Annotated in this window: 49 protein-coding genes and 1 other RNA gene (1 of these 50 running past the window's edge); 9 read left to right on the forward strand and 41 right to left on the reverse strand. The window is 34.7% G+C overall.

From position 1 onward, the window contains the following. Window positions 1–84 precede the first annotated feature (84 nt). From AC1VAQ_RS09385 to dnaX, 11 genes are all read right to left on the reverse strand, one after another. Window positions 85–855, reverse strand: a complete 771-nt coding sequence (locus tag AC1VAQ_RS09385; RefSeq protein WP_302598603.1) for a hypothetical protein — start codon at window positions 853–855, stop codon at window positions 85–87. A gap of 371 nt (window positions 856–1,226) precedes the next feature. Next, window positions 1,227–1,472 (reverse strand): pro-sigmaK processing inhibitor BofA family protein, encoded by a 246-nt coding sequence (locus AC1VAQ_RS09390; RefSeq protein ID WP_302598602.1) that lies wholly within the window; start codon window positions 1,470–1,472, stop codon window positions 1,227–1,229. Between the two features lie 66 nt (window positions 1,473–1,538). Continuing rightward, entirely contained in the window at window positions 1,539–1,757 is a 219-nt protein-coding gene (locus tag AC1VAQ_RS09395; protein ID WP_302598601.1) for a DUF2508 family protein, read from the reverse strand. 179 nt (window positions 1,758–1,936) lie between these two features. After that, on the reverse strand, window positions 1,937–2,743 hold the full coding sequence (locus AC1VAQ_RS09400) for a flagellin N-terminal helical domain-containing protein (RefSeq protein WP_479903839.1): 807 nt from the start codon (window positions 2,741–2,743) through the stop codon (window positions 1,937–1,939). A 29-nt stretch (window positions 2,744–2,772) separates the two neighbouring features. Then, entirely contained in the window at window positions 2,773–3,225 is a 453-nt protein-coding gene (locus AC1VAQ_RS09405) for a flagellar export chaperone FliS (protein WP_302598599.1), read from the reverse strand. Next, window positions 3,209–3,370, reverse strand: coding sequence for a hypothetical protein (locus AC1VAQ_RS09410; protein WP_302598598.1), 162 nt, complete (start codon window positions 3,368–3,370; stop codon window positions 3,209–3,211). Before AC1VAQ_RS09410 ends, AC1VAQ_RS09405 begins: the two co-directional genes overlap by 17 nt. 11 nt (window positions 3,371–3,381) lie before the next feature. Next, window positions 3,382–6,174: a DUF6240 domain-containing protein gene (locus tag AC1VAQ_RS09415; RefSeq protein WP_302598596.1), complete on the reverse strand. Its 2,793-nt coding sequence runs from the start codon at window positions 6,172–6,174 to the stop codon at window positions 3,382–3,384. 186 nt (window positions 6,175–6,360) lie between these two features. Continuing rightward, window positions 6,361–6,807: a hypothetical protein gene (locus AC1VAQ_RS09420; RefSeq protein ID WP_302598595.1), complete on the reverse strand. Its 447-nt coding sequence runs from the start codon at window positions 6,805–6,807 to the stop codon at window positions 6,361–6,363. Window positions 6,808–6,938: 131 nt separating this feature from the next. Then, window positions 6,939–7,517: a recombination mediator RecR gene (recR, locus tag AC1VAQ_RS09425; RefSeq protein WP_302598623.1), complete on the reverse strand. Its 579-nt coding sequence runs from the start codon at window positions 7,515–7,517 to the stop codon at window positions 6,939–6,941. Between the two features lie 23 nt (window positions 7,518–7,540). Next, complete coding sequence (locus AC1VAQ_RS09430; protein ID WP_302598593.1) at window positions 7,541–7,870, reverse strand: YbaB/EbfC family nucleoid-associated protein; 330 nt, start codon at window positions 7,868–7,870, stop codon at window positions 7,541–7,543. Window positions 7,871–7,964: 94 nt separating this feature from the next. After that, window positions 7,965–9,581, reverse strand: coding sequence for a DNA polymerase III subunit gamma/tau (gene dnaX, locus AC1VAQ_RS09435; protein WP_302598591.1), 1,617 nt, complete (start codon window positions 9,579–9,581; stop codon window positions 7,965–7,967). Window positions 9,582–9,830: 249 nt separating this feature from the next. Between dnaX and AC1VAQ_RS09440 the strand changes: the two genes are divergently transcribed. The 4 genes from AC1VAQ_RS09440 (at window position 9,831) to AC1VAQ_RS09455 (ending at window position 14,420) form a co-directional block, all read left to right on the forward strand. Further along, the gene (locus tag AC1VAQ_RS09440) at window positions 9,831–11,351 is read left to right on the forward strand and encodes a methyl-accepting chemotaxis protein (RefSeq protein ID WP_479903840.1); all 1,521 of its coding nucleotides are present in this window, start codon (window positions 9,831–9,833) and stop codon (window positions 11,349–11,351) included. Continuing rightward, window positions 11,344–12,447, forward strand: a complete 1,104-nt coding sequence (locus tag AC1VAQ_RS09445) for an alpha/beta hydrolase (RefSeq protein ID WP_302598587.1) — start codon at window positions 11,344–11,346, stop codon at window positions 12,445–12,447. The genes AC1VAQ_RS09440 and AC1VAQ_RS09445 overlap by 8 nt, the downstream gene beginning before the upstream one ends. Window positions 12,448–12,588: 141 nt before the next feature. Further along, entirely contained in the window at window positions 12,589–13,212 is a 624-nt protein-coding gene (gene ytaF, locus AC1VAQ_RS09450; RefSeq protein ID WP_302598586.1) for a sporulation membrane protein YtaF, read from the forward strand. Between the two features lie 311 nt (window positions 13,213–13,523). Continuing rightward, on the forward strand, window positions 13,524–14,420 hold the full coding sequence (locus AC1VAQ_RS09455) for a helix-turn-helix domain-containing protein (RefSeq protein ID WP_479903841.1): 897 nt from the start codon (window positions 13,524–13,526) through the stop codon (window positions 14,418–14,420). Window positions 14,421–14,567: 147 nt separating this feature from the next. On the opposite strand, the gene ffs is transcribed toward AC1VAQ_RS09455, so the two are convergent. From ffs to tadA, 3 genes are all read right to left on the reverse strand, one after another. Then, window positions 14,568–14,831, reverse strand: an RNA gene (ffs, locus tag AC1VAQ_RS09460) — signal recognition particle sRNA large type. A 70-nt stretch (window positions 14,832–14,901) separates the two neighbouring features. Beyond that, window positions 14,902–15,336 (reverse strand): YbjN domain-containing protein, encoded by a 435-nt coding sequence (locus AC1VAQ_RS09465; RefSeq protein ID WP_302598582.1) that lies wholly within the window; start codon window positions 15,334–15,336, stop codon window positions 14,902–14,904. A gap of 14 nt (window positions 15,337–15,350) precedes the next feature. Beyond that, window positions 15,351–15,818 carry a tRNA adenosine(34) deaminase TadA gene (gene tadA / locus AC1VAQ_RS09470; protein ID WP_302598580.1) on the reverse strand — a complete coding sequence of 156 codons (468 nt, stop codon included), beginning with the start codon at window positions 15,816–15,818 and terminating at the stop codon, window positions 15,351–15,353. A gap of 156 nt (window positions 15,819–15,974) precedes the next feature. Between tadA and AC1VAQ_RS09475 the strand changes: the two genes are divergently transcribed. After that, window positions 15,975–17,405, forward strand: coding sequence for a spore germination protein (locus AC1VAQ_RS09475; protein WP_302598578.1), 1,431 nt, complete (start codon window positions 15,975–15,977; stop codon window positions 17,403–17,405). Window positions 17,406–17,508: 103 nt separating this feature from the next. Here the strand turns inward: AC1VAQ_RS09475 and AC1VAQ_RS09480 are convergent, their stop codons facing one another. After that, window positions 17,509–19,230: a hypothetical protein gene (locus AC1VAQ_RS09480; protein WP_479903842.1), complete on the reverse strand. Its 1,722-nt coding sequence runs from the start codon at window positions 19,228–19,230 to the stop codon at window positions 17,509–17,511. Window positions 19,231–19,711: 481 nt separating this feature from the next. Between AC1VAQ_RS09480 and AC1VAQ_RS09485 the strand changes: the two genes are divergently transcribed. From AC1VAQ_RS09485 to AC1VAQ_RS09495, 3 genes are all read left to right on the forward strand, one after another. After that, window positions 19,712–20,257, forward strand: coding sequence for a chromate transporter (locus AC1VAQ_RS09485; RefSeq protein WP_302597190.1), 546 nt, complete (start codon window positions 19,712–19,714; stop codon window positions 20,255–20,257). Beyond that, window positions 20,254–20,817, forward strand: coding sequence for a chromate transporter (locus AC1VAQ_RS09490; RefSeq protein WP_302597191.1), 564 nt, complete (start codon window positions 20,254–20,256; stop codon window positions 20,815–20,817). Before AC1VAQ_RS09485 ends, AC1VAQ_RS09490 begins: the two co-directional genes overlap by 4 nt. A 281-nt stretch (window positions 20,818–21,098) precedes the next feature. Continuing rightward, entirely contained in the window at window positions 21,099–22,478 is a 1,380-nt protein-coding gene (locus tag AC1VAQ_RS09495) for a YjiH family protein (RefSeq protein ID WP_302597192.1), read from the forward strand. Between the two features lie 819 nt (window positions 22,479–23,297). Here AC1VAQ_RS09495 and pyk read toward each other — a convergent pair. The 3 genes from pyk to AC1VAQ_RS09510 form a co-directional block, all read right to left on the reverse strand. After that, window positions 23,298–25,037: a pyruvate kinase gene (pyk, locus tag AC1VAQ_RS09500; protein WP_302597193.1), complete on the reverse strand. Its 1,740-nt coding sequence runs from the start codon at window positions 25,035–25,037 to the stop codon at window positions 23,298–23,300. 300 nt (window positions 25,038–25,337) lie between these two features. Continuing rightward, on the reverse strand, window positions 25,338–25,799 hold the full coding sequence (locus AC1VAQ_RS09505; protein WP_302597194.1) for a ferritin family protein: 462 nt from the start codon (window positions 25,797–25,799) through the stop codon (window positions 25,338–25,340). Between the two features lie 59 nt (window positions 25,800–25,858). Further along, entirely contained in the window at window positions 25,859–27,064 is a 1,206-nt protein-coding gene (locus AC1VAQ_RS09510) for a dicarboxylate/amino acid:cation symporter (RefSeq protein ID WP_302597195.1), read from the reverse strand. 215 nt (window positions 27,065–27,279) lie between these two features. On the opposite strand from AC1VAQ_RS09510, the gene AC1VAQ_RS09515 reads away from it, so the two are divergent. Continuing rightward, window positions 27,280–27,468: a ferredoxin gene (locus tag AC1VAQ_RS09515; protein WP_302597196.1), complete on the forward strand. Its 189-nt coding sequence runs from the start codon at window positions 27,280–27,282 to the stop codon at window positions 27,466–27,468. Between the two features lie 100 nt (window positions 27,469–27,568). Here the strand turns inward: AC1VAQ_RS09515 and AC1VAQ_RS09520 are convergent, their stop codons facing one another. The 23 genes from AC1VAQ_RS09520 to AC1VAQ_RS09630 form a co-directional block, all read right to left on the reverse strand. Next, window positions 27,569–28,378 (reverse strand): DUF2225 domain-containing protein, encoded by an 810-nt coding sequence (locus AC1VAQ_RS09520; protein WP_302597197.1) that lies wholly within the window; start codon window positions 28,376–28,378, stop codon window positions 27,569–27,571. Window positions 28,379–28,418: 40 nt separating this feature from the next. Next, entirely contained in the window at window positions 28,419–30,467 is a 2,049-nt protein-coding gene (locus AC1VAQ_RS09525) for a beta-galactosidase (protein ID WP_302597199.1), read from the reverse strand. Beyond that, a complete protein-coding gene (locus AC1VAQ_RS09530) occupies window positions 30,454–32,001 on the reverse strand; it encodes a response regulator transcription factor (protein ID WP_479903843.1) in 1,548 nt (515 codons plus the stop codon). Before AC1VAQ_RS09530 ends, AC1VAQ_RS09525 begins: the two co-directional genes overlap by 14 nt. Then, entirely contained in the window at window positions 31,982–33,787 is a 1,806-nt protein-coding gene (locus AC1VAQ_RS09535; protein WP_302597201.1) for a sensor histidine kinase, read from the reverse strand. Before AC1VAQ_RS09535 ends, AC1VAQ_RS09530 begins: the two co-directional genes overlap by 20 nt. Before the next feature lie 63 nt (window positions 33,788–33,850). Next, window positions 33,851–35,911: a glycoside hydrolase family 3 C-terminal domain-containing protein gene (locus AC1VAQ_RS09540; RefSeq protein WP_302597202.1), complete on the reverse strand. Its 2,061-nt coding sequence runs from the start codon at window positions 35,909–35,911 to the stop codon at window positions 33,851–33,853. Window positions 35,912–36,001: 90 nt separating this feature from the next. Beyond that, window positions 36,002–38,353, reverse strand: a complete 2,352-nt coding sequence (yicI, locus tag AC1VAQ_RS09545; RefSeq protein WP_302597204.1) for an alpha-xylosidase — start codon at window positions 38,351–38,353, stop codon at window positions 36,002–36,004. 222 nt (window positions 38,354–38,575) lie between these two features. Then, a complete protein-coding gene (locus tag AC1VAQ_RS09550; RefSeq protein ID WP_302597205.1) occupies window positions 38,576–40,312 on the reverse strand; it encodes an ABC transporter substrate-binding protein in 1,737 nt (578 codons plus the stop codon). Window positions 40,313–40,425: 113 nt separating this feature from the next. After that, a complete protein-coding gene (locus AC1VAQ_RS09555) occupies window positions 40,426–41,316 on the reverse strand; it encodes a carbohydrate ABC transporter permease (protein WP_302597206.1) in 891 nt (296 codons plus the stop codon). A 12-nt stretch (window positions 41,317–41,328) separates the two neighbouring features. Continuing rightward, on the reverse strand, window positions 41,329–42,288 hold the full coding sequence (locus tag AC1VAQ_RS09560) for an ABC transporter permease (protein ID WP_330697532.1): 960 nt from the start codon (window positions 42,286–42,288) through the stop codon (window positions 41,329–41,331). Window positions 42,289–42,425: 137 nt separating this feature from the next. Next, entirely contained in the window at window positions 42,426–44,747 is a 2,322-nt protein-coding gene (locus AC1VAQ_RS09565; protein WP_302597207.1) for a glycoside hydrolase family 95 protein, read from the reverse strand. A 175-nt stretch (window positions 44,748–44,922) separates the two neighbouring features. Beyond that, complete coding sequence (locus AC1VAQ_RS09570) at window positions 44,923–46,077, reverse strand: alanyl-tRNA editing protein (RefSeq protein WP_302597208.1); 1,155 nt, start codon at window positions 46,075–46,077, stop codon at window positions 44,923–44,925. A gap of 30 nt (window positions 46,078–46,107) precedes the next feature. After that, window positions 46,108–46,953 (reverse strand): PHP domain-containing protein, encoded by an 846-nt coding sequence (locus AC1VAQ_RS09575; RefSeq protein WP_302597209.1) that lies wholly within the window; start codon window positions 46,951–46,953, stop codon window positions 46,108–46,110. A gap of 12 nt (window positions 46,954–46,965) precedes the next feature. Then, the gene (locus tag AC1VAQ_RS09580; protein WP_479903844.1) at window positions 46,966–47,823 is read right to left on the reverse strand and encodes an endonuclease/exonuclease/phosphatase family protein; all 858 of its coding nucleotides are present in this window, start codon (window positions 47,821–47,823) and stop codon (window positions 46,966–46,968) included. Between the two features lie 66 nt (window positions 47,824–47,889). Continuing rightward, window positions 47,890–48,675, reverse strand: coding sequence for an AAC(3) family N-acetyltransferase (locus tag AC1VAQ_RS09585; RefSeq protein ID WP_302597212.1), 786 nt, complete (start codon window positions 48,673–48,675; stop codon window positions 47,890–47,892). A 103-nt stretch (window positions 48,676–48,778) separates the two neighbouring features. After that, window positions 48,779–50,590 carry a MutS-related protein gene (locus AC1VAQ_RS09590; RefSeq protein WP_302597213.1) on the reverse strand — a complete coding sequence of 604 codons (1,812 nt, stop codon included), beginning with the start codon at window positions 50,588–50,590 and terminating at the stop codon, window positions 48,779–48,781. 48 nt (window positions 50,591–50,638) lie between these two features. Beyond that, window positions 50,639–51,169, reverse strand: coding sequence for a GNAT family N-acetyltransferase (locus tag AC1VAQ_RS09595; RefSeq protein ID WP_302597214.1), 531 nt, complete (start codon window positions 51,167–51,169; stop codon window positions 50,639–50,641). A 161-nt stretch (window positions 51,170–51,330) separates the two neighbouring features. Further along, complete coding sequence (locus tag AC1VAQ_RS09600; RefSeq protein WP_302597215.1) at window positions 51,331–52,014, reverse strand: glycerophosphodiester phosphodiesterase; 684 nt, start codon at window positions 52,012–52,014, stop codon at window positions 51,331–51,333. An 83-nt stretch (window positions 52,015–52,097) separates the two neighbouring features. Then, window positions 52,098–53,450, reverse strand: a complete 1,353-nt coding sequence (locus AC1VAQ_RS09605) for an ABC transporter substrate-binding protein (RefSeq protein WP_330697533.1) — start codon at window positions 53,448–53,450, stop codon at window positions 52,098–52,100. Between the two features lie 50 nt (window positions 53,451–53,500). Then, window positions 53,501–54,322, reverse strand: coding sequence for a carbohydrate ABC transporter permease (locus AC1VAQ_RS09610; protein ID WP_302597218.1), 822 nt, complete (start codon window positions 54,320–54,322; stop codon window positions 53,501–53,503). Then, on the reverse strand, window positions 54,322–55,266 hold the full coding sequence (locus AC1VAQ_RS09615; protein ID WP_479903845.1) for a carbohydrate ABC transporter permease: 945 nt from the start codon (window positions 55,264–55,266) through the stop codon (window positions 54,322–54,324). Before AC1VAQ_RS09615 ends, AC1VAQ_RS09610 begins: the two co-directional genes overlap by 1 nt. Window positions 55,267–55,308: 42 nt before the next feature. Next, window positions 55,309–56,115 carry a sugar-phosphatase gene (gene yidA / locus AC1VAQ_RS09620; protein WP_479903846.1) on the reverse strand — a complete coding sequence of 269 codons (807 nt, stop codon included), beginning with the start codon at window positions 56,113–56,115 and terminating at the stop codon, window positions 55,309–55,311. 243 nt (window positions 56,116–56,358) lie between these two features. Then, the gene (locus tag AC1VAQ_RS09625) at window positions 56,359–56,766 is read right to left on the reverse strand and encodes a bacteriohemerythrin (protein WP_303244171.1); all 408 of its coding nucleotides are present in this window, start codon (window positions 56,764–56,766) and stop codon (window positions 56,359–56,361) included. A gap of 133 nt (window positions 56,767–56,899) precedes the next feature. Then, window positions 56,900–57,671: the 3' portion of an ABC transporter substrate-binding protein gene (locus tag AC1VAQ_RS09630; RefSeq protein ID WP_302597222.1), read on the reverse strand. It continues 278 nt past the right edge of the window; the window shows 772 of its 1,050 coding nt (coding positions 279–1,050); its start codon lies off the right edge, out of view; its stop codon occupies window positions 56,900–56,902.

Below are 57,671 nucleotides of genomic sequence, written 5' to 3' on the forward strand. Positions count from 1 at the left end.
AGTCAATTCTACTTATTATCTAGGAAAGTAGAACTTTCCTAGATAATAAAAAAAGCAGGAATTATAAGTAATATAATTCCTACTTTATAAAAATACAATAGCCTCTGGCAAATAATAAGATTTAATTTCTTCTAATTCCCAATAAACATAAAATAACTTTCTCTTAATCGTCGCATGTATTAAGTCTCCTGGCTTTAAATCTTTATATATAGGATACTCCAGTAGAAGTTTATACTCTTTATTTTGTCTTGATTTGGTAAGTGTAACTTGCCCGCCTTCTTTGCATTCCACCACCTTAAAAATGGCTTGTTCATAAGTTGTGGCAAGTTCTTGATAACCACCTTTGTTTTTTCTCTGACGGTATCTACTCAAATCTATTACTATGGGGTCTACTGCTATAACAGGGTCCTTCGTTAAACTTGATAACTTGTTTCTTACCTTATATAACCGCATGTATTCCTCGCCATATAATTCTAGAATTGTAGGCGTCTCTTGTTGCTTGTCTTTATTTACTTCTTCAGTATTATTAGTATCTGGTAGCGCCTTATCTAGTGGTGCATTGGCCTTATCATTCATTAATTCGGACCTATTTGCCGCAATATAATTATAAATATCATGTATTGTATAAATGACTTGGTATGCTTGAACCTCACTTAAGTATCTCTTATTTCTAGGAATCCAATATAATACTAGCTTGCTCAATGTCTCACGCCCCAGATATTTCTCTTCTACATCTAGTCCGCTACTTGTAATATATTCTTTAAATAGTTCAATGCCAAGCTTTTGTAGTGAGTAAATATATGGGTTCTTTTTTATCTCTTGTGTATATAAATTAACACGATCTAATATGTGCATATACTCCTCCATCTATATGATATTTATCATTGGTAGTTATAGTTTATACATATTAGTCATGTTTTATACCTTTATTTGGTAAATCACAAAAAAATACTCTATATATTAATATATATAGAGCAAAAGGGATTGATATGTTATACTTACGTCATTGTTGGATATAAATTGTTATCCACACCTATATCCACATTTATATTAACATATACACATATCCATGTCAATAGTTTTTCCTTTGTTACAACAAGCTTTTTATCATTTTTATTCTCCTTTATCCACAATTTGTTTATATCTTTTTATCCACCGTTTTTCAAGTTATCCTTAGCTTATCCACACTTTTACACCACTTTATCAACATGCCAAGGATAACTTATTTATATAACCGCATTCACTACATAAAGTGTCATCACGCCAGGAACGCCTAATACGCCTGCACACCCCATAGTAAGCCAATTAAAACCTATAGCATATTGCGGTATAAGCCAATTTATCATAAACATTAATATAACGCCTAACAATATCCTCTCAATAAGCTTACATATAAAATCACGACATAAAAACCACACCAGTAATACTATACCAATACTAACTCCTGCAATCATTATCACTTGTATATCCATTTACTCCCCCTCTTTCTTCATAACTGGTACCTTACATCAATATGTCCTTCTTTTATAATTCATGCCTTATTCTTCATTTTGATAATATAATTTCTTTAATTTCTTTATGAGATAATTATGCTTCACCATACTCGCTTTATATGCATAGGTATAATAATCGATAAGATCTGGTTCTACCACTACTTGGAATTGATTAAATGCTGCTGCCATTTCTTCTTGCGCTCTATTTAGTTCTTCTTGTAATAATTCTTTCTCTTTTTCAATCAGCCTTTGTTCTTCTTGCATAAAATTCCCTCCTTTTTTAGAAGTATACCCTAAAGCCCTAACCCTCTATACATTTTTTCTATTAATACATAGTATATTCATGAACATTTAGAAAAATAACAACCGATGTCCAAAAAAATAGGATACTGCACCATTTTTAGTGCAATATCCTATTTCACTGACTACTTATTAACTTTTCATTAGGCATTTAAAAGTTGTAATACTTGTTGTGGACGTTGATTAGCTTGAGCAAGCATGGCATTTGCTGCTTGTGTAATAACATTATATTGTGTATACGCTGTCATTTCTTCTGCCATATCTGCATCTTGAATACGTGATAAAGCTGCAACCATGTTTTCTTCACTTACACCTAGATTTGTAGCTGTATGCTCCAGACGATTTTGATAAGCCCCTAAATGACCTCTAATAGTGGCTGTTTGCTTGATTGCTTCTTCTACTCTGCTTTGCGCATCGCCATCTTCTATTTTTAATCCATTAATCTGATCTGTTGTTTGATATAAATTAATAGCTGCCCCATCTACCACTAAGTTCTCATCTTGATCAGCACCTATATGCAACATAATATTTCCATTGCTATTTAAAATCTTTTGGCCGTTAAAGTTTGTCTTATTTTTAATTGAATTAATTTCTTCAACTAAAGTATCTATCTCCATTTGAATATTAGCCTTATCTACATCATCGTATGTACCGCTTCCCCCTTGTGTTACAAGTTCTTTCATACGAACAAGCATATCACTTACTTCATTTAATGCACCTTCTGCCGTCTGAATCATAGAAATGCCGTCCATAACATTTCTATTAGCTTGATTTAACCCTTTACTTTGTGTATCTAACTTGTTAGCAATAGCAAGCCCCGCTGCATTGTCTTTAGCTGAATTAATTTTAAGGCCTGATGATAAGCGCTCCATAGATTTTGATGCTGCATTTTCTGCCTTGTTTAATGCATTAATTGTAACAAGCGCTGGCATATTTTGACGAATTTTCATTTTAACACTTCCCTTTATATATAATTTTATTAAGCTTCAAAGCCTCTATTATTACTTCCTAAGCTTATTTCATTTAAATTTCCTTTACCATAAGTCATTCCTGCATAAATAACTTCTGCATTTTGAATACTTGGTGTTCCTGCTTTTCCTTGTTGCATTTCTTCTTGTTTAACTGCTTCCTTAAAACCTACATATATTTTTTCTATAAGCCTATAAGCTTCCTCTAACTTATGTAAATCCTTACTTTGAATAAGCAAACCTTGTACATATACATAAATTCTAAACAAGTCCCTAGAAATAGCCACATTAAAATCTAAATCTCCTGCTAGCATCTGTACGATATCAATAGCTTTTTTAGCCTCAATTTTTCGCTCTTGTCCTTCTTTTTGTCTTGCTAGCTCTATCTTCTCCAGAAGCAGCTCATATGTAATACAAAGTAATTGTCCTCTTGTGGCATTTACCACATTAGATACTGTAATCATCATTTTCGCTCCTATCCACTTCTTCGAAGTACCCTACAAATTGCTTTACTATATTTAATATATCGTCTTTAGGTCTTTTTTTATTAGCCTTTGTTTCTTCAAACTCTTGCTTTTTCTCATTTTCTTTCATCATACTTACTTCCATCCCCCAAACTTTTAAACCACTTCTTCAAATAAACTATCACCTTTTTTCATAACCTGTACTGGGGCACTACTTATATTTGCCTCTTTAGCTACATCATATTCACTTTTATAAATACTGTATCCAAGCTGTTCTATTAAATTTTTAAGATATTCTCCACTTTGCTTAAGCTTATCAGTAGCCACTTCATCTTCACCTTGCACCTTGTAACTTATACCACTATCTTTCATCTCCACATAGGCTGTTACTGTCCCTAAATTTTTCGTTTCATAGCTTATAATAGCCTTAAGGCTATTTTCCTTCTCTGAAGCTGACTTACCATCCTTCTGAATATAGAGATTGATTAATTTTTGCTCACCATTTACAACAAAAGGTATTTGATATAACCCCTCTTGCTGAATTAATTGCTTTTGCGTATGTGCAACTTCTTCCATTTGCTTGTAACTTCTATATCCCACAAAATCTCCTGTTGTTACAGCTAATTCCTTCTCAGCCTTCGCCTTTGCTTCTAAAGCTTCAAGTTGTGCCTCTAACTCCTCTAGATGCTCTGGTAATTCCTCTTTTAGTAACTGATGTTCCTCTAAAACCTGTGCATATAAATTAGGATTCTCATTAATTTTATCCATCCAATAAATATTGGACACTGTAAGTGGCACATTATTTTTCATCATATTTTCTATCACTTCTGGTTTTACACCCTTAATATACTCAAGCTTTTCTAAAAAGCTCTCTGGCAGTGTAGACATTCCTTCAAACTGACCCATTTGTGATTTAAACTGCTCCTTTATAAATGGATATAAGACAGCATTTATTTTTTGCATCTTATTTTCATAATCATCACCTAGTTCAAGTTCTATTTGTTCTAAAGACTGTGTAATTTCTACTGCCTTAGCATTTTCAAGGTGGCCTGCTTCAATCATACTTTTAGCCGTTTTAGCTTCACTACGACTGCTCACTTCTCCAAAACTATCATCCACTGTAACAGCGACGTGATTTGTTTTGCCTTTACTAGAAATATATTTCGTTGCTTCTTGTAAATGTTCAACTGTAAGCGATAAGTTATTTTTATATAGATAACCAATAACTTCTTCACGATTTACATCCACTGCCTGCATAATACGATATAAACCAAGCATCGTTTCTTTTTGCGCTTCATTTAACATACCTTGTTCTTCTAATGCCACAATAGACTCCGCTACACTTCCTTTAAGCTCTGCGATTTTCTGTGCACTCATCCACTCTAAAATATTATCTACTGTTGCTTTGTAAGGATTTAATCCTTCCTTAATAAATTTAGCTGCAACTGCAGGTGTAAGATCTTCTAAAAAGGTATTCATTTTCGTCGTAATCTGTAATACACTTTCAATCTGCTGCGGTGTAACTTCTAATCCATTTGTAATAAGCGCCTTAGCTGCTGCCACTGTTTCTTCACTCACTTCTATACCTTGTCCTTGAAGTACCTTTTCAATTTGATTCTCTACCGTTTTAATTGTTTCACCAAAACGTTTTTCTGCCACACTTTCATTTTCACCATATGTAGCAAGTGCATTATTTATCTGTTCAAGTGTAATATTCTCATCACTTTGAACTTCTAAATTAATAACTTCATTAAAGTGATCCATCATAAGCGCCTTAGTATCCATTACATTTCTAATAATACTTTTATTCTCGTTTGTAACTTCTACCTCATATGTTTTTAAAGTGTCTTCAATCTTTTCATCTTGTACTGCAAGCATCTCCTGAACAACATCATTTAACTTGGAACTTTCAAGAGGCATCTTATCACTAATCTTCTGCGCTGCTTCCACAGTAAGTTTTGCGCGAATCTGATCAATTTGCCCTTTAATTTCTTCTACTTCTTGAATACTTACTTCTTCCCCTACAGCTTTAGCCATATTTTCATTACTGCCTTCTAAAGCCGCCTTCGTATTTTTATACATTACCTCTTTAAGATTTTTGATATTAACTGTTTTTCCTTCTTCTAAAACTTCTTTAATATCTTCTTCTGTTACTTTGGCTAGGTCATCTTTTAAACTTTTAATACCGTCATAGTCATAGACAATCTTACCATCTTTTAACAACAAGCGGTCACCTATAGGCTTTCCACCCTGAAGTTCTTCGATTCTTTTCTCGTTTTCTACAAAGGCATCTAAAGAATCTACTGCAGTCTGAATATTATCTAGTCGTTTTACACTCTCTACATTCACATCCATCCCATGACTTAACAGCATCTTTGCCGCCCAGCTATTTTGTTCATTATTTTCAAGCCCATTCATTTTTAAAACATTAGCTACATCAGAATCTTTAAATACAAGGTTGTTTTTCTTGTAATTTCCTTTAAAATTACTTTCATACAAACTATTGATTGTAATGTCCTTTTGACTTGTCAAGGCAGATAAATACATATTATCTGTTCCATTCTTAATGGTCTCAACCTTTTCATTTAGTGCTTCTTCTTCATCCTCACTTAGCGCCCTACTAGTCCCTTTTGCTCTACACTCCATCATATAACCGCTATAATCTTCCATATAAAGCTGTTCTAAATCAAATCCCTTGTTTTTAAGCTTGTACACCTCTTCTTTTTCTAAATCAAATTTCTCTTGAAGGCCCTTTAAAAGTTTTTCATCTACACCTTCTACATCTTCTTCAGAATATGTACATCCTTCAATTGCTACTAGTAATTCCTTTATATCAAACTTACTCGCCTGAACATTTTTAGTACTATTAATTTCTTTATTTTCCCCTGCACTACTCGCCATAAAACTCCCATAGGCACCATACACACCTTGTTTCACCGCATCAATCATTTCATCACCTCTTGCTTCTTCTAACGTTTTTTCTATATACTATGTCGACCGCCTCCCTCATTTTCTTTATACTCCCCTTGATATACAATCATTTCCTTATATAAAATAAAAAGAATATAAAATAAAAAGAAGCTGTTATGAAACTACTCAAATAGTTTCATAACAGCTTCCTTTTGATACTCTCTTTTATTCTTCTATCTTCACAATTTTTAAATTCATAATGCCATTTTCAGCAATTTCTTCTTCATATTGTTCTTCCCATTTAAGCTGCATTTCTCTAAGCGCACCTGGTGAAACATTTTGATCTACATCGCCCGCATAGTTAAGCGCATCACGTCGTGCTAAACGCATTACTAACTCATCCCAAAATACAGATGTATCATATTCATCAATATATTCATTAAACTCATCTTCTTCATATTCATGAGTCGGCATATATTCTTCAAATTCTCCATCATACTCTATTAAATCATCTAAACCATATTCTTTAGCCATAGCAAATATTTGTTGTTCCATATCTGAATATCTCTGAACGCGTTCTTCTTTACTTTTTGGCCCATTAATTAATAAATTACCTGCATAGACCAAATCCATAAGTGTTTTAAACTCTTCTTTTGTGCATTCAATTTTCATCGATTAATCCTCCATATCTTACTGCCTTTAATTCTTCTTTAGTCTACACGCTACTTTTCCTCTTGTCTAGCTCGCCCTAAATATAAAATGCAAAAAAATTGCCATTAGCCATATGCTAACAGCAATCTTCTTTACATTTCTCTTCTGCCTTCAAGCGCTCTAGAAAGTGTGATTTCATCTACATATTCTAAGTCGCCACCTACTGGTACGCCATGTGCAATACGTGTTGTTTTAACACCTAGCGGTTTAAGAAGCTTACTAATATACATTGCTGTTGCTTCCCCTTCTATGTTAGGGTTTGTAGCAATAATAACTTCTTCAACTTCTTCTTTGCCAATACGTTCTAAAAGCTCTTTAATTTTAATATCACTAGGACCTACACCCATCATAGGTGAAATTGCACCATGTAAAATGTGATAAAGTCCTTTATACTCTTTAGTTTTTTCATAGGCCGCCATATCCCTTGAATCTTCAACAACCATAATTTGATGATTTGCTCTTTGAGGATCTTTACATATAGGACATAGTTTATCGTCTGTAATTGTACAACATCTCTCACAGTAGCTAATATTTTTCTTAGCTTCTACAAGTGTATTCGCCAATCTTTCGACCTTTTCTTGAGGTAAACTAATAATATGGAAAGCAAGTCTCTGTGCCGATTTAGCACCTATCCCTGGTAATCTTGAAAGCTCATCAATAAGAGCTATCATCTTATCTCCATAGTATCCAGCCACTAGAATAATCCTCCTGTTGGAAGACCTCCTGTAAGTCTACCCATTTCCTTTTGAGTAAGTTCATCTGCTTGACGAACTGCTTCATTTACAGCAACTAGAACTAAATCTTCTAATGTTTCAACATCATCTGGATCTACTACTTCTGGTTTGATTTTGATAGATTTAATTTCTTTTTTACCTGTAATCACAACTTCTACCATACCGCCACCAGCTGTAGCTGTAAGTTCTTTTGTTTCTAAAGCAGCTTGTGCTTCTTCCATTTGTTTTTGCATTTTTTGTGCTTGTTTCATAAGTTGTTGCATATTAGGCATGCCACCGAAATTTTTCATAATTCATCCTCCTAGTTTTTAAGCATAGATTAACTTATGCTTAATGCTTATCAGTACTATTTATTATACTTATTCTTATTAATAATACAACATTTTACCCTTGAACTTCGATATTAAAATTAATTTTTGACTCAATATTTTTTAAAACTTGCGAAATACTCTTAACTTCTGTCGTTGGACTTGGGCTTGAACCATACGTTTCTATACATTTATTGGCATATTCCTCTGCTGGCATAAGACGTACTTTAACTTCTTTTCCTGCAAAATCACAAATTGCCTTTTCCATTTTTTCAAAGCTTTTCTTAACACCAAACTCCATACTATGTTTATAGACAATATACAAAATATCATCTTCAATATAGCCCGCTTCTGTCGTAGCATAAACCGTCTTAAGCGTAGTTTGATTATCTAATGAATTAAGTACCTCTGGCCATCTTGCCACAAGCTCCTTGATATCCTCCGGAACTGCCTTAGGAAGTCTCGTAGGTACAACTTCTTTTTGTGGTACTTGTTGAATCACCTGTTGTGGCGCCGCAGCTGGAATACCTTGTGACATAAGTTTTTCAAGTTTCTGCTCTAGCATCTGCATTTTTGTCATCATGCTCTCTGGAGAATCATCCATTTGCACTTCACATAGCTTGAGCACTGCTACTTCTAGTAAAACTCTAGGTGAAATAGCCGTTCTAAGTTCATACTCCAATGTACCAAACTGCTTGATATATCGCATAATCTCATTTGTATTAATTTTCTCTGCTTGTTGCTTTAAAGCTGTTATATATTCATTACTATAATCCAGTACCTCTTCAGAATTATTAGTTGTCTTTGCAACTAAAAGGTTTCGACTATGTTCTAGTAAATCACTTGCAAACTGCCTAATGCTACGCCCTTGCCTATTTACCTCACCACAAAGCGCCAATACCTTGGCTGCATCTTGCTCACCAATGGCATTAATCATATTAAATAGTATGCTACTATCTACTGCACCTACAAGATATAACACCTTCTCCATAGTAATCGTTTCACCAAAATAAAACGAAATACTTTGTTCGAGTATACTCAGCGCATCACGCATCCCGCCATCTGCAATTCTAGCAATATAAGCAAGTGCCTTTTCTTCAATATCAATATTCTCTTTTTCCATGTAACTTCTTAAACAAGTTTCTATCTCTTTAGCAGAAATACGTTTAAAGTCAAAACGCTGACAACGTGAGAGAATAGTTACGGGTATCTTTTGCGGATCTGTCGTTGCTAATATAAAAATAACATGAGCTGGTGGTTCTTCTAATGTTTTTAAAAGTGCATTAAAAGCACCAATAGAAAGCATATGCACCTCATCAATGATATACACCTTATACTTTCCTACTGCTGGTGTATACTTCACCTCTTCATTTATTTCACGAATATTATCTACACCGTTATGTGATGCAGCATCCATTTCTATAATATTAATCCCTGTACCATCTTGTACCCTTTTGCAGGTCTCACACTGGCCACAAGCTGAACCATTAACAGGCGACTCACAGTTAACAGCTCTTGCAAATATTTTTGCAATAGAAGTTTTACCTGTTCCTCTGCTTCCTGTAAATAAGTAGGCATGAGCCACACGATGCGAATTTATTTGATTTTTTAACGTTCTTACAATATGTTCTTGTCCCACAACATCATCAAAAGTCTGTGGTCTATACTTTCTATATAATGCTAAGTAACTCATGTTTTCCCCTTTCTAGAAAGCATTCTTGCCTTCTTTAATAAATAATCACTATCTTTTATTATACCACATTTTTATTATTTCTAACACTTTGCATTTCTGTATTTCCAATTCATAACTTCTATGTACTATATATCACGTGTCACACTTTAATATAAAATCCATTAATATTTTTTTGTAAAATCCCTACTTGTTTTGTAATAATTTGCCGATAATGTAAAAGGAGATATTATCATCTATATAGGGGGAATTATGTCAGTAAATTCAATTATTACTCGTAGTACAAAAGAATCAGATAATTTAGTCCTTAATGCATTTAAGTTAGGTACTATTTTACTTCTGGTCAACATTATTTATCTATTTATTCATCGTGGTGGATTTCACTTTAAACCAAAAGATTATCTTATTTTTGCATCGCTAATCTTTTGTTTTATCCCTAAAATCTACTATTCAAGAACTAAAAACACTGCCCATTTTCCTATAGTAGCCATTACATGTGTAGAACTTCTTACAGCTTGTATTTACATGAGTTCATGGGTGTATGCTTCTATTTTATGGGTATTATCTTTAGGGATTGCTTCTTTGTATTTAGATACTGCATTAGTAAAACGCGTCATGTTTATTAAAATACCAGTACTTATAGCTACAACTATTCTGCCAGTATTTTTTAACACCGAGTTTGTTATTATTTATAATACGCAAACAATGATTTCTACTATTATATTTTACTCTCTTGAAATCTTATCAATGGGCGCTTTATTCGTAGCATTTTCATCTAAAGCTAATAAGATTTTTACGAGTTCTGTAGCTCAAACAGAACAAATACAAAACATATTCGAGCATACTTTAGAAAATGCCTCAAAAACTAATGAGACTGTTGAACAACTATACGAAAATATTACACAAAGCACTTGTGCTGTTGAAGAAATCAGCCAGTCAAGTTCTGATATTGCACTCCGAGCTGAACGTATGACTCAAACAGCCTTAAACAGTTCTACTGCGGCTTCTTCAATTCTTAAAAACATTGAAGAAACATCTAAAAAATCTTCGGAAATAGGTAATCTTACAAAGCAGTTAAGTACAATCACTTCAGTTAATAAAGATAATATTGTTAGCTTAGTACATAATATTAATGAGATTAATGAAGCAAGTAAAAATTCTAAAGCACACTTTAGTTCTTTATCTGCAAGTACTACTGAAATCTCAAATGCATTAAAGATTATTAATGATGTTTCAGAACAAACAAATCTTCTTTCTCTTAATGCTTCTATCGAAGCTGCCAAAGCTGGAGAAGCTGGTAAAGGATTCGTTGTTGTTGCTTCTGAGATTAAAAAATTAGCAGAGCAGTCTAATAAGTCTGCCGACTACATCAATAACATTGTTAACAAGGTAAATCTTAATACAAATGATTCATTAGCTTCGATTACTGATATTGAAAATATTGTTTCTCAAAATCTTAGCATGTTGGGGGCGACTAAAGATGACTTTGACAAAATGGTTTCTATCCAAAATTTAGTAGTTGATAAAATTTTTGAATCACAAACACTTATTGCAAATTTAGCAAAAGAAATGCAAACAGTACAAACAGCTATTGCACAAACACTTTCTGAAAGTACTGAAACAGCTGATAGTATTGTAAACATTACTTCTGTCATTGAACAACTTAATGTTTCATTCCAAGAGATTTCATCCTATGCTCAATTTGTAAAAGAAAATTCGAATGAACTTATTCATTCTCAAGATTCATTTACAGAAAGGAATACAAATGAATAAAAAATACTTAAAACCCTTAAGTGGGGTTGCCATTATTGCACTTCTTGCAATAATTAGTTTATTTGCTTTTAACACAAATGCCACAACGGCAGAAATGACAACTTTAGATTTATCTTTAACCGAAAACAACTATGTTTTATCAGAAGATAATTTTGAAGAACAAATGCTTCAAGTTGTAGAGCCTTTTGTAGCCTCTGTTTCTACCTCTGGTTACTTCACATCTTCTGATGATACAGATATTTATTATGAATACTATAGTGCACCTTCACCAAAGGGTAACATAGTTATTTCTCATGGTTTTACTGAATCATTAGAGAAGTATACTGAGATGGCTTATTACTTCCTTCAAGAAGGATATAACGTATTTACTATCGATCATCGTGGTCATGGTTTATCAGAACGCACTACATCAGATTTCTCTTTAGTAGATGTAAAAGATTTCAATAGCTATGTTAATGATTTATATACTTTTACTACAGAAATCGTATTACCTCAAACAGGTGATTTACCACTCTTCCTCTACGCGCACTCTATGGGCGGTGGTATTAGCGCCTTACTTCTAGAACAATATCCAGACTTATTTGATGCAGCTGTTCTTTCTTCTCCAATGATGGGCGTTAACCTTGGTTCTATTCCAAGATTCGCAGCTAACTTGCTTGCTAACTCTGCAACACTTATTGGACAAGGTGCAAAATATGTTATTTCACATGGACCATTTGATGGCATTGCAAATCTTGAAGAAAGCTCATCAAGTTCACTTGCTCGTTTTAACTATTACTTCAATAAAAAATTAGCAAATGAATACTTACAAACAAATGGTGCATCTTACTCGTGGATTAAAGAAGCACTCGCTGCTACTAAAGAAATGGTTAAACCAGAAAATGCAGCACGCGCTACAACACCTATCTTACTTTTCCAATCTGAAAACGATAGTCTAGTGCTTCCACAACCTCAACATCAATTTGTAAACAATGCACCTAACACACAAATGATTTTCGTACCAGAAGCTAAACATGAACTATTTAGCACAGGTAATGATGTTCTCATTCCTTACTTAAATACAATATTTGCTTTTTATGAAGATTACTTAAACTAAATATAAAAAAGCCGTTAGCTGATTAAATGCTACGGCTTTTTTTAATTTAAACCTTTTTAATACAAAAAATAAGGGGGCAAGCTACATTTCAACATAATTTCCATAATATATATACTAGAATACTACGCTGAGGTTTATATCATGTTAGAGTCCATTTTACTAGTTCTTTCTTTATGTATTGATGCTATTGCCGCCAGCTTTGCTTATGGTACCAATAAAATCAAAATTCCCTTTATATCCGGAGCAATTATGTCCATTATTTCTACTGTATTCCTAGTTATCTCTATAGGACTTGGTTCCTGGATTAAAACATTTTTACCCATTGGTTTAACGACCTTTATTTCATTTAGTATTTTGCTTATTTTAGGTATAAGTAGACTTTTTGAAGGGTTACTTAAAAACTTTTTAAATAAAAAAGCGGAAGATCCTAGCCATATTGAATTCAAAATCTTTGATTTCAAACTTATCCTTAATGTATATGCTGATGCCACTAAAGCTGACCTAGACCATTCTAAAAGCTTAAGTATCAGAGAAGCCCTTTATCTAGGCATTGCCCTCTCATTAGACAGTCTTGTAGTCGGTTTAGGATTCGGTTTAACTACCGTTAACCTATTACAAATCATCCCTCTTTCTCTCATTTTAAATGGTCTTGCCATATTCTCCGGGGCTTTGCTAGGCAAAAAGTGTGCTGAAGCATTAGATATAGATATCTCCTGGCTTAGTGGTTTCATACTCATTGTACTTGCAATTATTAATCTTCTTTAAAACACACGCTACAGAGAAACCAACTAAAACCTTGAAATATACATGTAGGTAAATAGGTTTCTCTTAATGATTTCACATGGTAAAAATATAAAGAATAGTTAAAATTTACACATATGAAATATATATACGGCATAATTCATAAAAGAGAGAGGATAAATTCTCTCTTTTATCATATTCATCAATATTTCATCTTATTTTTTTATACTATAATATTCATAAACTAAGTTGCGATTTACTGTAAAATATGCTATATTTTTTATAATGATTAGTAAATATCTGTATTTCCAATTTTTTATAAAAGAGGTGCTTATATGGATTTCGTAAGTAGGTTTGCTCCTAGTAATGTACCATTTAAATATTCTTTGGAAGTCATTGAAGGCAATCGATTCCCTTATCATATTAAATATACGGATCGATTTAGTATTGTCATTATAGAAAAAGGTCATGGTAAATGTACTATCAATGATTCCCATTTAACACTTATCTCACCAATGGTACTATGTATTAACGAGACAGAAAATCTTTGTATTACAAGTGGCAAAGATTTTCGCGGAAAGGTTCTTTCTTTCCACCCAAGCATTTTAAATGCTTCTTTTAACTTTGAAACCGTTCGATATTTTGATCATAATTTTTCTGCTGATGATATTGAAACAGCACTTAAACTCTCTGTTTTCTTTACACGAACAGACAATTACATTGGACAAGTTAAATCTTCTGAACCTGCTCTTTTGCAGCTTCAAAAGTATCTAACACTTTTAGAAAAGAATAATGCAACAAATTATGGTGTTAATACACCTATTTATAGCATTATCACTTACATCGGTCATCTCGTAAAAATAAATGAGTTGCTGTCCAAATCTATCATTTCTACTGCCTCTTTAGAAATGCATGATGTATTATTATACTTACATAATAATTATAAAGAGAAAATTACAATTCCTCAGCTCAGTAAAAAATTTCATGTTAATCGCACTACCTTAAGTGATCGCTTCTATGAAGCAACAGGGGAAACTATTATCACTTATCTTAATAAACAACGCATTAACATGGCTACTATTATGCTGAGAGATACAACCCTTTCTATCTCAGATATCGCTTCTGATGTTGGCTTTAATGATACAGCATACTTTGCTAAGCTATTTAAAAAGTATATTCATCATACACCTTCTGAGTATAGACAGCGTTACCAGTCTTTAAATCATAATTAAATTATTCTGCATATAAAATAAGGGACTGTTGTGAGATACAGTCCCTTATTTTATATGCAGAATAATCATTGTCTTTATTGATTGCAAATTATATATATGCGCACAAAAAAACGAGCTTTCGCTCGTTACTTGTCTCTTATTAATAATCCGTGCACTTCGCTTCGACAGTAAGCCATACGCGTTACTCTAGCAGTTAACTCAAACTAGGCACCCTCACGGCACATAGACTACCTTGCTTAGTGCTGCTTCCTTCCGGACCTGACACGGTTCACAAGTGCCTATTGCGTAAGACCCAATTCTCATCGCCACTTACTAAAGGCAGACCATACAACTTAATGCCTCAGACGAAGCATCACCCTTGCTATAGCGGATTGCAAGTGCAGGGCACCGCTACCTCCCCGGCTAGCACGGAAATGGTTTGACTTATTTATGTCACGAACATATTCTAGCACCTTTCATGCTATATGTCAATTACTGTTTTTTACAAAAGTGCTGCTTTAAGTGTTTCATATTGTTTATCAGATATAACTCTCATAATTTCAACAGTTGTTCTTACAATACGTTCCGCATCAAAGTGCTCTTCATCTGCTGGGAAGAACATAGAAGCTACAATACCGTCATCTGCTGTTAATACATATTTTACAGTAGGTAATTCTAAATTGAATTTATTGATAAGCTCTAATACATCTGCTCTTTTCTCAGCTGGTACTTCTGCAGCAACTAAAATTTGTGTCCCTACATAAGGTGTATCATCTACGTTAATTACAACTGGTTTATTATCACCTTTCATAGGATATACAGTTCTAAATAAAATTACTTTTTCTTGTTCTTCTTCTTTGAACATTTTGATTACATCTTTTTCAATCATGTAATCCCTAATCATTCTTGCTTTTTTGTGTCTTGGGTAAGTTGCCATAATTGCCTCCAATATTATTCTTTAGATTTTTTATTTCTCATGTTTTTAAAGTAAAGTTTTAATAAATCGCTTGCCTCTTCTTGCCCTATTCCCTGGATGACTTCACATCTATGGTTCAAGGCTTCCATTTGTAGCACATTTATTACGGAACCACCGAAGCCTGCCTTTGGACTTGTTGCACCAAATACAACTCTAGGTACCCTAGCTTGTACTATTGCCCCTGCACACATAGGACATGGCTCTAGCGTCACATACATTGTACATTCTTCTAAACGCCAATCCCCTATACTCTTACAAGCCTCATTAATAGCAATTATTTCAGCATGAGCTAAGGAATTCTTATCTGTATTTCGTCTATTACAACCTCTTCCTATTATCTGGCCGTTATGAACGATTACAGCTCCTATTGGTGTCTCATCTAACTCATATGCTTTCCTAGCTTCTATGAGTGCCTCATTCATAAATAGAATATCCTCTTCCATGATGTCTCCTTTAATTAGTCTTCAGTAATAGTCTTGGTGTGTTTCATATTTAAATTATATATTTTATTTCGTCATCTTTCCATAGTAAATGTGCAAGAAGTATATTTTTTTGTATTGTGCATATCCTATCTTTATTCTGTGAATGGTGGTGATTTTATGGATTTAACTAATAACTTAGAGGACAATGTGCAAAAAATCCGAGTTGCCCTTAAAGTTGGTGAGAGTTTTGATGTACTCGAGCGTATTATTACTGTGCACAGCACAACTTTCTATCTTTATTATTTAGATGGTTTTATTAAAGATACTAATCTGGAATATGTCCGAAGAGATATGACTAACCTTAGCGAGAATGTTTTTAAAACAATAAAAACTGCTAAGGAATTAAGTGAAAAAGCAATTAGTAGTGTAGAAGTCTCTACTGAAAAAAACTTAGATAAAATTATTATGGCTATGCTTTCAGGCCAAACAATTCTTCTAGGCCCTAACTTTACTGAAGCACTTATCATAGATGTCAGAACCTATGAAACGAGAGGTACTGAAGAACCTGAAAAAGAAAAGGTACTTCGCGGTGCACATGATGGCTTTGTAGAAACCCTTGTCATTAATACCTCACTTATCCGTAGACGCATTAGAGACCCTCATCTTGTATTTGAGATGAATACTATAGGTGATATATCACGCACAGACGTAGCTATTGCATATATGCGTAACAAGGTAGATAAAAAGACCTTAGATAAAGTAAAAGATGCTGTAAAAAAGCTTAATATTAATGCCTTAACTATGGGTGACCAAAGCTTAGTAGAGGCTATTCATTCCTACTCTTGGTGTAATCCTTTTCCTAAGGCACGTTATACTGGTAGACCTGATGTCACTGCAGCACATATCATGGAAGGCAAAGTCGCAATTTTAGTTGATAATACACCTACGGCTCTTATTCTCCCTACTAATATCTTTGACTTTATGCAATCTGTAGATGACTATTATATGCCCGTTATTACAGGAAATTACTTACGCCTTATTCGCTATGTTGTTTTCTTTACGAACCTGCTTATTTCTCCTTTATTTGTACTCTTTACAGATAACCCCCAGTGGATTAGAGGTAGTGCTATAGAGTTTCTACTGCCGGACATGCCGTATGCTATTCCAATATTTCTTCAGTTCATCATATTAGAAATCGCACTAGATGGCTTAAACTTAGCTTCGCTCAATACCCCTAATGCTTTAGGCACTTCTCTTTCTATTATTGGTGGACTTATACTTGGAGACTTTGCCGTTGATACAGGGTGGTTCATACCACATACAATTTTGTATGAAGCTGTTATTGCCATTTCTAGCTTTACACAGCCTAGCATTGAACTTACCTACGCCTTCAAGTTTTCTAGACTGCTGCTTGTCTTCCTTACCGGCTTATTTGGCATATGGGGATTTGTAGCTGCTGCCATTGTCATTATTTTAACTGTGGCCTTTACCAAAACGTTTACAGGTGAACCTTATCTTTATCCACTTATACCCTTTAATGCGAATGCATTATTCCATCTTCTTTTCCGTACACGTATAAGTTCGAAACAAAAAGTAAAATCACAATAAGTTAAAATAAATAGCATAAAAAAAGGATATGGCGTCAACATGCTCGTTGGACCCATATCCTTTTTTGTATACTTATTGATTTTTTATGTGCTGCCTGGGTATTTTAGGTTAAGCTTATAAGGACGCGGCCAATCCCTAGTAGATTTTGAATTTCTACTGCCTTTTCATCTAAACGTTCTGTGAAAGTTTCTCTTTCTACCGCTAAAGCTTTAAGTTCTGATTCAATTTTTGCATAGCCATTCTCTTCTTTAATGGCAGCAATTTTAGCTTCGATTGTTGCAATCTCTCCTTGAATATTAGAAACTGCATTTACTTTTGCTTGACGTTCTGTTTGCAAGGTAGCAATTTGATCTAATTGGCTTTGAGATACTTCTACATAATATGGATACTCATTACCTTTATTATTTACTTTTGTTCCTTGTAGAGAGATATTTACATAGTAAACACCAGGTGTTGTAAACTGGCTTGTTGTAAGCTTGATAATATATTTTTGACTTGATGGCTTAAAGTTTCCAAATAATCCTGTCGTTGGAATAGATGCTTCATACTCTCCATTTCCATACGCCTTTTCAATATAAAGTGCCATATAGGCATAGCCTGTAAGTTGTTCTAGCTTACTTTCTACTTCACTTACTGCCGCTTGTGCATTTTTAAGTTCTACTTGTTTACTTTCAATATTCTTTTGTGGCTCACTAATTTGTAATTCAATGGCAGACTTCTTATTTTTAAGATCTATTTCTTTACCATCAATTTCTCCATATTGTTTACGGATTAAATATACTTCACTATATAAATTACTAAAGCTTGTATATGTCTTTGTATCCAAAATGTTATTGCGGTTTAAGAAGTCCATTAACTGTTTAAGTGTCTCACCTTGAATTGGACTTGTTTTTAATTTATCAAAAATCATCTTTCTTGCTTTTTCTGGTGCAAGTTTTTTAAAAATAGTATTTTTCTTCTCTTCTAATGTTATTACATTTGTTGCTTCATTTGTGTTTGTTGCTTCATTTGTGTTTGTTGCTTCATTTGCAATTGTGGTTTCATTTACAGTTGTGGCTACAGGTGCTTGTGCATTATCACTTATTGATACTTGTGTATTATCATTTGCTGGCGCTTCTGTTTGCTCACTTTCTGTAGTCTCACTATCTTCTTGCGATTTTTGTGGCTGCTCTTTATTTTCTTGTGATTGCACTGCTTCTTCCGAAGTTGCCCCTGAAGCTTCTTCTGAATCTACCTTAGTAGTATCTTCTAACACTAATAATCCATATACGTCAAACTCAAACTTATCTAATAGTAACTGTTTTGGATAAATGCTTGTAATCTTATAAAGTTTATCTACAAATGTCTCATTTAATGCCACATCCTCACCAAAATAGTCAGCAAGCATTTCATCTACACTTGCTTCATCCATTCGCTTGAAGTATCCTGCATATGTGTCTTGATCAATCTGATCTAATATAACATCTGTTAATGTACTTTGCTTTGCAAAGAATAAATTACGTCTATTATATTCCTTAATAATATCTTCCTGAACACTTGGTATAAACTCTTCAAAATGCGTTTCAAAGAAAGTCTTTGACTGTTCACTCATATCTTGAAGCAGGTACTTCATTCCTTCTGAGAAATACCAACCATCTTGCTTCTTGCTACTTGCAAGGTTACTTTCCATTAACTGTACAATGGCTGGGGTATTGGCTTGCATTTTATAGCTCATAAATTGAAAAATATGTATATTAGCGGTTATTAACCCTGCAAGTATAGCAATAGTCAAACCACTCACTATAATCCACTTATACCTTTTTAAGGCCTCTTTAAATTTTCCCATGCTTTCTCCTCAACTATACTGGTATTTTTAATGTTTATTTACAAATTATACTATATTTATCCATTCCTTTACAAACTGTATTTTATGGTAGCTCTCTTATATAAATATATTTCGACTCATTCATTATAAAATAAACACTATAAAATTACAAATTTTTTACCACTTTATAGTTTTTCTTTATAACTCAAAAATGCTATTAAAATTCCCTTTATATGCTTATACTATAGAGAAACAAATTAAAACCTTGAAATATACATGTAGGTAAATTGGTTTCTCCCAATGATCTCACATGATTAAAAATCATGAATAACTACAATTTATAAATGTGAAATCTATTATAGAGAAAACAACTAAAAACTTGAAATATACATGTAGGTAAATTGGTTTCTCCCAATGATTTCACATGACTAAAAATCATGAATAACTACAATTTATAAATGTGAAATCTATAATACAAAACAATACTAAAGGGGTTTTTTTAATGAATGAATTATGGACGCTATTTTGGGCATTTCTACGTATCGGCACTTTTACCTTTGGTGGTGGTTATGCAATGCTACCTATGCTTCAAAAAGAAGTAGTCGACACATATCACTGGACTACAGAAGAGGAGCTTATGGACTTTTACGCCATTGGACAATGTACACCTGGCGTCATTGCAGTCAATACAGCCACTTTCATCGGATACAAACAAAAGGGATTGATAGGTGGCATTACCGCCACACTAGGTGTAGTTTTCCCTTCTCTCGTTATCATTACTGTTATTGCTTCTGTTATTAGTAACTTTAGTAGCCTTGCATTTGTACAATCCGCCTTTGTAGGTATACGTATTGTTGTTGCAGCTCTAGTTATCAATGTAGTCATCAAAATGTTACGTACTAGCCTTAAAGATTGGATTGGTATCCTTATCTTTTTAGCAGTGCTCTTTATTGGTTTATTTATTGCGATCTCACCTATTTATACAATTATAGGCGCTGCCATCATAGGTATACTTGTACAACAAATTGGAGGGTATAAAAACGTATGATTTACCTTACTCTATTCTATGAATTTTTTAAAATCGGTCTGTTTTCTATAGGCGGTGGACTTGCCACTTTACCTTTTTTATATGATTTAATTGACCGCTATCATTGGTTTAGTTCTGATATGCTTTTAGATATGATTGCAATCTCTCAATCTACTCCAGGTCCCATAGGTGTTAATATGTCTACTTATGCAGGATTCGTTACTGCTGGTATTCCCGGAAGTATCATCGCCACCTTAGGCATTGTGACACCTTCTGTTATTATCATCATTATAATAGCTAAATTTCTTAGTAAATTTAATGAAAATAAATATGTAAAAAGTGCCTTTTATGGTCTTAGACCTGCTGTTACGGCCCTGATTGCACTAGCAGCTTATGAAGTCATTAAGGTAACGCTTCTTAATATCGATACTTTTACAGCTACAGGTAATATACTTAAGCTCATTAACCTTAAAGCCACAATATTATTCTTTTTATTTTTAATAGCTATTCGTAAATTTAAAGTGCACCCCATTATATATATCACTTTGGGGGCCTTCATTGGTATTATTTTTAGATTTTAGATACGCCTAGCACCTTGTTTTTTATCCCTAAGTGCTATATTCTAATTATGTTCTGTTTTGCAATATTCTTTCACTGAGTATGGTCAGCCTTTCTTTTAGACCATACTCTTTTTGTTTTAAATATTGTTTATACCCTCATCTAACATCTATCCCGAATGCATAACCATTCAACTCTTTGAATACTTATGTAAAATTACTGTTGAATTTTTATTCATGCTCATTTATAATAATCTATATTGAGTAGACATAAAATTTTATTATAAAAGGGAGATTTGATAACTATGCATAAGACTCGTAAAAAGACTGCACTGCTTAAATTCATCCTCCCATCCTTAATCGGTGTCTTTTTATTTATGACACCAATTTCTCAAGATGGGTCGATTACTATTCCAGTTGCAATATTTTCTAAAGGACTTCAAAATCTATTAGCACCTATTATGACAAGTGTACTCTTTGGGCTTGTACTTTTTTCAGCAGTAGGTACACTTATCACTAAATTATTTAAACCAAAATTTATTACAAATAATGATTTCTTATATGGCTTATTTAATCCTTCATGGCTTTGGGCTATTATTCGAATCTTAGCTTTTATTTTTGTAAGTATTATTTTAATCATGCAAAATTTAGATATAGCAATGCTTCCTAAGTTTTTATCACCTGTTATGAGCATGATTGCTTCTGGTGATACTGGAACAATGGTAATGAATGATTTATTACCTATACTTTTTTCTATCTTTTTCTTTGCAGGATTATTCTTACCACTTCTTTTAAACTTCGGTTTATTAGAATTCATTGGTGCTTTACTGGTTAAAGTGATGAGACCCATTTTTAACTTACCAGGTCGTTCTGCTATTGACTGTATTGCTTCTTGGTTAGGAGATGGAACAATTGGCGTACTCCTTACAAGCAAACAATATGAAGATGGATTTTATACAGAAAGAGAAGCCGTTGTCATTGGTACAACATTCTCTCTTGTATCTATTACTTTCAGCCTTGTTGTTATTGATACAGTAGGCCTTAGTCACATGTTTATTCCATTCTACTTAACAGTAACATTTGCAAGCATTATAGCAGCCATTATTATGCCGAAGCTTCCACCTCTTTCTAGAAAGAAAGATGTTTTATTCGATGGCTCCGAGCCACCTAAGGAAGATTCTTCACAAACTGCTAACTTTAAACAAGGTTTAGAAACAGCACTTGATAAAGCTGAAAACCAAAACTTGTTCCAATGTATTGTTGTAGATGGTATTAAGAATGTTATTGATATGTGGCTTGCAGTAATCCCTGTTGTTATGGGGGTAGGCACCATCGCCTTAATACTTGCAACTTATACACCACTCTTTAAAATACTCGGCTTACCACTTGTACCTGTTTTAAATTTACTTGGTATCCCTGAAGCAATGGCTGCTTCACAAACACTCATTGCAGGTTTTGCCGATATGTTACTGCCATCCATTATGGCTGCTAACATTGAAAGCGATATGACTAGATTTATTATTGCTAGCGTATCTGTTACACAACTTATTTATTTATCAGAAGTAGGCGCTCTTTTACTTGGTTCTAAAATTCCAGTAAAATTAAGCGAGTTATTTATCATCTTCTTAGAAAGAACGATAATTACATTACCAATTATCGCAATCATTGCGCACCTACTCTTTTAAATCTTAGCCAGGATGTTGCACGGGAGTGTGGCGCTCCTGGCTTTTTTTGTAGGATGGGGCCGTGTGGATAAGTGGCATATATATTTTTCCTGTTCCCTCGCTACGCTCGAAGTCACGATAAAAATATATATGCCACTTATCCACACTTGGTTTCTTAAAAGGCAAGTCGCTAGTAGCTTCGTCATATTCTTCTTTCGTACTTGTACATATTTGGTCTCTCCCTTCTCGCTACGCTCGAAGTCGCGAGTAAAAGATATGTAGGACAATTCTACACTAGTCTTCTTAAAAGACCAGTCGCTGACCCGTTTGGCATATCCTTTCTTCGTACCCTTATACTTTGGGCTCTGTCTTCTTGCTTTGCTCGAAGTGATGATGTATGGAGGGTATTTTGATATAATGGAGGCTGTGTTTAACTAAATGAATAAGTCATCTTATAAGCAAGAGTTTCAGTAGATATTATTTGATAAAAGAGATTTTTAGCATGCGTGTTATAGGAATGGGCATCCACTAAAACCAAAGAGGAGCTACTACAAAATCTTTCACAATTTTGCAGTAGCTCCTCTTTATTTGGAAGGAAAACTAATACTCTTAACCTATATCTACCTCTCACCTCCTACTTCAGCCCAAGCGTTTCTCTGAAGTTGGGCGAAAGTGTCCTCGCCGCTCTTAAGCTCGGCTGGTGTGGATAAGTGAAGTATGTAATTTTATCTCGGATTCGAGCGCAGCGAGTCCGAAGGAAAATTATATACTTCACTTATCCACACCTCCCCCCACAAAAAAGGCGGTGGCACTTTCGTACCACCACCTCTATTTTATTTATTAGTTGCTAGCTACAATTCCGCGTGCTGCGTCAACTGTTACAACTGAACCTGATTTAAGGATTTCTGTTGCATGATGTGCACCGATGATTACTGGAATATCAAGTGCAAGACCAACGATTGCTGCATGTGAATTTAAGCCTTCGTTTTCTGTAATAATACCTGCTGCACTTCTAAGAAGTGGTAATAATTCATTTGAAGTTTGAGAAATTACAAGAATATCTCCTTCATTGAAGTTATCTAAAGCTTCTTGTGTGCTATTTGCTACGCAAAGGTTTCCGCAAGCTGTTTTTGTTCCAATTCCTGTACCAGAAATTAAAACATCGCCAATGATATCAACTTTGATCATGTTAGTTGTACCTGATACACCTACTGGTACACCACTTGTGATAACAACTAATTCACCATTTGAAACCATACCTGATCTTTCTGCGCATTTTAATGCATCTGCAAATAAATCTTCTGAGTTGTCATGTTCAGCGATGAAGATTGGTCTTACACCCCATACTAATGCCATATGACGGTATGTGTTTTCAGATGTTGTACATCCAAGAATTGGTGAAAGTGGTCTGAACTTAGAAATCATTCTAGCTGTTCTACCTGATTTTGTTACTGTAACGATAGCTGCTGCATTTAAGTCATGTGCTGTTGTACATGTTGCATGAGAGATAGCTGTTGTTACATTTGTATGACCTTCGTTTGGTTTTAATTTGAAACGTTTTACATAGTCGATATCTGCTTCTGTTTTAAGTGCAATTTTTACCATTGTTTGAACAGATTCTACTGGATATAAACCAGCTGCTGTTTCACCTGATAACATGATTGCACTTGTACCATCATAGATAGCGTTGGCAACGTCACTGATTTCAGCTCTTGTTGCACGTGGGTTTTTCATCATTGAGTCTAACATTTGTGTTGCTGTAATAACTTGTTTACCAGCTGCAACTGTTTTCTTAATGATCATTTTTTGGATAGCTGGTACTTCTTCTCCAGGAATCTCTACACCCATATCTCCACGAGCAACCATAATTCCATCAGATACACGGATGATTTCATCAATATTATCTACACCTTCACGGTTTTCGATTTTAGAGATGATATTGATTGTATGGCAGTTATGTTCTTCAAGAATTTTTCTAATTTCAAGAACGTCATCTGCACATCTTACGAAAGATGCAGCAATGAAGTCATAACCAGTTTTAATACCGAAAATGATATCTGATCTATCTTTTTCGCTTAAGTAAGGCATTGAAAGGCGTGTTTGTGGTAAGTTAACACCTTTGTTGTTTGATAAGTTTCCGCTGTTAAGTACTTTACAAACAATATCAGTTTCATCTACAGAAATAACTGAAAGTTCAATAAGACCGTCATCAAGTAAGATTGGTGTTCCTACTTCAACGTCTTTAGGTAATTGTTTGTAAGTAATACTTACGATGTCTTGTGTTCCTTCAACATCTCTTGATGTAAGTGTGAATTGATCCCCTTTGTTAAGTGTGATTTTACCTTCTTTAAATTGGCAAACACGTACTTCTGGGCCTTTTGTGTCAAGTAAAGCTGCAATTGGTAAACCAAGTTCTTCTCTGAATTTTACGATTCTGTCAAAGTTTGCTTTGTGTGTTTCATGTGTTCCATGAGAGAAGTTGAATCTTGCTACATCCATCCCCTCTAACATTAATTGCTTTAAAATATTGTCATCTTGTGTTGATGGACCTAGTGTACATACAATTTTTGTTTTTCTCATATTAGTCTTTCTAGTCTCCTCTTTTCAGATTTTGCTTCGTAATATGTTTTTGTCACATTTTCGTGCTTATTATACCATATCCTTCTCATAATTTACATAGCTTATGCAATATAAAATAGCTTCAAAAAATTAATGATTTATTCTATATTTTTCAAATTCTTTCATTGTCATATATTCTCTGCCCTTATTTTAAGTACTTTCTAGGTAATTTATACTTCCATTCGACACCATAAAAAAGGTGCTGTCATCAAATCATTCATGATTTTATGACAGCACCTTTTAAATTTGTATTTATTTTTCTTAACTCATTAAAACAGATGTATAAATATAGTTATATAAATTTGCATGTCTTAATTCATCCGTTAAAATATTAAAGACTTGATCTCTATAAGAATTATTAGGTAATCCTTCGATAATCACACGATAACGTTTCACAGCATCTAATTCACCCTTTAATGCTTTTGAAATACCGTCAATGAAGTTTTGTGGATACTCCACTTGCTCTTCTTCAGCTTCTGGCACGTCTTTACCTGTAAGTTGTTTATACATCATCTTAAATATTTGATTATGTCCTAATTCATCATTTTTAATGCTTTCTATAATCTGTGCAACTTCTAATTGCACTTCATAATTGATGATTTTAGGTATGTTTTGTATGAGCCAATCATAGAACATTGCATCTGACTTCTCATTTTCTACCGAAGCCGCAATCATATCAATAGATTGTTGCATCTGTTCCGCAGTAGGATAGCTTTGTCTCATAAGACGCCCTCCTCGACTTATTTATTACTACTATATTCAAGTTGGGCTGTCCATTATGTTTATTTACCTGCTTTTTCTTCTACGCTTGCTACAAATACACAAGCTGCAATATCACCTGATACATTAACAGATGTTGTAATCATATCTAAAATTCTATCAATCCCTGCAATAAGTGCAATTGCTTCAATTGGAAGACCCACTGAAGAAAGTACCATTGTCATCATTACAATAACTGTTCCTGGAATAGCTGCCGCACCGATTGAAGCAAGTGATGCAGTAATAACAATAATGAACATTTGTGAAATGCTTAAGTTAATACCATATATTTGAGCAATAAAAATCGCACATGAAGCTTGATAAATTGCTCCGCCGTCCATATTGATAGTTGAACCTAAGTTAAGTACAAAGTTTGCAACTGTTTCTGAAACACCTAAAGACTCTTTTGCTGTCTTCATTGAAAGTGGTAATGTTGCCGCACTACTTGCTGTTGTAAATGATAACATTTGTGCTGGCATAATCGCTTTAAAGAATTTAAATGGATTCATTTTCCCAAATCCTTTTACACTCACGCCATATACAACAAGTTGAAGCATGGATGCAATAATAATAACAATAAGTAATTTAAACAATGATTTAAAGATTGATAAACCATTAGTTGCAACAACATCTGCAATAAGCGCTACAACTGCTATCGGTGCTACTTTCATAATCATTTCTACTATTTTATAAATAATATCCACGCATGAGTTATTAAAGTTTTTTACATTCTCAACCTTTTTACCAAGTATAGTCATTGCAATCCCTACGAAGAATGCAAGTACTACAACTTGTAATGTATTGCCTTCAGCAAAGGCTTTAAATGGATTGCTAGGTACAATATCCACTATCATTTTTGATAGGCTTGCTGTTTCATTCATTACGAAACCTTCTGTATTCATTGGTACGCCCGCTCCTGGCTGAACAATAAGTGCTACACTAAGCCCAATCACAGCTGCAATAACTGTAGTACATAAATAATAAATAATTGTTCTCTTTCCTAAGAATCCTAACTTATTCATATCACCTACATTAGTAATACTCATAATTAATGTACAAAAGATAAGTGGTACAATAACCATCTTCATTAGATTTAAGAAAATAGTTCCTACTGGTTCAATAATGTTTACAAGTAGAAAATCTAAATGAAATGCATTAATTGCAAGTCCTAAAATTACACCTAAAGCTAATCCAATAAAAATCTTAGTTGATAAATTTAACTTCTTCATAAATCATCTCCTCGTTGTTTTTTATAAACTATAAACGAACTTTAAACTTATTTCAAGTCAAATCGTCAACTTTGTATACAATTATACAAGTTTTTTGCCTTTCACTACTATTTTTCTCACTTTTTAATCCCAATCTCTTACATTTCTTATGATTTATGTATTTTTCATTTAAATATGTTTATACTACTATTATATTTGTTCAAAGGAGGATTATTATGAAAGCTCATGTAGATAAAGAAACTTGTATTGGTTGCGGTCTTTGTCCATCTATTTGTTCTGAAGTCTTTGAAATGGATGATGATGGCAAAGCTGTAGCAATTAATCCATCTGTACCAGAAGGCCATGAAGATGATGCGCAAGAAGCTGCTTCATCTTGTCCTGTAGAAGCCATCACTGTTGAATAAATTGAACTTTAACTTTTTTAATGAATCCAAATAAAGAAGCAATAAGAAACTAACATAGTTTCTTATTGCTTCTTTTAGTTTTTACCCTATAAAACTTGTCCTAACTTTGTTTTTCTTTAGCTTTATCTCTTTCTTCACGAATAACTGATTTTAGATGAAGTGCCTTCGTCTTAAGTCTGAGTGTCACACCCCTGTCTAAAATAACGCAGCTAATCCATTGCAATGCCTTATCATATTCTTTAAAACGTCTATATAACTCTGCAATAATATAAGCTACTGTAAGCTCACCTAACTCAAAGATAGGGAACCGCTCTTTATTGTAGGCATTTAAGAAACCCGTAAGTGCATGATTTAAAAAAATCTTTTCATTTTCCTCATCCCCTAAGTCTCTATATAGCCAAGCGGTCTTCAAACAAATATATGCCTTTTCTCCATCCTTTGCCTTTTTAACAACAGCATTTAAAAGGACAAGCTTATACTTATATATTGCTTCTTGCGGTGTTAGAATAGTTGAAAAATGATGTGCCTTATAATTAGCACAAATCTGCTCTTTGATCCATCTCATCTGCATTGTCGAAAGGGTATTAAAATTTTTAGCAAGGGCTGAATATCCACATTTTTCACATACAATAGGTTCATAAATGAGTGGATTTACAATATCATAAACCGGACGCAAATCCAAATCCACAGTCATTAAACGATTTTTTCCAGAACGAATTGTCTTTGCTTTAAACTGGTTATTACATACTGGACATACATAACTCTTATCATAGAGTATTTCTTCTACGGTACACTTATTAACGTGCTTTCCTTCATTCTTTTTTTCTTTCTCTTGGTGACTAGTAAAAATTTCTAGTTTCTCTAAATTACCAAAACCAAATGGCTTCAGCTCTTCAAAAATGTTCTTCATGGAATAGCCCCCTTTTCCCCTATAACAATACATCTCTACATTAATGCAGTTGTTTCAAAATGCTTACACCGTATGGTTCTAATACTATTTGATCTTTTAAAACTTCATTTGTTAATAAATCTGTATAACTGCCTTGATTTAAAGAGACCTCTTTATTCTCTTTAGTAAAGTTCATTACAAATATGTAATCAGCTTCTTCCCCTTCTCTAAGCTGACTGCTTACACCATAAGGCAACTCATTTAATGTATGCTTTATTTTATTATGACTTATAATTTTTTCATAAAATGTATCATAGAAATCGTCCTGGCATTTAGTTGCTATATAATAAGCTTCTCCTTTGCCATATTGATTGACTGTAAGTGCTGGCATATTAGCATAATAATCACTGCCATATGTCGCTAATACCTTAGCTGTTTCTGCATGAATAATATCACATACCTCTACAGCCTCATATTCTCCGGTAATATTTTGTCCTTCTGTAAATATAATACTATTTTTTTCATAATCATACAATGGGTCTAACTCTTCTGACCATATCCCCAACACCTTACGTAATGGTCCTCCGTCTAAAAAGCAAAGGTCTGTTTCCTCTACAATGCCACTCCAATACGTCGTGATAAATTTCCCGCCATTTTTCACAAATTGCTCTATCTTTTCTGCCACGCCTTTTCTAAGCATATATAACATAGGTGCAACGATTACCTTATACTTCTCAAACTCACAGTCTTCATTAATTATATCTACCGGAACCCCCTTTTTCCAAAAAGCCTTATAATGCCTTATGACACTCTCTTCATAATGCATCTTCCCGTTTCTTAAAGCCTGTGCATTGTCTAGTGCCCAACGATTTTCCCAGTCAAAAATAATTGCTACATCTGCTGATACACTTGTTCCTAGAACTTCTTGAATTTTTTCTAAGCTTTCTCCTACGCTAGTCACTTCTTTAAATACTCTAGTCTTGCTGCCACCACTATGGCCCACTACAGCCCCATGGAATTTCTCCACACTTCCTCTACTTTTACGCCACTGGAAATACTGCACTGTATCAGAACCATGAGCTACCGCCTGTAATGAAGACAATAAGTGCATGCCTGGTTTCTTAGGTTTACATACCTCTTGCCAGTTGGTTTGACTTGGTGTGCTTTCCATCAGCATAAATGGTTTGCCATCCTTTAAGCTACGATTGAGATCATGAATCATAGCTGTTTTTACTGCTTCGTTCACATCATCCTTAGGGTCTTTATGCCAAGCGGGGTAGTTATCCCATGCTATGACATCTACTGCATCCTTAAACTGCCAATAATCTAAGCCATCGTAAGTCCCCATCATATTAATTACAACTGGCAACTCTGGATTTATCGCTTTTAAAGGTTTTGCTTCTTCCTTCATAAAATCTACTGTTTGTGCCGTTACAAATCGCTTCCAATCTAGGGTAAGTCCATGGATACACATCTCTCCCCGTGATACTGGAGAATGAATCTGCTCCCAATCGGTATATGTATGACTCCAGAAATTCGTCCACCATGCCTCATTAAGCGCCTCTAATGTTTTATACTTCGCCTTGAGCCATTTCCTAAAAGCACTTTGGCAAAGTTCGCAGTGACACTCGCCGCCATATTCATTTGAAATATGCCATGCTATAACGCCTGGATGATTGCTATAACGCTCCGCCAGTTTCGTATTAATAATTCTTGTTTTTTCACGATATACAGGTGATGTATAACAATGATTATGCCTTGCTCCATGCAAGTTACGAATTCCCATTTCATTTACTCTTAATACTTCTTCATACTTCAAGCTCATCCAAGCCGGCCTTGCACCTGATGGGGTTGCTAATATGGTGTAAATACCATTTTCATAAAGCTTATTAATAATTTTATCTAGCCACTCAAAGTCAAACTTACCTTCTTTCGGTTCTAGGGTTACCCACGAAAAGATGCCTATACTCATCGCATTACAATGTGCTTCCTTCATTAATCTAATATCTTCTTCTATAACCTCTGGATGATTCATCCACTGCTCTGGATTATAATCTCCACCATGCAAAAACTTTGGTAACTTCTGGCTAATTGGCTCAAATCTCTTCATCTGCTCCTGTCTCCCCTTTACTTTTTCTATATTCCAGTGGACTAAGACCTACATATTTCTTAAATTTGCTATGGAAATAATCAATATGCTTATAACCCACCTGTTTCGATATTTGATAAACACGCATGTCTTTATTCAAGAGTAGTTCCTTTGCCTTATTAATACGCAATTTATCAATATAAACATTAAAACTTTCTCCTGTATAATTTTTAAAGCTCTTTCCTAGATAAGCACTATTATAATTAAATAATTCTGCCAGCAGCTCTAGTCTTAATTCTTTGTTATAGTTATTTCGAATGTAATATAAAATCTTATCCATTGTATTTTCTGGTGCCTCACGCTCAATCTGCTCACTAAGACTTATGAGTTCTTTTTCCATATAGGCAATTACTTCATCAATGTCTACACACTTATAGATTTCCTCTATGATTAAATCTCCATTAGGCACGCTAATCTCATACTGTGCATACTGATGACGGATATGGTCTAGGCATTTTATCAATATATTAATAAGGAGTCCCATGGTACGATGTACATTGACTCTACTTGCGACTAATGTCTCCTTAATGCTTTTTAGTTCTTCTTTTAATCTTTCTTTATCGCCTACTTGTAGCAAACTATAAAGCTGGGCACTTATACTCTCTGCATCAATATGAATGACTTCTTCTGTCTTTTCTACTTCTTCTTCCTCCCAAATAAGCTTTTGAGGTAATAAGAAATGTTTCTCTATTAATGCCTTAAGCCTTTTATATGCAGCTGGCATACTTTCAAATCCCATTATTTCTCCGCTAAAAGCAACTGTATTTTTCACCTGATACCTACTCATTAACTTATTGTGCAGATTCACTAATGCTTCTTTTTGAACCTCTATCTTACCTTCTGTCATAATAAAAACAATCTCATTATTTATCTGAACAAGTTCTATCCCTTCATATGTACTGACATACGCTGTAATCTTCTCTACTATATCTGCTCGCCTACTTAAAGGGACTTCTATATCTAAAATTGCCAAATAATATTGTCCATATTTAATTTCCAGCTGAGTATATTGCTCTGGGCTTACATCGCCTAACTCTTGTGGGTTGGTTGTTAATGCCTTTAATAAAACCTGACTATGTAAAAAGCTTTCTCCTAAGCTCACCTTCCCCTTTATTTCTTTTTCATCATGAATTTCTTTGGCCAATTTATCGACTTCCAAAATAAGTTCATCTTCATCAATAGGCTTTAAAACATATGAACTGACACCTAGACTAATAGCTTTTTTAGCATATTCAAACTCTGAGTAACCTGTTGTAATAATAAACTTCCCTTTAAACCCTCTCTTTTGTGCTTCTTCTATTACCGCAATCCCCATCATACCAGGCATGCGAATATCAATTAGTACAAGATCAGGTTCTAAAAGTATAATTTTTTGAAGGCCATCAATTCCATCTACAGCATCACCACAAACTGTAAAGCCATGTTTTTCCCAAGGCACTATGATTTTTAGTCCTTCTCTAACATTTGGTTCGTCATCAATAATCAATACCTTCATTGCAACCTCCTATAACCTTTGGTAAATTTACTATTACCTTCGTTCCTTTCTCATATTCACTTATTATATGGATGCCATACTGCTTGCCATAATAAAGCTTAATTCTTTGATTAATATTATATAGTCCAAAACTCCCCTTAATTTTCTCTTCACCCTCTTCAAGCTGTTCCTGCAATGCCTTTAATCGCTCTGTCTCTATGCCTAGCCCATCATCTTCTACCGTAATAATAAGCTCTTCTTGTGCCTCTAGTGTGCAAATAATCTTTCCTTCCCCTACCTTACCTTCTAATCCATGTACGAAGGCATTCTCCACTAATGGCTGTATAATAAGTGGTAAAATGCTTAATTGCATAGCTTCCTCTTGTCCATTTATTTCATAGCTGATACGGCTGCCAAAACGAAATTTCTGAATTTCTAAATAGCCCTTAATCATATCCATTTCATCCTGCACTGTTACTTCTCGCTCCGTAACTTCCAGATTACGTCTCATTAATTTCGAAAGCAGTTTTACAACGCGTGCCAATTCCGTCTGCCCACTACAATAAGCTTTCATTCGAATAGTTTCTAAAGTATTATATAGAAAATGTGGGTTAATCTGTCTTGCTAACATCTCAAATTCCATTTCTTTTTGCCTACGCTTTAATTCTTCCTTTTGTACCTGGGCACGGTAAATTTCTTGTACTGTAGCATAGATATCTGTATAAAGTTCGCCAATTTCATCATGGCCCTCAATACTTTCTCTAATATTAAAGTCTCCCATAACAACTTTGTGCATTTCTTTCTTTACCAAAATAATACGCTCTGAAAAACTCCTTGAAAACAAAGCGATTAAAATGCCCGATAGTACAATACAAATCATCATAATCACTAAACTACTACCAATAATAGCGAGGGTTGTACTTGTAATACTCTTTATAGACATATTCATACAAATCTCTAAGGCTGTCTCTTGTGTCTTAGATGGTGTATACCTATTAAAAATGATGTAATTTGCTTCCCTCATTTTAGTTTTTTGGTTTTTTGTATAAATCTTCATTTTATAGTTTTCATTGCTACTTATCTCTTTTTGTCTTAAAACCTCTAACTCCTTTTCAATAACTGCCTTTTCACCGTTCGTAGCAATGACTTCTTGATTAACAGCAATAATCGTATCATAAGGCTCGTCCTTAATGATGCTTTGTAAACGTTCTGGATTTATATTGATAGCAACTACGCCTATTAACCCTGACTTCTTGTCATGTATAGAACGGATAAGTGCTAAATAACTTTTTTTAGTTGTTTCATCATATTTGTAATCCCATTCTAAACGGTCATTTCTTAAAACAGCTTCTTGATACCAATCTTGCTTTTTTATCTCATCTGTTGCATGCATAAAATTAGAATTACTGAGCAGGGTCACATTATCCGTATAAACTCTGATACTTATAATCTCACTATAATTCTTCAAGCATTCTTCTATCGTTGTTTCTAAGCTATAAGCTGCTACAACCTCTCCATATGTTGCATACTGCGTTGTAAGGATTGTCCTAATTCTTTCATCTATGTAAATACGATCAGCTACACTATTGGCAATTTTAATCGTTTCATTCATACGCTCTTTAATACGGTCAATATTAACACTTGCCTCATTGACAGCGCGGTCTACAACCATATCACACATACGCCTAGTTAAAAAAAGACCTAAAATAAGCACAGGGATGATAACAACAATAATATACATGCCAATAAGTTGATTTTTTACCTTTAAGTTTTTAAGGTTATTTAATAGCTTATTTGTTAAATGCATAATATACTCCTTAACTTATCAATTACTATGCTTATTATATCACATTATTAAAATATTATTAATTTAACTATAATTATATATATTAATTATTTTTTTCAGTCTTAAGTCGTTTACTGAAGCACCTACGCCAACTTCAAATTGGTTACTTTCTATCTCCCATGCTTTCTTCTCCACATTATAGCTCATAAAATCACTTGAACTTAGCATAAACTTCACCTGTTGCACTTCTCCTGCTTTTAGTTCTACCTTTTCAAAGCCTTTTAGCTGGCGATATACTTTTTTTCCATCTGGAGCTACTTTTTTAATATAAAGCTGTGCAATTTCCTTACCTTGTACATGCCCTATATTTTTAAGCTTAAAGCTTACTTTAATATTTTCTCCTTCTCTTTCTACTTGCATATTACTATAATCAAACTTCGTATAAGAAAGCCCATATCCAAATTCAAATAGTACTGGCACTTCATATGCATCAAAATAACGATAACCTACATAAGTTCCTTCATTATATGTGACTGATTCTCCTCCCGGAAACTCACCAAACTTGCTAACGCTGCAATCTTCCAGGTGATATGGGAATGTAATAGGTAACTTCCCTGATGGATTTACCTTACCTGTTAAAACCTCGCCCAATGCATAACCACCTTCCATACCGTTGTACCAAGTTTGTACCAATGTATGTGCCTGATTTACCCAAGGCGTCATATCAACCGGTGAACCTGTTAGCATGATGATTATTGTTCGCGCATTAACCTCTAGCAGTGCTTTAATAAGCGCATCTTGACCATATGGTAAATGCATATCCTTTTTATCTGCTCCTTCACAGTCAATCTCATGATTTAATCCCCCCACAAAGATAACTGTATCTGATGCTTTAGCTAAGGCAATTGCCTCTTCAAATAATGCTTTTTGCTTGCTTATATTCTGACTATATCCCCTTGCATAGCTTAATTTAATATTGCCACCGAGATTCTGCTTAATTCCCATAAGTGGTGAAATCTCATAAAGCGCTTTAGCTTCTGCACTGCCGCCGCCATTAGAATGAAGCCTATCTGCATTATCACCAATTACAGCCACTTTTCCGACTGTTTTTAAGCTGAGTGGTAATAATCCTTTTTCATTTTTTAGTAGCACAATAGCTTCTTCTGCAACCTTTAATGTTTTTTCACGATTGCTTATTTTATTACATTGTCCCGTCTTACGTTCTTCATTAAACACATTGATTTTCTGCATCAGTTTTAATATATTTCTAACCTTCTCATCAATTACTTCTTCTTTAATCTTACCAGCCTTAACCGCTTTAATAAGTGGCTGCGCCATACAATAATCTGTATTTGTAACATTCATTTCAATATCTAATCCATTACTGGCAGCTTCTAATGTATGATGCACTGCTCCCCAGTCTGAAATAACGGTGCCATCAAATCCCCATTCATCTCTTAATATATCCTTTAATAAATAACTATTTTCAGAGCAGAACTCTCCTCTAAAACGATTATATGCACTCATAATTGTTTTAACCTTACCTTCTTTAACGACTTTTTCAAAAGCAGGTAAGTAAATTTCACGTAATGCCTTCTCATCGACTTCGGCATTTACACTAAGGCGATTTGTCTCTTGATTGTTTACGGCAAAATGCTTCACGCAAGCTGCTACATCATGTTGCTCTACCCCCTTTACAAAAGGTACTGCAATTTCTCCTATTAAATAAGGATCTTCTGACATATACTCAAAATTTCTGCCGCAAAGTGGCGTACGTACAATATTAATCCCTGGGGCTAAAATCACATCCTTTCCCCTTCCTCTTGCTTCTTCTCCTAAAACACTGCCGCTTTCATAGGCAAGCTTTCTATTCCAAGTAGCTGCAAGTGCCATATTACAAGGAAGATAGGTTGTATAATCATCTGAAAGTCCCATCGGTGTAAAACTTATCTCCCCATCTAGCATATATTTTACATATTCCTTTTTGCCATAAAACTCCTTACGTACACCCATAGGCCCATCTGACATCACAAGTTCTGGAATACCTAATCGTGATACACCGCCAGATTTAAAAATCTCACTGCCATAGCACATGCCTACCTTCTCTTCTAAAGTCATTTCCCCAATTATTTTTTCAATATCCATTCCGCTTCCTCCATATCAAAAAGGCATATGGCCATGATCTTCATCCTGTCCATATGCCCTTTTCAATTTAGCATTATCAAATTATTTTATTTATTCACCTAAAAAGCAGATAATCTCTTTATGTCCTAGTGTTGATGTGATATAAGTACCATCTTCTTTGATTTCAAAACTTGCACCAGTTACTTCTTTTACACTATTTACATTTTTAAGTATCATGGTCCAAGGTTTATCATCGCCATCTGTCGTAATAACAACTTTGTCAGCAATTTTCATAGCTGTTACAGATAGCTCCACCTCACCTCTCATATTAATAACTTCTGTCTTAGCTGCCTTACCTTCTTGAAGTTCATAGGCCATAAGACATACATTTTCTCTATAATCATATTCTGTTTGTGCATCATTAGCACCTATTGGAATAATACTATTTTCTCTTATAAGGATTGGAAGACTTAAATAGTCATGTTTCTCTGTATACCATTTGCCGCCTTCTACAACCTCATTTGTAAGCAGTTTGGTCCATTTGCCTTCTGGTACATAGTATTGTGCAATGCCTTCTTCATTAAAGATTGGTGCCACTAAAATCTCTTCACCTATCATATATTGTTTATCTAAATAAGCACAAGTAGGATCTTTTTCAAACTCTACAACCATAGCACGCATTGTAGAAACACCTGTTTTAGCTGTATCTGCTGCTGTTTTAAATAAATATGGCATTAATTTGCATTTAAGTTTTGTAAAGTAACGGACAACATCAACAGATTCTTCATCATAGAGCCATGGCACCCTATAAGATGTGCTACCATGTAAACGGCTATGAGAAGAAAGAAGGCCAAAGGCAGCCCATCTCTTATAAACATCAGCTGTAGCTGTGCTTTCAAAACCACCCATATCATGACTCCAGAAGCCAAAGCCTGAGAGACAAAGTGAAAGACCACCACGTAAACTTTCTGCCATTGATTCAAAATCGGCTGTACAGTCTCCTCCCCAGTGAACTGGAAACTGCTGACCACCTGCTGTAGCAGAACGGGCAAAGAGAACAGCTTCATTTTCTCCTCTCTTACGTTTTAAGAGATCAAATACCGTTTTGTTATAAAGGAATGTATAGTAGTTATGCATCTTAACTGGATCTGAGCCATCATGATAAACAACGCCTTTGGTTGGAATTCTTTCACCAAAGTCTGTTTTAAAGCAGTCTACGCCCATATCTAATAAGGTTTCTAACTTATCTTGATACCATTTGCAAGCATCTGGGTTTGTAAAATCTACAAGTGCCATGCCTGGCTGCCACATATCCCATTGCCATACACTTCCATCTGTACGTTTGACTAAATATCCTTTTTCTGCTGCTTCATCAAATAAGCTAGAGGCTTCTGCAATATATGAATTAATCCATACACAGATTTTAAGCCCTTTTGCTTTCATACGTTTAAGCATTGCTACTGGGTCAGGGAACACTTCCTCATCCCAAGTAAAATCACACCAATTAAAGCCTTTCATCCAGAAACAGTCAAAGTGGAAAACTTGAAGCGGAATATCACGCTCTGCCATGCCATCTACGAAACTCATAACTGTTTCTTCATCATAATTAGTTGTAAATGAAGTTGTAAGCCAAAGACCAAATGACCAAGCTGGTGGCAAAGCTGGTTTACCTGTAAGAGACGTGTAGTTTTCAAGTACTTCTTTCATACTCTCGCCGCCAATGATAAAGTATTCAAGTTTTTCTCCTGGCACACTAAATTGTACTTTTGTTACCTTTTCTGAACCTACTTCAAAAGAAACATGTTCTGGATGATTAACAAATACACCATAGTCTCTATTTGTAATATAAAATGGTACTGTTTTATAAGATTGATCTGTACTTGTACCGCCATCTTCATTCCAGGTTTCTACTGTTTGACCATTTTTAATAAATGGTGTGAAGCGTTCACCAAGGCCATAAACAAGTTCACCTACTGATAAACCTAATTGTTCTCTCATATAACATTGGCTAAGGTCATCATTTAAGAATTCGCCACTTGCTGATGTAATATAAGCTGCACTTCTAAAGCCGCTTGTTGTAAGTTTCTTCGTGCCCCTATAGAAATCCATATGGAAGCCATTTTCCTCGCTAATGACAATGCGCATTTCTCCATTTTTAATAGTCAGTTCATCTTCTTTTTCATATGTAAGTGGTAAATTATCATTTTCTAGTATTTCATAATGAGGCCCTAAATCTTTCATTCCTTTATAATGTACCATTGAAATCTTAAAAACATCTTTCATAGGTGCTGAAATTGTATAAGTAAGCACAGGCCCACCCAAGGTATCCCCACGATGATTAATTTTCTTACAAGGTACATAAAGCTCTAGCGCACCATTTTTTTCCTTAATGCTATAAACTTCTTGTGGACTAAAACTTGCAATCCCATCTTTATTAAGCCAACAACCATTACTAAATCTCATAGATCCACTCTCCTATCTCACACCGTATTTATACCTATCTCCCATTTTTCATCTGTCTCTATTTATCGAAAATAGTTTTCTCTATCTCTAAAGCTACCCCTAGCCCTCTCTCTTTATCCTTCACTATGCCTTACATAGTACAAGCTTGACAAAAGAGCTATCTTTTCTCAAGCTTGCACATGTCCTACTTATTTATTTTTGTTATGCTATTATAATTTATGTTTAGTTATTCCAGAAAGCAATTGTATCTTTTGTATATTGTGTCATTTGCGCATTTGCCTCTGCTACACCCATTTCATCAAGTTTAGCCATAATGGTATCCCAAGCTGCATCAAAGTCTTCTGGTTTTCCTAAAATAGCTTGTGTTACAGCTTGTTTAATGTAATCTTCAGATTTTTTGTTGAAGATTGCAAGATCACTATCTGATGGAATAGAGAATTGCCATGCTTGACCATGTTTAGATACAGGAAGTGAATCTCTAGCTGGGAAGAAGTCTACCCAAAGTTCTTTACCATAAGCTTTAAGTGTTTCTTTTTCTGTCTCTGTGAATTCAGCTTCAACTTGTTCTGGGCTGTTTGTTGAATAGTAGTTACCTGTTGGGTCTACAGCACCATCACCTCTTTGTGGGAATGGATATGTATATTTACCAACACCTGTTTTCTTAACAAAGTCTTTATCAGACACTTTTTGTTGTTGCATTTCTTCAGTAAGTTGTCTCTTACCATTTTCATCAATTGTGTAGTTGACACCTTCAATACCCCAGTTATTAAGTACTTGTGCCTCATCAGAAGCCATCCAATCTAGGAATTCAAATGCTCTATCAGCATTTTCGCTAGATGCACAAATTGCAATACCTTGACCACCACTGAATCCTGGGTCTTTAGAGAATTGAGACTCAATATCTTCATTTAAAGTAACATTAAGTGCTGCCATTGTTCTTTCTTCAAGACCTGCTGCAATGAGGGCTTTTTTAGCATCTCCTGTTCCCCAGTCAGGTGTTGCACTACCAAGTACACGACCTGATGCAAGTTTTGCATAGTAAACGTCTTCTTGGTGTGTAAATGATTCTGGGTCTAATAAGCCGATATCATTCATATGGCAAAGCCATTTCATATATTCTTTAACGCCTGGTTCAAGGTATTTGTATTTAGCTTCTCCTGTATCATCATTGATAGACCATTCACCATCATCAAATATGCCCGCTGCTGCACCGGCTATATTTCCAACAGTGATAAGCCATCTCCAATCACTACCCATGAGGCAAAGGCCAATTGTGTCTTGTCCTTCAATTTGTGGATATTTATCTTTGTAAGCTTGAAGTGCTGCTTCATATTTATCAATTGTATTAATAAGTGGGTAACCTTGATCTTTAAGAACAGCATTTTGAATTTGCATAACACCATCTGTTTTCCAAAGTGCTGTACTTACACCATAGCATCCTACAGTATAGATTGTTGGATCATCTTGGCTAAATTTAAGTCTTTGCATCATATCGCCATATAAGTATTTAAGGTTATCCCCTTTTTCTTCAATTAAATCATCAAGAGGAAGAAGTGCTCCTGCATCAATTAATTTATTAACATCACCTTTTGCATAAATCATATCTGGATAATCGCCACTAGCAATCATAAGTGGAATAGCTTGTTCATCCCCACCTACAGCATGTTCAATCTTTAATGTTACACCTGTAAGTTCTGTAATTTTCTGAGCAATTGGGTCTGTGAATTCAATATCTTCTGTAACGTCTTTTTCAAATAGTGTCAGTGTAACAGGTGTTCTATCCTCAAGGCCTACAAAACCATCTGCATCTGCTGAAGCGGCTGGTGCTTCACTTGCTACTGACTGAGTTTCTGCTGGCTCACTAGAAGCTGTTTTAGCTGTATCACTACCACATCCTGCAAGTACGCCCCCTAAACAACACATAGATAATAAGATTGCTGTAAACTTCATTTTTTTCATTTCATTCATCCTCTCTTTTTTTACCTAAATTTGTACTTTTTTTCTCTGTCTGTCTTAAAAGTTTACTTAGATATTGCTGAAGCTGCCTTTCATGAAAAATCTCTTACTTTAATCTAGCTCTTAACTGCTCCAATTGTCATACCAGATACAAAGTATCTTTGTAAGAATGGATAAACACATACAATAGGAACTGTAGTCACTACAGTAATTGCCATCTTAATAGATTCTGGATTAGATGTTACTTGTTTAATACCTTGAGAATTGATATCTGCCGCTTTAATACCTGCTGATGCATTATCAAGTACCTTCATAAGTTCATATTGAAGAGTTGTTAAACTGTCATTTGAACGACAATATAAATATGTGTCAAACCAACTATTCCACTGACCTACTGCAAGGAATAATGCTACTGTTGCAATAACTGGTAAACATAATGGTAAAACGATCTTATAAAAGATAGTAAAATCATTAGCACCATCTATTTTAGCGGATTCTTGTAGTTCATAAGGCAGATTATCCATAAACGAACGTAGTACAATGATATTAAATCCACTTAAAATCATTGGCCAAATATATACTGAGAAATGTCCAATTAATCCTAATCCTTTAATAACCATATATTCGGGAATCATACCACCACTTACATACATTGTAATAACAAAGAGTACTGTGATAGGTTTTCTAAACACATAGTCTTTTCGGCTTAATGTATAGGCAAGCATTGCTGTACATATAACCCCTATAAGAGTACCAACTACAGTTCTTGATACAGAAACCATGAACCCTGTTATAATCTTTGTATTCGAAGAAAAGATTTCCTTATAGTTATTTAATGTAAACTTTCTAGGCCATAAGTGAATGCCACCTCTTACTGTATCCGTTGCATCATTAAATGAAACAGCCAGTACTTGTAAGAAGGGGTAAAGTGTAATGATAAGTATAATAGTCATAATTATTGCAATGATAACATCTGGTATAGTAATTCTTTTTCTAACTGCTGACATTGTTTCCCCTCCTTAAATTAATTGACCTTCACCTGATTTTTTCGCCAATCGGTTTGCAAACCAAATGAGGATGATACTTACAACTGACTTGAAGATACCGATTGCAGTACCATATGAATAACGCATCATACCAATACCATAATCAAGTACATATTTATCAAGTACCAATGATTTCTCTGCTACAATATTGTTGCCTAATAAGTATTGTTTCTCGAAACCAATGTTGACAAGTCCACCAATATTCATAATAAGAAGGATAATGATTGTACCTTTAATACTTGGAAGTGTAATATTCCAAATCTGTTGCCATCTATTGGCACCATCTACTTTAGCTGCTTCATACAGCTGCATATCAATACCTGTAATAGCTGCTAAATAAATAATGGCATTCCAACCTGTTTCTTTCCATATATCAGAAGCTGTTACAATACCCCAGAACATATTGGGGACTGCTAAGAAATTGATTGGTTGTTTTAAAATATGTAAATTGACTAATAGTTCGTTTACAACACCGTTTGGTGAAAGTAATTGTCCTACAATATTTGCAACAACTACCCAAGAAACAAAGTGAGGTAAATATGAAACAGTTTGTACTAATTTTTTATACTTAACACCACGCATTTCATTTAATAAAATTGCAAATGTAATCGAACAAAGTGTACCAAATACAATAGCTAAAATACTCATACCCAGTGTATTAATTAGTGCTTGGTAAAATTGCTCTTCCTTAAATAAGGTAATAAAGTGCTTAAATCCTACCCACTTCGAACCAAAAATCCCCTTTGCCGGCTTATAATCTTGAAATGCCATAAGCCATCCTGCTAATGGTGCATACTTAAAAACAAGGACCCAAATAACAAATGGCGCTGACATCGCAATCAAATATTTCTGGTCTTTTAATTTCTGTCCAAACGAAGCTTTATAATACTGTTGTTGTGTTTTATTGTTTGTTTTCGCTAAAATATTTACCACTCCCCTCTATGATTTATACAATTTTTCTATAAATATATATTAGTATAAATATAGAGTTAATTATACCTCTAAAAATACAGGTTTTTATAAGTGGAAATTAGACATATTCATATGAATACCTCTAAAAATTAGGGATACTATTGTGCAATTATTTCATAAACCTCATTTGGCTTTGTACTAAACATGACCTTTTCTCCAATAGGTTCATATTCTCTATTTATTTGTGTTGACTTTTCTATAATCACAAGTCTTTTATTTGTATAGATTTGTAAAGTTCCTCCATTTTGTACCTTTACTGTAGCATTTCTTAAATGTCCTTCCCTCCAACTAAAGTCAACAACATATCCCCCCTTCGTACATAGTCCTTTAACTTCACCATTTTTCCATGCCTTAGGCAATGCTGGCAAGAATTCTATAGAAGTCGTGTGACTTAGTGTCTGGCTTGTATAATCTTGCAGTAGCATCTCTGCAATACCGGCAATCCCTCCAAAGTTTCCATCAATTTGAAACGGTGGGTGATTATCTAACAAGTTATTTAACGTTGATTTCTTAAGGAGCTGTTGCACATTTTCATAAGCCAGTTCCCCATCTTTTAACCTTGCCCAAAGATTAATAATCCATGCCCGACTCCAACCAGTATGACCCCCACCATATTTAAGGCGTCTTTCTAATGTATTTCTAGCTGCCTGTGCTAAATCTGGTGTTTCTTCTACGTTAATTTGCGTGCCAGGATATAGTCCAAAAAGCTGAGATACGTGACGATGTCCAGGTTCTGCTTCCTCATAATCCTCACGCCATTCCATAATCTGACCAAACTTACCAATACGTAGTGGTAAAAGCCTACTTCTCATCTCTTCAAATTTCTGAATTTCTGCTATATCTTCTCCAAGAACTTTGCCGCCCTCAATAATGGCAGTAAAAAGTTCATAAAGAATTTCATTATCCATAGTAGGCCCAATGCATACTGTTCCGCTTTCTCCTGAAGGCAAGATATATGTATTTTCTGGTGATGTTGAAGGTCCTGTTACCAAGTGGCCTTCCTCATCTTCCATTAAATAACCTTTGAAGAAATCTCCTGCCGATTTTAATAAGTGATATTTTTCTCTTAAGAATTGTTCATCTAATGTATAGCTATAATGCTCCCAAATATGAAGGCATAACCAAGCTGCTCCCATGGGCCAAATCGTTGCTGGCATCCACATATCTTGAGGTGCTGTATCTCCCCATATATCCGTATTATGATGTGCTACAAATCCTTCGCACCCATACATCACTCTAGCTGTTTCCTCTCCATGTGGCTTCATCTTTTCAAGTAGTTCAAAAAGTGGGAGATGACACTCTGATAAGTTGCATTTCTCCGCTGGCCAATAGTTCATCTGGGTATTAATATTAATCGTATACTTAGAATCCCAAGGTGGCTGCCAACTGCTATTCCATATTCCTTGAAGGGTGGCTGGAAGACCGCCTTTTCTACTACAACTGATTAAGAGATATCTTCCAAAGTTAAAGTACAAGTTAATAAGGCCTAAATCCTCGGCTCCGTCTTTAACTCTTGCCAGGCGTTCATTTGTTGTAAGTCTCTTTAGATTTTCATTTGTTGTCTGTCTATCGTCTGATAAATTTCCGATTTCTAAAGACATCCTTTTATAAAGACCTTTATAATCTTCAATATGTCTAGCTAATAAAGTCTCATATCTTATCTTTGCAATCTCTTCTAAATGCTGCTCACAAGTACGCTGAGGGTCACTTACTTTATAACTGGTAGTAGCCGTTAAATAAATAATAACCTCATCGGCATCTTTTATATAAATTCTCCCACCAATATTTTCTTTACTTCCGCCTATATTCTGGACCTTTAAACTATAGGCATAATAAATGCCTCCCTCACCGCCACTAAGGCCATGAAACGTCATACCATCTTTGTGATACTCTTTTTCATCTACATACTTCCAGCGATCAATATAAGTACTTAATTCCAGCTTTTTAGAGCCCTTTAACCTCACTACAAGTGCTTGATCTGGTGCTGTGCAAAATATTTCCCTTATATATTCATAACCATTTGCAGTATAACTCACCCTGCAAATGGCATTTTCTATATCTAGTTCCCTTTTATAATTGGTTATTTCACCAGCTTGTCCATAACACTGGATTATAAGATCTCCTAGTACAGAATATTGCCTTTGTCCATCTGGCACAGCAAACATGCTCATAGAAATTAGCTTTTCAGCTTCACTGATTTTACCTTCCCATAAAAGCTGCCTTATATGTGGCAAATACTTTTTAGCATCTTTATTATGTCTGTCTCTGTAACCACCATACCATAGACTTTCTTCATTAAGCTGAATAAGTTCCCTAGTCGCTTCACCAAATACCATGGCGCCTATGGCACCATTGCCTAAAGGTAATGCCTCATTCCAATCTTTAGCCGCTTCTTTGTACCAAAGCTTCTGCTCTGACATAGTCCTCTCCTCTCAACATTTTATTGAACATATTAAAAATTTTATTAATTTGTAATATATAAATAAATATATTACTTTACTAGGCAACTTGCAATATAAGTTTCCTTTTTAACACAAAAAAAAGTAGCTACTACACCAATATTTTTAATGTAATCGCTACTTTTTTATAACCTTTTTAGTTTTCTCTCTGCTGATTAATAAATGTTTTGATTGCTTCAATTTCTCCGGTGAGGCTACCCTGACATAACTCTGGTTTCCCTCCACCACGTCCATTGAATCTTTCATTTAGCATCTTACTTAATGGACGGACATCTTCCTTGCTGCTTCCTAGGGCATATTTGATATTCCCCTCTTGAACAGTAATCACTAAGAACACTTCATCACTAAGCTCTGTTAATAAAACGCAAAGCTTTCTCATCTCATCAGCCGTTAAATTCTCTTGATAAATGAAGTTTTGTCCTTTTTGCACATACTCTTGTGCTCTAAAGATTAATAAATCATTCGTTACTGCGGCAAGCTTCTGCTTAAGACTTCCGAGCTCTTCTTGCTGTTTAATAAAAGCTTCTAAAATCTTTTCTGTTTTAGTAGAAAGCATTGCACCTACTTCTCTTGTAATCATTAATCTTTGGTCATAATCTCTAAGGGCACGTTTCCCACAAAGAAGTGTTAATCTCATACCGCCTCTATGTCTTTCCCAGCTTATGCATTTAATAATCCCAATTTCACCACTTCTATTTACATGCGTTCCACAACATGCACAGGTATCATATTGACCAATTTCCACAAGTCTTACTTTCCCAACAATGTCTATCTTTGAACGATAATCACGGTCTTTAATTGCTTCAGGTTCAAAAAGCGCCGCCTTAACAGAAATATTTTGAAAGACTGCTTCATTGGCAAGGCTTTCAATCTCCTTAATCTGTGCTTCTGTAAGCTCTCCATCTAAATCAGCTGTCATATAATCATCACTTAAATGGAAGCCTACATTGTTGTAACCATATTTTTCATGAATAATGCCAGATACAATATGCTCCCCACTGTGCTGCTGCATAAAATCAAATCGTCTTTCAAAATTTATTTTTCCCTCTACTTTACTGCCTACTTCAAAAGGCTTATTTACCACATGATATATAATGTCTTCTTTAATAAAAACATACTTCACTTCCACATCATTAAGCATGCCTTCATCTGCTGGCTGCCCGCCACCTTCAGGATAAAACGCAGTCTCATCAAGTACAACTGTATACCCCTCTTTATAAGGTTCGCATTTTACAACATTCGCCTCAAAATCTGTTAAATAACTATTGTCATAATATAACTTCTTAGTCACCTTTTTTCTCCCTTCACACTTTGTATCCTTTTAATATTTTCCCTTTAACTTTTTAAGAGTATCCACACAAATAGTTTGATTTATACACCCTATCGTTTGCTCTATTACCTTGGCATGCTTTCCAAATTCACCATGTTCATCACTGCCTACTGTTTTTATAAGATTATGTTGGTCACAAAATGCTTCACATGTCTTGGTCATAAGCTGCGTGTGTGTTGGGTAATAGCATTCAATGCCATCAATCCCTTGCTGATTTAAATCTTCTAAGATAGCCTTAATTTCTGCTTCATTCAAATGCTTGTAATACTCTCCTGGATGTGCTAAAATGCTTACCCCGCCAGCCTTTTTAATAGCCTGACAAAGCACATTTATTTCCGGGAAATTATAACTTTTAAAATCACAGTCATATGCACTGTATAATCTAAAGCCATCAAAAAGCTTCTTCGTAACGCCTCTATCAAACATATAGTGAAGGCCTTTCCAACCCCCCTGATGTACATCATACGTATACTTTTCATAATCCGCCATATTTACCTGTGAATAATCCTTCTCAAGTTTTTGAACTAAATGCTCACTCATAAGCTGCATTTCATCATCTGCCTGATGAATAAGCGTCATAAGCTCAGGTGTATTCTCAAAGCCATAAGCTAATAGATGAAGTACCTCTCCCCTATACTTACAGTTAATTTCACATCCTTTAATAGGCATAATTCCTTCCTCTGCTGCCGCTTTATTAAGCTTCTCCCATGCATTTATCTTATTATGGTCTGTTATAGCAATAGCCTCTAAACCTCTTGCCTTAGCTACCTTAACGACTTCTTCTGGTGACATGGTTCCATCAGAATAAAATGTATGAACGTGTAAATCTGCTCGCATGTTACTACCTCCTTATAGCTCTACTTCCACCCCATAATGGTCAGATACAACTTCCTTATATTGCCCATTAAAAATAACACGTGAAGTTTTTACTTCTACTGGTCTATTCATTAAAATAAGGTCGATACGCAAATCTAATTTATTGCCGCTCCAACCTGCAATCTCGCCTTGTACTGTAGCACCTTCATCTTTTTCTTCTGCTAAAACATAACTATCTACTAACCCTTTGTCTATTAAATAATCATAACCCTCATCTTTTATATTGGCATTGTTATTAAAATCGCCCATTAGAAAGCTTAAGCGCTTCATATTTACCTTAGCCATCAGCTTGTCCATTTGAGGCTTTGCTGGGTCCAGTTCATCATGCCACCAGCCTAAATGACAAGAATATAAATCTATAAGTTCTCCATCAACTTCAATTGTTCCTTTTACAATCGTCCTGCGTTTAGGGTTTGTCTCATCTGTAATACCTGAAACTAAAAAGGCTTCCGTTTCTTTAAATGGCACTTTTGATAATATTGCACACCCTTCTTCATAGGTGCTGCGAAGTGATTTAGCCTTGTCCCAAAAATAATAATATTTAGGTCCACCTAATGCGGCTACCTTTTCAAGCAGTATTTCAATAAAATTGTTTTTACGAATAGGCGTTCCTTCAATAAATTTACCATTTATAAACTCTTGCCTTGTTCCCTCAGCAGAAAGATACCCTTGCATAATACCTTCTATTTGAATGAGTTGATTGACCTCTTGAAGGGCAATAACATCATAATCCTTTTCCTTAATAACTTGTGCTAAATGGTTAAGCTTGTATTCTCCATTTTCTTCTCGCCATGAATGTGTATTTAAAGTTAATATTTTCACTGTCTTCACCTCTATTTTATATTACCCTAATTAAACAGAGGTTGCACCCTTATTTTGGCGCAACCTCTGTTTTGATTATTTAATAGCCATGTACTTTTCTTTTTCAAAAGGATCATTATTAGAAAATAAATTTGGATTAATTGCAAGAAGTTCATTTAAAACTTCTGTCATAGGTGCTGCTTCACAAATACGTACAATAGCATCTCCAAATTTTCCTTTTCTCATTACTTTTTTCTCTTCTAAAAATTCATCAACTTTCCAGAAATACTCTGACCAGTGATCGCCATGATGCCTTCTAGATGGTACGCTAATTTCCTTGCCTTCTGGCGTTACTACAACTAATGCCTCTCTTGTATCCGTCATTCTACCTGGTATATCTACCCATTCTTCTACGCCATGAATGAATGTATTTCTTCTAAGATCTACGCCTAAAAGCATAATCTGTGCCTTACGATCTAGAAGTTTCCCCCATGGTGACTTTCTTGCACAAGGCGTATCCCAAAGTTCATTATCCTTCACAAATGCTGCGGCCTCTTTTCCTAATGCCGCTACAGAATGGGTGGGATGCCAAGACCTAATAACACCTTCTCGTTGTCTAAATAGCTCAGGTAAAATCCCTACACATACTTTAGAATCCGTTACATAAAATTTAGGATTATCTGCATTAATATAAGACCAGGTATGTGTCGGAAGCACCAATAAACCATCTTGCATATATTCACTTAAAGCATCCAGCACAGTATCAGCTCTGCCTTCTACCTCACCTATACTCTTCATAGATGAATGTACAAGTAATGTCCCCTTAGGGTCAACATGTAATTCTTTTAGATAATTTAGTAAATCTTGTTTCGTATATGCCATATTATTTTCCCTCATAATTTTTAGAAATAATGTATATTTTTAATAACTAGTCTAACTTATCTCCTTATTTTTTACAAGATAAAATTTATTATGAGTATGGACACTACTTATTACCTGTAATCCCTACCATCTTTAATAAAAATTGTGCATTAGTTGTCCTGCATCGCCCTTTCTTTAACCTATAATCAAAGCCAATGCGGTTATCTTTATAATATTCTTCAAAATGATAGTTATAAACCTTTCGCTTCCTTTCTGTACGCATCTCAAGTTCACAAAGTTCAAAGTCATGCGTACTGACCATCACAATCACCCAAGGCTGTTCTAAGGCATTAATGGTTTCCTTGGCACCTAGTATACGATCTGCTGAGTTAGTTCCCTTAAAAATTTCATCAATTAGTACTAACATTGGACGCTTTGTATGTGAGGCATCAATCATCCCCTTAATACGCAAAAGCTCTGCATAAAAACTAGAAATACCTGCATTGACATCATCTTGCATACGCATAGAAGTCTGTACTTCCATTCTTGTAGCAAAAAAGTCCTTAGCCAAAACAGGAGCGCCTGCATAAGCAAGTGCTAAATTCACGCCTATGGTACGTAAAAATGTGGTCTTACCTGACATATTAGATCCTGTAATAATACATGTTTCAGACTGAATATCTAGGTCATTTCCAATAGCTTCGTGTATCAACGGATGTTTTAAGGCACTAAAATGAATAGCTGGTTTATCTTTTTCTGCAACCTCTGGGAAGCTATATTCTTCCTTTACATCACAAAGTACTGCTAAACTTAACAATGCCTCTATCTCCCCCATTACACTTAGCCATTTATCTACTGATTTCCCATACTGCTTGCACCACATACCAAATACATCATTGCAATGAAAATCCCACATTAAAAATCCTGCTACCACCATATATGCAATAGCATTTAATCTAACTTTTAAGGCTTCCGATAGTTTATAGAGGGTTTCTAATCCTTCCTTAGGGCCCCCTTCTTCACAAATACTTTGTTTTAATGCCTTTAAATAGCTACTTTCAAATTCCTTTTCTTCGATAGCCAGAAGAAAGTTTTTATATACATTTATATTTCTGCTAAATCTTAAAATAATATCAAAAATTTCACTATGTTTTCTAAAATAACAGAATGCTAGTCCAATCTGCATTGTAATAGATGTACTGCCTGTTAAGGCAAATAATTTGCTTTCACCATTTAAAACAATCACTACCACAGAAAATAACGCCACAAAGGGGATCACTAAGCTAAGTACTTTTAGCCCTCTACTTTGTCCCTGTTTCTTCTTCCCTAAAATCTCTATGAATGCTGTAATACTAGCTTCATCTACATTTTCCTTCTTAAGTGCTATAAGCTGACTAAGCGTCTTTAAATGAAGTGCAAAATCTTCATTTTGTGCTAACTCTTTAATGGCCTCTTGCCTTGCTTTAATCTCCTCTTGTTTCACGCCCTGTACAAGTGCCTGTGCTAATGCCTTTTTTCCATAAGGCGTATGTGCTACACAAAGATATTGAAAAACAGACCCTTTTCCTAATAAATCTAAGTCCTTAATTCTAGGAATTGCGTCATCTGCATAACGACTGCCATCCTCTTCAAAATCTAGCCAGCCTTTGTCTAAACGCTTTAAATTTCCCTCGAGTACTATCTGTTTTGCCTGTTCATACTGCTTTTGTTCATTTAACTGATTGTAGCGTCTAATTAAAATTATAAAAATCCCTAAAAAAAGTATAATGCCTAAATAATATATTTTCTCTTGCCATGCGAGTCCTATAATTAAGCTCCCCAACATGCCTAAGAAGCTCACTACTCTTAAGCTACCAAGCTTCCCAATCCTTCGTTCAAGGCTATGAATCTTCTTACGACTTATCTCTACTTGTTCTAAATACGTTTTTCTTTTCATATGCTCTCCTAATTTTATTCCTCCAAATTAATTTCTGTTGACAAAATGTCATACGCATATGTTATCTCCCTTATATTCAAAATGCATGACATGATATAGTCTTCCGTCTACAGTAAATCCATTACGTGTAATGCCAATTAGTTCAAATCCTAAATCTTTTAAAATCTTAATGCTAGCTTCATTAACAGTAACAGCATCTGCAAATAATACTTTGACCTTCACCTCTTTCAATGCATATTCTAAAACTGCCTTAGCAGCTTCCTTGCCATATCCATTATTCCAAAATCGCCTAATAAGCTGATAATAAAAACCACGTTTTTCCCCATCATCATCAACTGTTGGAATACCTATGACGCCTATAACTTCCTTATTTTTTAAAACAACAAAATGTCCTATATGCGCACTCTTTTCTTCATTTTTGAGCCATATGTCAATCTTATCTCTTACAGCATCTACATCAGATAATTTCATAGCATTGGTATAACGAATCACTTCTTCATCTTGCCATAATTCAAGTAATTGTTTTGCATATTTTTTTTCTAATGGTACAATTTCTAATCTTTTGGTTTCTAATTTCATCCCCTACCCCTCTTTTCTTTTTTATCTTCTTCTAGAACTTCTACCTTTTATTATAAACATTCATTGCTTAGATAGACTATATTTTTTAAAGTTATCTAATTATATATATAAATAAAACCTGCTAATGATGCCTCCTTTTCATTAACAGGTTTTATCTTCTCTTATTTATTTAGTTGTTCTTTAACACGGTCTGGATAATTAGAAATAATCATATCTACACCAATTTCAATCATATATGCAATATCTGCTTTTTCATTAATTGTATATGGATTTACCTTAATTCCTTTTGCATGGGCTGCTGCAACAACTTCCTTATTAAGCGTTCTATAATCTGGATGAATTGCATTAGCTCCGGCATTTAAACAGTATTTTTCTGGTTCATACAGCGGTTCTATATAAAGAAGTCCTGTCTCAATTGTAGGCTGAATGCTTTTGCATTTTACCATAGAATAATGATTAAAACTTGAAAGAATCACTTGCTTTTCCATGCCATAATCCATAATCATATGAATCACCTTTTCTTCTAATAAAGGATACTGTACAATTGTATTTTTTAGCTCTAAGTTTAACAAAATCCCATGTTTTTTCGCTAATATCAGCAATTCTTCTAGTGCAGGTACACCTAAAGCATCTAATTCTTCAAATGTATGCGCCTTCACATAGCCAGTACCCGTTGTGGTACGATCAACTCTTTCATCATGAATAAGAACTAATACACCATCTTTAGAAATCTGTACATCTGTTTCAATGCCATCGCAGCCAAGTTCAATGGCCTTCTCAAAGGCTACCATTGTATTTTCTGGTGCATGGCCACTCGCACCTCTATGCGCTATATTTAAAGTCATAAAACCTTCCCCCTATAAACTTATATCTACCTAATCTATTTGTGCTATCTATAACTTACTACTACTTAAACTATTATTTTATCTTACTTTGTCTTATTATATCTTTCAATAGCTTTGTTAATGGTTTGTGCACTGGCATTTACAGCTTCTTCTGGCGTTAATTCATGGTTTAGCAGTTTCTCAATATTTTCTTCAATACATGCTCTAGCTTCTGGGAATACTGCTAAAAGTGCACCTGTGCTACCTTTGCTATCATGAAGCTGATCAATAGCTGTTTTAAACTCTGGTTGCGCTTCTAAATGCGCAGTCATTTCTGGTAAATCATAAGCTTTAGTTGTAATAGGGAAATAACCCGTTGCCTTTGACCACTTAACTTGTGATTCAGCTGAAATCAAATATTTTACAAACTCCCATGCTGCTTGCTCCTTTGCATCATCTTCTTTGTCCATAATCCAAAGTGAGCCGCCACCTATAGAAACACCGCCTTGATCCTCATTTGTTACACCTGGAAAATACGCTGTTCCTAATTCAAACTTGCCATTAATACTTGCTTTGATTGTTGAAAGTGAAGCTGTAGAACCTAAAAGCATTGCTGAATTCCCTGCTGTAAAGGCATCTTTATTTACATCTTCATCACGTCCTAAATTCACCATGTTCCCCGCATCTACTGCCTCAAGCCATTTTTCCATAATGCGAAGGCCTCCCCCATTTTCATCAAAGCTTACAGCTGTAGCCGCATCTGTTCTCCCATTTCCATTATTAGCATAGTCAAGTCCTGATTTTACTAAGAACTGTTCAAAGAACCAACCATAAATTTGAATATTTGCCCCATATGTGGTCACATTGTTGCCCTCTTTCTTAGCTAACTTCTCAGAGTATGCCATCATTTCTTCAATACTCTTTGGTGCTACCTCTGGGTCAAGCCCTGCTTCTTTAAAAAGATCTTTATTATAGTATAAAATCGGCGTTGAGCTATTAAATGGCATTGAATATAACGCATCATTTATAGAGTAATATGCTAAAATATTCTCTTCTAATTCGCTCGTATCAAACCCTTCTGCATCAATAAAATCTTGCATTTTACATGCATACTCACTATCAATCATCCAGCGTGTTCCAATATCATAAAGCTGCATTAAATCCGGAGAAGCTGCGCCTAATGAAGCACTCTTTAATTTATTAATAGCCTCATCATAACTTCCTTGATACTGCACTTCTACTTTAATTTTATCCTGTGAACTATTGAATCCATCCGCTAATTGCTGCAATGCCTCACCGCCAACACCGCCCATAGAGTGCCAAAAGACTATCTCAACAGGCGCCTCACTAGCTGCTGATGTTGCCCTTGCACTCGTTGTCTCACCACATCCAACCAAGCTTCCCATAGCCACCATACCAACTAAGCTTGCGCCTAAAACTCTGTTTACTAATTTCATCTTCATCTCTCCTATTTTCCTCTTATGTATATTGTTATCTTTAATCTTTCTTATCCTTTTACTGCCCCTGCTACCATTCCATCTACCAGCTGCTTTTGTCCTAAAATAAATATTGCAATCGATGGAATAATAATCATGAGTGCACCTGCCAATACAATTTCATAGTTATTCCCTTCTGAAAACTGCAGCATGCTAATCCCAATTTGAACAGTTCTCTTACTTGGATCATTAATTGTTAAAAGAGGCCACATATACTGATTCCATGTATTAATAAAAACATAGATTCCTAATGATGCCATAACCGGTTTAGAAATCGGCATAATAATTGAAGTTAAAAACTTAAAATGACCACATCCATCTAGTGCCGCAGCTTCTTGTAAATCTTTAGGTACCGTTAAATAAAACTGCCTTACCATGAAAATCCCCATTCCAGATGTTAAAAATGGAATAATAAGCGCCTTCATACTATCTAACCACCCTAAGTTACTTACAGTTAAATAATTTGCTACAATAATGACTTCGCCTGGAATCATAACTGTGACTAAAACAGCCATAAAAAGTACATTTTTTCCTTTAAACTCAAAGAAAGAAAAGGCATAGGCCGCAAGGCTGCATGTAATAAGCTGACCTATTGTCACACAGATTCCTACGACAAAGCTATTCTTTAAAAAGCTTGTAAAAGGTACCATCTCCAAGGCCCTAATATAATTTCTAAGACTCGGTGCACTTGGTAAAAACCTAGGCGGATTCTGTGACATATCTGCTGCACTCATTAAACTAACCGAAAAAGCATATAAAATAGGTGCAATAATTAATAAGCCAACAATAATACTTATGCTGTTTAAAATGATTTTTTTACCTTTAGAACTCATTATTTGTAATGCACTCCTTTCTTCTCAAATGCCAACTGTACGAGTGTCATACTAAAAACAATCAAAAATAAAATAATAGATTGACTACTCGCCATTTCAAACCTACCATTAAAGAACGCATCTCTATAAATAGAATGAACAATCACATTGGTAGAATCCCCTGGCCCTCCTTGTGTCAAAAGCTTGATTTGGCCAAATGCCTGAAAAGCACCTACTAAGTTCATGAAAAGTACAAAGAAAAGCTGTGGTGTTAAAAGCGGTAAAATAACGGCTTTAACCTTTTGCAAATAGCTGGCACCATCTATATTGGCACTTTCAATTAGTTCCTTAGGTACAGACTTAAGCCCTGTAAATAAGAAAATAAAATTCATTCCAAGGCCTAGCCATACTGTCACGAAAGCCACCACATAAATAGCTACTTTAGGATCCGCTAGCCACCTTATATTTGTATTTAGCAAATAGTTAGCAATCCCATTTGTCGGATGAAAAATAAGTATCCAAATCATTGCTGCCGGTGCTGATGCAATAGCCATTGGCATTGAAAACATCAGCTCATAAATACAATTATGTTTTAATTTATTATCTGCAAGTAGCGCCAGTGCTAAACTTATGACCATTGTAGGAATAATAATCAATATGGCAAACTTGAAGGTTACTCCTAAGCTATTATAAAAACTGGCTGAAGTAAGTAGTTCTATGTAATTTTCAAGCTCCACAAACTCTACAGCTTCTCCCCTACGATTTGTAAGGTTGAAACTTAAATAAATCGTTTTAAAGAATGGATAATATACAAATAATCCAAACAAGATAAAACTTGGTAATAAATACAAATACGGTACTAATTTCTCCTTATGGCCTAATTTCGTCCTACTTAATATAGGATTCTTTGCTTTGCTTACTTTCAAGGTTCCTTCTAATGATGACTCTAAAGCTATTTCTGACATCCAACATCCTCCTTATTAAAATGGTTAAACTAATCTATCTTTCTAACCTACATTCACAAATTTTTCAATGGCATATGCCACGCCATCTTCTTCATTGGTTTTTGTAATATAGTCTGCAATCTGTTTTACTTCTTCAAAAGCATTTCCCATGGCGACACCTAGACCTGCATATTGCAACATCTCTACATCATTTCCTGCATCACCAATGCACATGACCTCATGAGGTGCAATATCTAATCGTTCTGCAAGTGTTTTTATACCTTTTTGCTTTCCAGATGCTTTGCTTAAAAACTCTAAGAAAAATGGCATGCTCCTTACAACGTTATAATCCTTATATAAATTTTCAGGAAGTTGCCTAATCACACGGTCAATTTCCTTAGGTGCCCCTACATACATCACCTTAATAATCTCTTCATGTATAGCAATTTCCTCAAAATTCATTTCATAAATAGGAATGTTATTCATCCTTCCTTCTAACTGAGAGTATTCATTCATCCGAGGTGTAATACATCCCTTCATCAAAAAAGCATGAAGATCAATCTCTAACCTCTGTGCCAGTTCATATAAACGATGTAAATCATTCCCCTTAAGCATGTTCTTTGCAATAACTTCCTTTGTCTTTACATTTTGTACAATACTTCCGTTATAGCTCATCACATATTCATCTTCCGCTACAAATTCTAACTCCTCTAAGTAGCGTTCCAAACCATGAATAGGCCTTCCAGAAGCAATTACAACCTTAACGCCCTTTTCACGCACTTTTCGTATCGCTTCTTTATTTCGTTTTGAAATGGTATCATCCCTTCTAAGTAATGTCCCATCCATATCAACTGCAATCAGTTTATACATATCTTTTCTCCTCATGTTTAACATTTCTACTAATGTCATCATAACTTGTCCAAATTAAATGTAGATTTGTGTTATTTTAAATTAATGTAAAATACCCCTTTACACAAATTTAATATATAAAAGGAGGCGCTACGAAATTTGTTCGTAACGCCTCCTTTAAAAAGAGAACAGTTGATAGCTTTCATTTAAATATAGCTATCAACTGTTCCCTGTTAATATTCATTCTGAGTATTTCAATTTTATTTACATTTTAGTTTTATAAACTTCTGACCACTGCCTATCTTCCACTAAAACATGTTCTACTAGCCAATCATTTAATGCCCTTAAAAGCTCGAGGATTTTGTCATTTTGATGTCTATCAATCTCATCCATATCTAATTTATAAATATAATCTACAAAGTCATTATGTGCAACTTTATGTTTAAAGAATTTGCTATACTGAATCTCAAATAATATCTTTTCTTCTTCTGCAAAATGATATTTTACATAGTCTCTTAATTCATTTACAATTTCTACAATCTCATCAAATTTATCTGAGTGTTCTGGCAGTTCTAGCATCCCCTCTGCTTCTTCTGCTAAATCAAATAATTTCTTGTGTTGTTCATCAATAATATCTACACCTATCCTATAGGACTCTTTCCACTGAATCATGCTTCACCCTCCAAATTCATATATTTTCCTTTTATTATATCATATACAAAAAATATGACTACTCCCTATATTTCTTAGGTTATAGTCATATTTTTCATATTTAGATTTTATAGAAGGCAATATATCAAGTCGTTTAATTTACTTTAATCTGAGTCCAAGCCTCATCATACATTTGTTTTACCTCAAGAGGTAAATTTGTGTATAACTCACAACGTGACATAATTTCTTCTGTCATATAAGCATTAGGATTATTTCTAATATGTTCATCTTGCTCCAGTCTAGCTTCTTTGTTTGGTGTTGTATAACCAATCTCATCTGCTATTCTAAGTGCACTTTCTTTATCACTGATAAAGTTAATGAACTTCTCTGCTCCGTTTACATTAACAGCATTAGCTGGGATACATAAGCTATCAATCCAGAAGTTTGCCCCTTCTTTTGGTACAACATACTCTAAATTTGGATATTCATCTTGAAGATTAAGCCCTTCACCTGACCAAATCATATTAATAGCTGTTTCTCCATCTGCAATCATTGTTGTGCCATTATCAACACCATATTTAGGGTCAACTAATGCTCTTTGTTCTAATAATAATTGTTTTGCTTCTTCAATTTCATCTGGATTTGAAGAATTCAGGCTATAACCTAATTTCTTTAAAGCTGCCCCGATTGTATCTCTATAAGTATCAAACATAAAGACTTGATCTCTATACTTTTCATCCCATAGTATATCCCAACTATCCACACCTTCTGTTACCACATCTTTATTATAAATAATCCCTACCGTTCCAAACATATACGGAACTGAGTACTTATTACCTGGGTCCATTCCCAAATCTAAGTATTCTTCGTCCATTTGTGCAATGTTAGGGATATTATCTTTATTAAGCTCTTGAAGAAGGTTTTCT

The sequence above is a fragment of the Cellulosilyticum sp. genome, from assembly GCF_982396655.1.

Coding starts and splice junctions, on each gene's coding strand:
- AC1VAQ_RS09385 (WP_302598603.1), bottom strand. CDS start 855: ATGCACATATTAGATCGTGTTAATTTATATACACAAGAGATAAAAAAG.
- AC1VAQ_RS09390 (WP_302598602.1), bottom strand. CDS start 1,472: ATGGATATACAAGTGATAATGATTGCAGGAGTTAGTATTGGTATAGTA.
- AC1VAQ_RS09395 (WP_302598601.1), bottom strand. CDS start 1,757: ATGCAAGAAGAACAAAGGCTGATTGAAAAAGAGAAAGAATTATTACAA.
- AC1VAQ_RS09400 (WP_479903839.1), bottom strand. CDS start 2,743: ATGAAAATTCGTCAAAATATGCCAGCGCTTGTTACAATTAATGCATTA.
- AC1VAQ_RS09405 (WP_302598599.1), bottom strand. CDS start 3,225: ATGATTACAGTATCTAATGTGGTAAATGCCACAAGAGGACAATTACTT.
- AC1VAQ_RS09410 (WP_302598598.1), bottom strand. CDS start 3,370: ATGGAAGTAAGTATGATGAAAGAAAATGAGAAAAAGCAAGAGTTTGAA.
- AC1VAQ_RS09415 (WP_302598596.1), bottom strand. CDS start 6,174: ATGATTGATGCGGTGAAACAAGGTGTGTATGGTGCCTATGGGAGTTTT.
- AC1VAQ_RS09420 (WP_302598595.1), bottom strand. CDS start 6,807: ATGAAAATTGAATGCACAAAAGAAGAGTTTAAAACACTTATGGATTTG.
- recR (WP_302598623.1), bottom strand. CDS start 7,517: ATGATAGCTCTTATTGATGAGCTTTCAAGATTACCAGGGATAGGTGCT.
- AC1VAQ_RS09430 (WP_302598593.1), bottom strand. CDS start 7,870: ATGAAAAATTTCGGTGGCATGCCTAATATGCAACAACTTATGAAACAA.
- dnaX (WP_302598591.1), bottom strand. CDS start 9,581: ATGAGTTACTTAGCATTATATAGAAAGTATAGACCACAGACTTTTGAT.
- AC1VAQ_RS09440 (WP_479903840.1), top strand. CDS start 9,831: ATGTCAGTAAATTCAATTATTACTCGTAGTACAAAAGAATCAGATAAT.
- AC1VAQ_RS09445 (WP_302598587.1), top strand. CDS start 11,344: ATGAATAAAAAATACTTAAAACCCTTAAGTGGGGTTGCCATTATTGCA.
- ytaF (WP_302598586.1), top strand. CDS start 12,589: ATGTTAGAGTCCATTTTACTAGTTCTTTCTTTATGTATTGATGCTATT.
- AC1VAQ_RS09455 (WP_479903841.1), top strand. CDS start 13,524: ATGGATTTCGTAAGTAGGTTTGCTCCTAGTAATGTACCATTTAAATAT.
- AC1VAQ_RS09465 (WP_302598582.1), bottom strand. CDS start 15,336: ATGGCAACTTACCCAAGACACAAAAAAGCAAGAATGATTAGGGATTAC.
- tadA (WP_302598580.1), bottom strand. CDS start 15,818: ATGGAAGAGGATATTCTATTTATGAATGAGGCACTCATAGAAGCTAGG.
- AC1VAQ_RS09475 (WP_302598578.1), top strand. CDS start 15,975: ATGGATTTAACTAATAACTTAGAGGACAATGTGCAAAAAATCCGAGTT.
- AC1VAQ_RS09480 (WP_479903842.1), bottom strand. CDS start 19,230: ATGGGAAAATTTAAAGAGGCCTTAAAAAGGTATAAGTGGATTATAGTG.
- AC1VAQ_RS09485 (WP_302597190.1), top strand. CDS start 19,712: ATGAATGAATTATGGACGCTATTTTGGGCATTTCTACGTATCGGCACT.
- AC1VAQ_RS09490 (WP_302597191.1), top strand. CDS start 20,254: ATGATTTACCTTACTCTATTCTATGAATTTTTTAAAATCGGTCTGTTT.
- AC1VAQ_RS09495 (WP_302597192.1), top strand. CDS start 21,099: ATGCATAAGACTCGTAAAAAGACTGCACTGCTTAAATTCATCCTCCCA.
- pyk (WP_302597193.1), bottom strand. CDS start 25,037: ATGAGAAAAACAAAAATTGTATGTACACTAGGTCCATCAACACAAGAT.
- AC1VAQ_RS09505 (WP_302597194.1), bottom strand. CDS start 25,799: ATGAGACAAAGCTATCCTACTGCGGAACAGATGCAACAATCTATTGAT.
- AC1VAQ_RS09510 (WP_302597195.1), bottom strand. CDS start 27,064: ATGAAGAAGTTAAATTTATCAACTAAGATTTTTATTGGATTAGCTTTA.
- AC1VAQ_RS09515 (WP_302597196.1), top strand. CDS start 27,280: ATGAAAGCTCATGTAGATAAAGAAACTTGTATTGGTTGCGGTCTTTGT.
- AC1VAQ_RS09520 (WP_302597197.1), bottom strand. CDS start 28,378: ATGAAGAACATTTTTGAAGAGCTGAAGCCATTTGGTTTTGGTAATTTA.
- AC1VAQ_RS09525 (WP_302597199.1), bottom strand. CDS start 30,467: ATGAAGAGATTTGAGCCAATTAGCCAGAAGTTACCAAAGTTTTTGCAT.
- AC1VAQ_RS09530 (WP_479903843.1), bottom strand. CDS start 32,001: ATGAAGGTATTGATTATTGATGACGAACCAAATGTTAGAGAAGGACTA.
- AC1VAQ_RS09535 (WP_302597201.1), bottom strand. CDS start 33,787: ATGCATTTAACAAATAAGCTATTAAATAACCTTAAAAACTTAAAGGTA.
- AC1VAQ_RS09540 (WP_302597202.1), bottom strand. CDS start 35,911: ATGGATATTGAAAAAATAATTGGGGAAATGACTTTAGAAGAGAAGGTA.
- yicI (WP_302597204.1), bottom strand. CDS start 38,353: ATGAGATTTAGTAATGGTTGTTGGCTTAATAAAGATGGGATTGCAAGT.
- AC1VAQ_RS09550 (WP_302597205.1), bottom strand. CDS start 40,312: ATGAAAAAAATGAAGTTTACAGCAATCTTATTATCTATGTGTTGTTTA.
- AC1VAQ_RS09555 (WP_302597206.1), bottom strand. CDS start 41,316: ATGTCAGCAGTTAGAAAAAGAATTACTATACCAGATGTTATCATTGCA.
- AC1VAQ_RS09565 (WP_302597207.1), bottom strand. CDS start 44,747: ATGTCAGAGCAGAAGCTTTGGTACAAAGAAGCGGCTAAAGATTGGAAT.
- AC1VAQ_RS09575 (WP_302597209.1), bottom strand. CDS start 46,953: ATGCGAGCAGATTTACACGTTCATACATTTTATTCTGATGGAACCATG.
- AC1VAQ_RS09585 (WP_302597212.1), bottom strand. CDS start 48,675: ATGGCATATACGAAACAAGATTTACTAAATTATCTAAAAGAATTACAT.
- AC1VAQ_RS09590 (WP_302597213.1), bottom strand. CDS start 50,590: ATGAAAAGAAAAACGTATTTAGAACAAGTAGAGATAAGTCGTAAGAAG.
- AC1VAQ_RS09595 (WP_302597214.1), bottom strand. CDS start 51,169: ATGAAATTAGAAACCAAAAGATTAGAAATTGTACCATTAGAAAAAAAA.
- AC1VAQ_RS09600 (WP_302597215.1), bottom strand. CDS start 52,014: ATGACTTTAAATATAGCGCATAGAGGTGCGAGTGGCCATGCACCAGAA.
- AC1VAQ_RS09605 (WP_330697533.1), bottom strand. CDS start 53,450: ATGAAATTAGTAAACAGAGTTTTAGGCGCAAGCTTAGTTGGTATGGTG.
- AC1VAQ_RS09610 (WP_302597218.1), bottom strand. CDS start 54,322: ATGAGTTCTAAAGGTAAAAAAATCATTTTAAACAGCATAAGTATTATT.
- AC1VAQ_RS09615 (WP_479903845.1), bottom strand. CDS start 55,266: ATGTCAGAAATAGCTTTAGAGTCATCATTAGAAGGAACCTTGAAAGTA.
- yidA (WP_479903846.1), bottom strand. CDS start 56,115: ATGTATAAACTGATTGCAGTTGATATGGATGGGACATTACTTAGAAGG.
- AC1VAQ_RS09625 (WP_303244171.1), bottom strand. CDS start 56,766: ATGATTCAGTGGAAAGAGTCCTATAGGATAGGTGTAGATATTATTGAT.